Annotated in this window: 49 protein-coding genes (2 of these 49 only partly in view); 11 read left to right on the plus strand and 38 right to left on the minus strand. The window is 66.7% G+C overall.

What is annotated here, in order from left to right; translation table 11 throughout:
• The 3 genes in view from HWY37_RS30490 to ndk are tightly spaced (at most 44 nt apart) and all read right to left on the minus strand, a layout consistent with a single transcriptional unit that may run on beyond the window.
• Nucleotides 1-103, minus strand: the start of a protein-coding gene (locus tag HWY37_RS30490) for a helix-turn-helix domain-containing protein (protein WP_175207422.1). 392 nt of this gene lie to the left of the window's left edge; the window shows 103 of its 495 coding nt (coding positions 1-103); the start codon lies at nucleotides 101-103; the stop codon falls past the left edge of the window.
• Nucleotides 100-1,254: a dual-specificity RNA methyltransferase RlmN gene (gene rlmN / locus HWY37_RS30495; protein ID WP_176090531.1), complete on the minus strand. Its 1,155-nt coding sequence runs from the start codon at nucleotides 1,252-1,254 to the stop codon at nucleotides 100-102. Before rlmN ends, HWY37_RS30490 begins: the two co-directional genes overlap by 4 nt.
• 44 nt (nucleotides 1,255-1,298) lie before the next feature.
• Complete coding sequence (gene ndk, locus HWY37_RS30500) at nucleotides 1,299-1,724, minus strand: nucleoside-diphosphate kinase (RefSeq protein ID WP_006393972.1); 426 nt, start codon at nucleotides 1,722-1,724, stop codon at nucleotides 1,299-1,301.
• A gap of 340 nt (nucleotides 1,725-2,064) precedes the next feature.
• Here ndk and HWY37_RS30505 point away from each other — a divergent pair, with 340 nt between their 5' ends.
• On the plus strand, nucleotides 2,065-4,959 hold the full coding sequence (locus HWY37_RS30505) for a valine--tRNA ligase (RefSeq protein WP_175207424.1): 2,895 nt from the start codon (nucleotides 2,065-2,067) through the stop codon (nucleotides 4,957-4,959).
• A gap of 130 nt (nucleotides 4,960-5,089) precedes the next feature.
• Here the strand turns inward: HWY37_RS30505 and trmD are convergent, their stop codons facing one another.
• From trmD to rpsP, 3 genes are all read right to left on the minus strand, one after another.
• Complete coding sequence (gene trmD / locus HWY37_RS30510; protein WP_175207425.1) at nucleotides 5,090-5,914, minus strand: tRNA (guanosine(37)-N1)-methyltransferase TrmD; 825 nt, start codon at nucleotides 5,912-5,914, stop codon at nucleotides 5,090-5,092.
• Entirely contained in the window at nucleotides 5,914-6,531 is a 618-nt protein-coding gene (rimM, locus tag HWY37_RS30515; protein WP_175207426.1) for a ribosome maturation factor RimM, read from the minus strand. Before rimM ends, trmD begins: the two co-directional genes overlap by 1 nt.
• Before the next feature lie 87 nt (nucleotides 6,532-6,618).
• Nucleotides 6,619-6,879: a 30S ribosomal protein S16 gene (rpsP, locus tag HWY37_RS30520; RefSeq protein WP_175207427.1), complete on the minus strand. Its 261-nt coding sequence runs from the start codon at nucleotides 6,877-6,879 to the stop codon at nucleotides 6,619-6,621.
• A gap of 421 nt (nucleotides 6,880-7,300) precedes the next feature.
• Here rpsP and HWY37_RS30525 point away from each other — a divergent pair, with 421 nt between their 5' ends.
• A complete protein-coding gene (locus HWY37_RS30525; protein WP_175207428.1) occupies nucleotides 7,301-7,882 on the plus strand; it encodes a hypothetical protein in 582 nt (193 codons plus the stop codon).
• A 71-nt stretch (nucleotides 7,883-7,953) separates the two neighbouring features.
• Here HWY37_RS30525 and HWY37_RS30530 read toward each other — a convergent pair whose 3' ends face one another.
• From HWY37_RS30530 to panD, 14 genes are all read right to left on the minus strand, one after another.
• On the minus strand, nucleotides 7,954-8,223 hold the full coding sequence (locus tag HWY37_RS30530; protein WP_175207429.1) for a sulfurtransferase TusA family protein: 270 nt from the start codon (nucleotides 8,221-8,223) through the stop codon (nucleotides 7,954-7,956).
• The gene (gene alaS, locus HWY37_RS30535; protein ID WP_175207430.1) at nucleotides 8,223-10,847 is read right to left on the minus strand and encodes an alanine--tRNA ligase; all 2,625 of its coding nucleotides are present in this window, start codon (nucleotides 10,845-10,847) and stop codon (nucleotides 8,223-8,225) included. Before alaS ends, HWY37_RS30530 begins: the two co-directional genes overlap by 1 nt.
• Nucleotides 10,848-10,928: 81 nt before the next feature.
• Complete coding sequence (locus tag HWY37_RS30540; RefSeq protein WP_175207457.1) at nucleotides 10,929-11,978, minus strand: prepilin; 1,050 nt, start codon at nucleotides 11,976-11,978, stop codon at nucleotides 10,929-10,931.
• 17 nt (nucleotides 11,979-11,995) lie between these two features.
• The gene (locus HWY37_RS30545) at nucleotides 11,996-12,616 is read right to left on the minus strand and encodes a type 4 pilus major pilin (RefSeq protein ID WP_175207431.1); all 621 of its coding nucleotides are present in this window, start codon (nucleotides 12,614-12,616) and stop codon (nucleotides 11,996-11,998) included.
• Nucleotides 12,617-12,677: 61 nt separating this feature from the next.
• Complete coding sequence (locus tag HWY37_RS30550; RefSeq protein WP_176090532.1) at nucleotides 12,678-13,811, minus strand: general secretion pathway protein; 1,134 nt, start codon at nucleotides 13,809-13,811, stop codon at nucleotides 12,678-12,680.
• A complete protein-coding gene (locus tag HWY37_RS30555; protein ID WP_176090533.1) occupies nucleotides 13,804-15,525 on the minus strand; it encodes an ATPase, T2SS/T4P/T4SS family in 1,722 nt (573 codons plus the stop codon). Before HWY37_RS30555 ends, HWY37_RS30550 begins: the two co-directional genes overlap by 8 nt.
• Complete coding sequence (locus HWY37_RS30560) at nucleotides 15,522-16,049, minus strand: hypothetical protein (RefSeq protein WP_176090534.1); 528 nt, start codon at nucleotides 16,047-16,049, stop codon at nucleotides 15,522-15,524. Before HWY37_RS30560 ends, HWY37_RS30555 begins: the two co-directional genes overlap by 4 nt.
• Nucleotides 16,036-17,373 carry a hypothetical protein gene (locus HWY37_RS30565; protein WP_246302450.1) on the minus strand — a complete coding sequence of 446 codons (1,338 nt, stop codon included), beginning with the start codon at nucleotides 17,371-17,373 and terminating at the stop codon, nucleotides 16,036-16,038. The genes HWY37_RS30560 and HWY37_RS30565 overlap by 14 nt, the downstream gene beginning before the upstream one ends.
• A gap of 2 nt (nucleotides 17,374-17,375) precedes the next feature.
• A complete protein-coding gene (locus tag HWY37_RS30570) occupies nucleotides 17,376-18,962 on the minus strand; it encodes a hypothetical protein (protein WP_175207435.1) in 1,587 nt (528 codons plus the stop codon).
• On the minus strand, nucleotides 18,959-19,885 hold the full coding sequence (locus tag HWY37_RS30575; RefSeq protein ID WP_175207436.1) for a TrbG/VirB9 family P-type conjugative transfer protein: 927 nt from the start codon (nucleotides 19,883-19,885) through the stop codon (nucleotides 18,959-18,961). Before HWY37_RS30575 ends, HWY37_RS30570 begins: the two co-directional genes overlap by 4 nt.
• 184 nt (nucleotides 19,886-20,069) lie before the next feature.
• Nucleotides 20,070-21,410: an extracellular solute-binding protein gene (locus tag HWY37_RS30580; RefSeq protein WP_175207437.1), complete on the minus strand. Its 1,341-nt coding sequence runs from the start codon at nucleotides 21,408-21,410 to the stop codon at nucleotides 20,070-20,072.
• 4 nt (nucleotides 21,411-21,414) lie between these two features.
• Complete coding sequence (locus tag HWY37_RS30585) at nucleotides 21,415-22,671, minus strand: D-amino acid dehydrogenase (protein WP_175207438.1); 1,257 nt, start codon at nucleotides 22,669-22,671, stop codon at nucleotides 21,415-21,417.
• Nucleotides 22,672-22,858: 187 nt separating this feature from the next.
• On the minus strand, nucleotides 22,859-23,905 hold the full coding sequence (locus HWY37_RS30590) for a CDP-6-deoxy-delta-3,4-glucoseen reductase (protein ID WP_175207439.1): 1,047 nt from the start codon (nucleotides 23,903-23,905) through the stop codon (nucleotides 22,859-22,861).
• 76 nt (nucleotides 23,906-23,981) lie between these two features.
• Nucleotides 23,982-24,350 carry an aspartate 1-decarboxylase gene (gene panD / locus HWY37_RS30595; RefSeq protein ID WP_062681977.1) on the minus strand — a complete coding sequence of 123 codons (369 nt, stop codon included), beginning with the start codon at nucleotides 24,348-24,350 and terminating at the stop codon, nucleotides 23,982-23,984.
• 209 nt (nucleotides 24,351-24,559) lie between these two features.
• On the opposite strand from panD, the gene sugE reads away from it, so the two are divergent.
• Entirely contained in the window at nucleotides 24,560-24,877 is a 318-nt protein-coding gene (gene sugE / locus HWY37_RS30600; RefSeq protein WP_013392803.1) for a quaternary ammonium compound efflux SMR transporter SugE, read from the plus strand.
• Between the two features lie 24 nt (nucleotides 24,878-24,901).
• Here the strand turns inward: sugE and HWY37_RS30605 are convergent, their stop codons facing one another.
• From HWY37_RS30605 to HWY37_RS30630, 6 genes are all read right to left on the minus strand, one after another.
• A complete protein-coding gene (locus HWY37_RS30605) occupies nucleotides 24,902-25,774 on the minus strand; it encodes an MOSC domain-containing protein (RefSeq protein ID WP_176090535.1) in 873 nt (290 codons plus the stop codon).
• Between the two features lie 111 nt (nucleotides 25,775-25,885).
• A complete protein-coding gene (gene thpD, locus HWY37_RS30610) occupies nucleotides 25,886-26,812 on the minus strand; it encodes an ectoine hydroxylase (protein WP_175207441.1) in 927 nt (308 codons plus the stop codon).
• A 30-nt stretch (nucleotides 26,813-26,842) separates the two neighbouring features.
• The gene (locus tag HWY37_RS30615; RefSeq protein ID WP_175207442.1) at nucleotides 26,843-27,247 is read right to left on the minus strand and encodes an ectoine synthase; all 405 of its coding nucleotides are present in this window, start codon (nucleotides 27,245-27,247) and stop codon (nucleotides 26,843-26,845) included.
• Nucleotides 27,244-28,551 carry a diaminobutyrate--2-oxoglutarate transaminase gene (gene ectB / locus HWY37_RS30620; protein ID WP_175207443.1) on the minus strand — a complete coding sequence of 436 codons (1,308 nt, stop codon included), beginning with the start codon at nucleotides 28,549-28,551 and terminating at the stop codon, nucleotides 27,244-27,246. The genes HWY37_RS30615 and ectB overlap by 4 nt, the downstream gene beginning before the upstream one ends.
• A gap of 122 nt (nucleotides 28,552-28,673) precedes the next feature.
• The gene (gene ectA, locus HWY37_RS30625) at nucleotides 28,674-29,234 is read right to left on the minus strand and encodes a diaminobutyrate acetyltransferase (RefSeq protein WP_175207444.1); all 561 of its coding nucleotides are present in this window, start codon (nucleotides 29,232-29,234) and stop codon (nucleotides 28,674-28,676) included.
• Nucleotides 29,231-29,779: a MarR family winged helix-turn-helix transcriptional regulator gene (locus HWY37_RS30630; RefSeq protein WP_173142993.1), complete on the minus strand. Its 549-nt coding sequence runs from the start codon at nucleotides 29,777-29,779 to the stop codon at nucleotides 29,231-29,233. Before HWY37_RS30630 ends, ectA begins: the two co-directional genes overlap by 4 nt.
• A 257-nt stretch (nucleotides 29,780-30,036) precedes the next feature.
• Here HWY37_RS30630 and HWY37_RS30635 point away from each other — a divergent pair, with 257 nt between their 5' ends.
• From HWY37_RS30635 to HWY37_RS30650, 4 genes are all read left to right on the plus strand, one after another.
• Nucleotides 30,037-30,969, plus strand: a complete 933-nt coding sequence (locus HWY37_RS30635) for a MurR/RpiR family transcriptional regulator (RefSeq protein ID WP_176090549.1) — start codon at nucleotides 30,037-30,039, stop codon at nucleotides 30,967-30,969.
• Nucleotides 30,970-31,018: 49 nt separating this feature from the next.
• Entirely contained in the window at nucleotides 31,019-32,359 is a 1,341-nt protein-coding gene (locus HWY37_RS30640) for an aspartate aminotransferase family protein (RefSeq protein WP_176090536.1), read from the plus strand.
• 156 nt (nucleotides 32,360-32,515) lie between these two features.
• Entirely contained in the window at nucleotides 32,516-33,520 is a 1,005-nt protein-coding gene (locus HWY37_RS30645; RefSeq protein ID WP_175207446.1) for a TAXI family TRAP transporter solute-binding subunit, read from the plus strand.
• A 159-nt stretch (nucleotides 33,521-33,679) separates the two neighbouring features.
• Nucleotides 33,680-36,298, plus strand: coding sequence for a TRAP transporter permease (locus HWY37_RS30650; RefSeq protein WP_175207447.1), 2,619 nt, complete (start codon nucleotides 33,680-33,682; stop codon nucleotides 36,296-36,298).
• A gap of 26 nt (nucleotides 36,299-36,324) precedes the next feature.
• Here the strand turns inward: HWY37_RS30650 and HWY37_RS30655 are convergent, their stop codons facing one another.
• The 5 genes from HWY37_RS30655 to HWY37_RS30675 all read right to left on the minus strand — a co-directional run bounded on the left by HWY37_RS30655 (nucleotide 36,325) and on the right by HWY37_RS30675 (nucleotide 43,293).
• A complete protein-coding gene (locus HWY37_RS30655; RefSeq protein ID WP_176090537.1) occupies nucleotides 36,325-37,533 on the minus strand; it encodes a DUF418 domain-containing protein in 1,209 nt (402 codons plus the stop codon).
• On the minus strand, nucleotides 37,530-38,243 hold the full coding sequence (locus tag HWY37_RS30660; RefSeq protein ID WP_246302452.1) for a TetR/AcrR family transcriptional regulator: 714 nt from the start codon (nucleotides 38,241-38,243) through the stop codon (nucleotides 37,530-37,532). Before HWY37_RS30660 ends, HWY37_RS30655 begins: the two co-directional genes overlap by 4 nt.
• Before the next feature lie 117 nt (nucleotides 38,244-38,360).
• Entirely contained in the window at nucleotides 38,361-40,691 is a 2,331-nt protein-coding gene (parC, locus tag HWY37_RS30665) for a DNA topoisomerase IV subunit A (protein WP_175207449.1), read from the minus strand.
• Nucleotides 40,692-40,726: 35 nt separating this feature from the next.
• Entirely contained in the window at nucleotides 40,727-41,332 is a 606-nt protein-coding gene (locus HWY37_RS30670) for a YcxB family protein (protein ID WP_176090538.1), read from the minus strand.
• Complete coding sequence (locus HWY37_RS30675; RefSeq protein WP_176090539.1) at nucleotides 41,332-43,293, minus strand: DNA topoisomerase IV subunit B; 1,962 nt, start codon at nucleotides 43,291-43,293, stop codon at nucleotides 41,332-41,334. Before HWY37_RS30675 ends, HWY37_RS30670 begins: the two co-directional genes overlap by 1 nt.
• Nucleotides 43,294-43,621: 328 nt before the next feature.
• On the opposite strand from HWY37_RS30675, the gene trxA reads away from it, so the two are divergent.
• Together trxA and rho are read left to right on the plus strand one after the other, a co-directional pair.
• Nucleotides 43,622-43,948: a thioredoxin TrxA gene (gene trxA / locus HWY37_RS30680; protein WP_006218534.1), complete on the plus strand. Its 327-nt coding sequence runs from the start codon at nucleotides 43,622-43,624 to the stop codon at nucleotides 43,946-43,948.
• 117 nt (nucleotides 43,949-44,065) lie between these two features.
• A complete protein-coding gene (gene rho / locus HWY37_RS30685; RefSeq protein ID WP_006218533.1) occupies nucleotides 44,066-45,325 on the plus strand; it encodes a transcription termination factor Rho in 1,260 nt (419 codons plus the stop codon).
• Between the two features lie 114 nt (nucleotides 45,326-45,439).
• Here the strand turns inward: rho and HWY37_RS30690 are convergent, their stop codons facing one another.
• Nucleotides 45,440-49,060 (minus strand): YhdP family protein, encoded by a 3,621-nt coding sequence (locus HWY37_RS30690; protein WP_425485057.1) that lies wholly within the window; start codon nucleotides 49,058-49,060, stop codon nucleotides 45,440-45,442.
• A gap of 124 nt (nucleotides 49,061-49,184) precedes the next feature.
• Between HWY37_RS30690 and glnE the strand changes: the two genes are divergently transcribed.
• Entirely contained in the window at nucleotides 49,185-51,965 is a 2,781-nt protein-coding gene (glnE, locus tag HWY37_RS30695) for a bifunctional [glutamate--ammonia ligase]-adenylyl-L-tyrosine phosphorylase/[glutamate--ammonia-ligase] adenylyltransferase (RefSeq protein ID WP_176090540.1), read from the plus strand.
• A gap of 83 nt (nucleotides 51,966-52,048) precedes the next feature.
• Nucleotides 52,049-52,723 carry an epoxyqueuosine reductase QueH gene (locus HWY37_RS30700; RefSeq protein WP_175207453.1) on the plus strand — a complete coding sequence of 225 codons (675 nt, stop codon included), beginning with the start codon at nucleotides 52,049-52,051 and terminating at the stop codon, nucleotides 52,721-52,723.
• Here HWY37_RS30700 and HWY37_RS30705 read toward each other — a convergent pair whose 3' ends face one another.
• The 6 genes from HWY37_RS30705 to HWY37_RS30730 all read right to left on the minus strand — a co-directional run.
• The gene (locus HWY37_RS30705) at nucleotides 52,724-53,683 is read right to left on the minus strand and encodes an AraC-like ligand-binding domain-containing protein (RefSeq protein WP_175207454.1); all 960 of its coding nucleotides are present in this window, start codon (nucleotides 53,681-53,683) and stop codon (nucleotides 52,724-52,726) included.
• Between the two features lie 148 nt (nucleotides 53,684-53,831).
• Complete coding sequence (locus tag HWY37_RS30710; protein ID WP_420872160.1) at nucleotides 53,832-54,374, minus strand: c-type cytochrome; 543 nt, start codon at nucleotides 54,372-54,374, stop codon at nucleotides 53,832-53,834.
• Nucleotides 54,371-54,889: a methylamine dehydrogenase light chain gene (locus HWY37_RS30715; RefSeq protein WP_175211871.1), complete on the minus strand. Its 519-nt coding sequence runs from the start codon at nucleotides 54,887-54,889 to the stop codon at nucleotides 54,371-54,373. The genes HWY37_RS30710 and HWY37_RS30715 overlap by 4 nt, the downstream gene beginning before the upstream one ends.
• Complete coding sequence (gene mauD, locus HWY37_RS30720; protein ID WP_175211870.1) at nucleotides 54,873-55,511, minus strand: methylamine dehydrogenase accessory protein MauD; 639 nt, start codon at nucleotides 55,509-55,511, stop codon at nucleotides 54,873-54,875. Before mauD ends, HWY37_RS30715 begins: the two co-directional genes overlap by 17 nt.
• Nucleotides 55,512-55,522: 11 nt before the next feature.
• Complete coding sequence (locus HWY37_RS30725; protein WP_176090541.1) at nucleotides 55,523-56,080, minus strand: MauE/DoxX family redox-associated membrane protein; 558 nt, start codon at nucleotides 56,078-56,080, stop codon at nucleotides 55,523-55,525.
• Nucleotides 56,077-56,503, minus strand: partial view of an amine dehydrogenase large subunit gene (locus HWY37_RS30730; protein ID WP_175210831.1) — the 3' end only. The gene runs 764 nt beyond the window's last position; only the last 427 of its 1,191 coding nucleotides appear in the window; its start codon lies off the right edge, out of view — the gene reads right to left on this strand; the stop codon is at nucleotides 56,077-56,079. Before HWY37_RS30730 ends, HWY37_RS30725 begins: the two co-directional genes overlap by 4 nt.

Below are 56,503 nucleotides of genomic sequence, written 5' to 3' on the forward strand. Positions count from 1 at the left end.
GCGACCAGCCCTTGGACTGGCGCAGCGCGCGCAGTGCCGAACCGACGCTACCCGCAGCGCCTGCGGGCGTTTCTGAAACTGCAGAAGCGAAATCCTGCGTCATGCGTGCACCTGTTTAATTGGTATGGTCTGGCGCTGTGCGGCGTTCCGTTCCGTGATCCGGGTACGGTCGCGCACTTCTCCGGCCAGTTGGCCACAGGCCGCATCGATATCGTCGCCCCGGGTCTTGCGGACGGTGGTGATGATGCCGGCGTCCATCAGACGCTGGGCAAACACCTTCACCCGCGCCGAGTTCGAGCGCTTCAGGCCAGACTCGGGAAAGGGGTTGAACGGGATCAGATTGAGCTTGCAGCGCAGCTGGCGTGCAATTTGGATCAATTCCTTGGCGTGCTGGTCGGTGTCGTTGATGCCGTCCAGCATGCAATACTCAAAAGTGATGAAGTCGCGCGGGGCGTACGCCAGATAGCGTTCGCAAGCAGCCAGCAGCTCCTTCAACGGGTACTTCTTGTTCAGCGGCACCAGCTCGTCGCGCAGCGCGTCGTTGGGCGCGTGCAGCGAAACGGCCAGCGCCACGGGACAGTCCTGCGACAGGCGGTCCATCATGGGGACCACACCGGAGGTGGACACCGTGACGCGACGGCGCGACAGGCCGTAGGCGTTGTCGTCCAGCATCAGACGCAAGGCGGGCACGACCTGGTCGTAGTTGAGCAGGGGTTCGCCCATGCCCATCATGACCACGTTGCTGATGACCCGGGTATCTTCGGTGGCGCGGGCGCTTTCCAGGCGGGCGGTGCCGATGTCGGCCTCCAGCACGCGCTTGGCCCACCACAGCTGGCCGATGATCTCGCTGGTCTTCAGGTTGCGGTTGAAGCCCTGATGCCCGGTCGAGCAGAAGCGGCAGTTCACCACGCATCCAGCCTGGCTGGAAATGCACAGCGTGCCGCGATCGTCCTCGGGAATGAAGACGGTTTCGATGGCATTGCCCTGCCCCACGTCGAACAGCCACTTGCGGGTGCCGTCGGTCGAGCGCTGCTCGATGTTGACGGGCAATGCCTCGATGCGGCACTGCGTTGCAAGCTGGCTGCGGAAATCGCGGGCCAGGTCGGTCATGGCGTCGAACGAATCGGCGCCACGCTGATGTATCCAGCGTTGCAGCTGGCGAGCCCGAAACGGCTTGCCGCCCCACTTTCCGACCAGTTCGGACAGGGCGGAGCCGTCAAGCCCCAGCAGATTGATTCGTTCGACGGATTCCATGACCTGGGTAAAACTAAAAAGCTAGAACAATAGTTCCGCGAAAATCAACGGCTGTGGATGTTGATTTCGGGGAAGAAGAAGGCGACTTCGACAGCGGCCGTTTCCGGAGCGTCCGAGCCGTGCACGGCGTTGGCGTCGATGCTGTCGGCGAAGTCGGCGCGGATGGTGCCGGGAGCAGCCTTCTTGGGGTCCGTGGCGCCCATCAGGTCGCGGTTCTTCAGGATGGCGTCTTCACCTTCCAGCACTTGCACGAACACCGGGCCCGAGATCATGAAATCGACCAGGTCCTTGAAGAAGGGGCGTTCCTTGTGCACGGCGTAGAAACGCTCGGCGTCGGCGCGCGACAGCTGAGCCAGGCGGGCGGCGATGACCTTCAGGCCGGCTTGTTCGAAACGGCCGACGATCTGGCCGATGACGTTCTTGGCGACGGCGTCGGGCTTGATGATCGAGAGGGTGCGTTGAATGGACATAAGAACTCCGAAAACTGATTTCTGACTGGTTTTTGATGAATTGCCTGGCGTGGCTCTGCGCTTGTCGGTGTCACCCTTGAAACGTCATCGCGCTGTTGGCGCACGGGCGGTCCGAAACGAATGCATGTTTCGGGCCGTCCCGAACCACTGGTCCAAGGCAGGGATTCGACACTGCCTACCTGTCGGACTAGCCCGGAATCCTCAATGAATTCAGGGACTTCTAAAAGGTTTACAGTAACCCGGTATTCTAACACGCTGAGAAGACCGTATTACATCTTAAAATATGCGGTTTGCCGCCCGCCTCCCTGGCGCGGGCATCCCTGTTTGCCGGAACCCTGCAATGACCCAAGCTGCTCCCCCGAACGCCGCGAATGCCGCGAGCGACACCCAGGAACTCTCCAAGAGCTTCGAACCTTCCGAGCTGGAATCCCGCTGGTACGCCGAGTGGGACAAGCGCGGGTATTTCAAGGCGGGCCAGCACGTAAAAACGGGGACCGAAAGCCAGCCCTACGTCATCCAGTTTCCGCCGCCCAACGTGACAGGCACGCTGCACATGGGCCACGCCTTCAACCAGACCATCATGGACGGCCTGGTCCGCTACCACCGGATGCGCGGCGACGACACCGTGTTCATCCCCGGCACCGACCACGCCGGCATCGCCACGCAGATCGTGGTTGAGAGACAACTGGACGCGCAAAAGGTTTCGCGCCACGACCTGGGCCGCGAGAAGTTCGTCGAGAAAGTCTGGGAATGGAAGGAAAAGTCGGGCAACGCCATTACCGGGCAGGTGCGCCGCCTGGGCGCCTCGGCCGACTGGCCGCGAGAGTACTTCACCATGGACGACCGCATGTCGCGCGGCGTGGTGGAAACCTTCGTGCGCCTGCATAAACAGGGCCTGATCTACCGCGGCAAGCGCTTGGTCAACTGGGACCCGAAGCTGCTGACGGCCGTATCCGACCTGGAAGTGGTGTCCGAGGAAACCGACGGCCACATGTGGCACATCCTCTACCCCTTCGTCGACGGCCCCCAGACCATCACCGACAAGGACGGCCAGACCGTCACGCTGCGCGGCCTGACCATCGCCACCACGCGCCCCGAGACCATGCTGGCCGACGGCGCCCTCTGCGTGCACCCTGAAGATCCGCGCTACAAGCACCTGGTCGGCAAGCTGGTCGAACTGCCGCTGTGCGACCGCAACATTCCCATCATCGCCGACGACTTCGTCGATCCTGAATTCGGCACGGGCTGCGTCAAGATCACCGGCGCCCACGACTTCAACGACTACGCCTGCGCGATGCGCCACGATCTGCCCATGATCGTGATCTTCACGCTGGATGCGCACATCAACGAAAACGGCCCCAAGCAGTTCCAGGGCATGGAGCGCTACGAGGCCCGCAAGGCCGTGGTGGCGCAGCTGGAGACCGAGGGCTATCTGGTCAAGGTCGAAGCGCACAAGATGATGCAGCCCAAGGGCGACCGCACCGGCGTCGTGCTGGAGCCGATGCTGACCGACCAGTGGTTCGTGGCAATGAGCAAGCCCGCACCCGAAGGCACGCTGAATCCGGGCAAGAGCATCACGGAAGTCGCGCTGGAAGTCGTGGCCGACGGCCGTATCCAGTTCTACCCGGACAACTGGACCACCATCTACAACCAGTGGCTGAACAACATCCAGGATTGGTGCATTTCGCGCCAGCTCTGGTGGGGCCACCAGATCCCGGCCTGGTACTCGGAAGACGGCCAGGTTTTCGTGGCGCACGACGAAGCCGACGCCACGGCCCAGGCCCGCGCGGCCGGCGTGACGGGCGAACTGAAGCGCGACCCGGACGTGCTGGACACCTGGTTCTCGTCGGGCCTGGTGCCCTTCACGACGCTGGGCTGGCCGGAAAACACCCCGGACCTGCAGCGCTATCTGCCGTCCAGCGTGCTGGTCACGGGCTTTGACATCATCTTCTTCTGGGTCGCCCGCATGGTCATGCTGACCACGCACCTGACCGGCCAGATCCCGTTCAAGCACGTGTACGTGCACGGCCTGATCCGCGACGCCGACGGCCAGAAGATGAGCAAGTCCAAGGGCAACACCCTGGACCCGGTGGATTTGATCGACGGCATCGACCTGGACGGCCTGGTGACCAAGCGCACCTATGGCCTGATGAATCCGAAGCAGGCCGGCGCCATCGAAAAAGCCACGCGCCGCCAGTACCCGGACGGCATCCCCGCCTTCGGCACGGATGCGCTGCGCTTCACAATGGCCGCCTACGCCACGCTGGGCCGCAACATCAACTTCGACCTGAAGCGCTGCGAGGGCTACCGCAACTTCTGCAACAAGCTGTGGAACGCCACGCGCTTCGTGCTGATGAACACCGAAGGCCACGACCTGACCGGCCCGGAAACTGGCGAAACGTCCTTCGTGGACCGCTGGATCGTCAGCCAGCTGCAGGCACTGGAAGCCGACGTCGCTCGCGGCTTTGCCGACTACCGCTTCGACAACATCGCCAATTCGCTCTACCGCTACGTATGGGACGAGTACTGCGACTGGTACCTGGAACTGGCCAAGGTCCAGATCCAGACCGGCACGCCGGCCCAACAGCTAGGCACGCGCCGCACGCTGATCCGCGTACTCGAAGGCGTGCTGCGCCTGGCGCACCCGATCATTCCGTTCATTACGGAAGAGCTGTGGCAGAAGGTGTCCGTGGCGGCCGGCAAGCGCAAGGAAGGCGTCGCGGACAGTGTCAGCGTCCAGCCCTACCCGCAAGCCAACCCGGCCGCGGTCGACACCGCCGCCGAAGCCGACGTGGCCGAACTGAAGGCCCAAGTCGAAGCCGTGCGCGCGTTGCGCGGCGAAATGAACCTGTCGCCGGCTCAGAAGGTGCCGCTGTGCGCCCAGGGCGACGCCCCCACCCTCAGCCGCAACGCGCCCTACCTGGCCGCGCTGGCCAAGCTCAGCCAGGTCGATGTGCTCGACGCCCTGCCCGATGCCGGCGCGCCGGTACAGGTCGTGGGCAACAGCCGCCTGATGCTGCACGTCGAAATCGACGTGGCGGCGGAACGCGTGCGCCTGGACAAGGAAATCGCGCGCCTGGAAGGCGAGATCGCCAAGGCCAACGGCAAGCTGTCGAACGCCAGCTTCGTCGAGCGCGCGCCGGCCGCCGTGGTCGAACAGGAAAAGGCGCGCATGGCGCAGTTCGGCGAAACCCTGCAAAAGGTGCGTGAACAGCGCGCCAAGCTGGGCAACTGAGCCATCCAGCCAGGCTGAAAGCAAAAAAACCCCGGACTTGGTTCCGGGGTTTTTCTTTGTCCGCCTCGACGGCGCTGGCCCCGCCTGCGGACACATCAAACGGATGCGGAAGGAATGCCGAGCCGAGGCTTCAGGAGGCCTTGGGCGGCTTGGGCCGGGACGGCCTGCGCCGCTTGACCGGCTCGGGCAAGGGCGTGCCGGCCAGTTCGGCCAGGAAGCGCTCGTCGGCCTGGGTCAACGCCCCTCTGGCGCGGGCCGCCTCGATCAGCTCGGGCCGCCGCGCAGTGGTGAGCTCCAGCGAACGCTCGCGCCGCCAGCGGGCGATGTTCGCGTGGTGCCCGCTAAGCAGGGGCGCCGGCACGGGCTCGCCTTCGTAGACTTCGGGACGCGTGTAATGCGGGCTGTCCAGCAGGCCGGACAGGGCATCGTTGAACGAGTCCTGCAAGGCCGACTCGCCATCATTGAGCACGCCGGGCAACAGCCGGACGGCGGCGTCGATCACGGCCAACGCGGCGATTTCACCGCCCGACAACACAAAGTCGCCCAGCGAGATTTCCTGCGTGACGCAGCGCGCGATAAAGCGCTGGTCCACGCCTTCGTAGCGGCCGCAAATGAGGATGATTCCCTCGCTTGCAGCCAAGGATTCGGCGCCCGCCTGATCGTAGCGCCGGCCGACCGGAGCCAGCAGCGCGACAGGGGCGCGGCCCAGGCCAAGCGCGGCGCGCGCTTGCTGGGCGGCATTGACGGCGGCTTCCAGAGGCCCCGCCATCATCACCATGCCGGGACCGCCGCCATAGGGGCGGTCGTCGACCGTGCGATGCACGTCCTGCGTGAAATCACGAGGATTCCATGCATGCAGGGACCACCGGCCCTGGGCATGCGCCCGGCCGGTGACACCCAGGTCCCGCACCACCCCGAACATTTCGGGAAAGAGCGTAACGACGTCGATTCGCATCAAAGATCCGTCGGCCAGTCGCTGTCTATGCGGCGAGCGGCCAGATCGACGGCGTGTATGTGCGCGCGCACGAACGGAACAAGCATTTCGGCGGGCCGGCCCTTGGCGTTCAGGACGGGCTCGGGACCTTCAGCCCCAACCCGTTGGCGCAAGACCCTCAAGACGGCATGAGCGCCGTTATCGAGGACCTCGTCGACCACGCCCAGCAGCGCAGGCTCACCGTTGGCGCTGGAGTACAACGCGCAACCGATGAGATCGACCCAGTAGTATTCGTCTTCCTCGGGCGCGGGGAACGATCCCCGCGGCGCCTGCACGGAACAACCGCGCAGGGCTTCGGCCTGATCGCGGTCTGCAATGCCCGCCAGCTGGGCCACCACGGTGGCGCCTTGCGAACGGGCTTGCACGACCTTGTACGAAACAGGCGCAGACGCGACAACGCCCCGCGCCAATTCAGGCACAGGGCGAGTCAACCACCATTGAGACGCTGAGAGCAGCACTTCGGCATTGGCCGAATGTGGCTGCACCTTAACCCAGCCTTTCACACCGTAGGCTGCACTGATGCGGCCCAGCTCGATCAAATCCGTCGGCGCCGCGTTGGAGGTTGCGGCATCAGACATGTATCGTGCTCTTGGTAGCTATGAAGCAGCTATGAATGGTAGCTCTTGAGCGCAGTAAAGCTCAGGGCCAGGCTACGACGCGGGCAATTAAGCCGCGGCGGAAACCTTGGCCGAGTAGTCTTTGACCAGACGCTCGACAGCGGGCGACAGTTGGGCGCCGTTGCTGGTCCAGTGTTGCACGCGATCCAGCGCAATGCGCAGGCTTTCCGTGCCCTCGGTAGCTACGGGGTTGTAGAAACCCACGCGCTCGATGAAACGGCCGTCGCGACGGTTACGCGAATCGGTGGCCACCAGGTTGTAAAACGGACGCTTCTTGGACCCACCGCGGGCCAGGCGAATCACCACCATAGGTAATCCCTTGAATTAGTTGTGAAAAACGGGAAATTCTAGCACTTAAACGAGCCTGCTGGCAAATCGGAGTGCTGAATCATGCGTAGCGGCGTGATTTGTATCCTAAAACACCACATCCGGGTATTCTACAAATCCGGGCCGGGGCCCGCCGCACCCCAAAGTGTAGCCGCCCAGCCGTTCTTGTGCCCGTCTTAGTGCGTCAGAACTCAGTGCGTGTGAAGAAAAAACCCGATTGAGGAGATCGGTTTTATGTCGACCTACGCAAGACCCCGCGCTTCGATCCTCCCGACCGCCTTCCCACGGCGCCGTCACCCAGCCCGTTTCAAGCCATCTCCCTGACGGCGGCCACACCGCTCGTTGCAGCCCCCTTTTTCCTGCGTATTTCCCCCAACTTCCTCTAACCGGAGGGTGTACCACCATGAAGAACCAGAAATCAGTCTTCGCCCCTGTTGCGCGCCTGGCCCTGGCAGGCTTGCTGGCGGGCACACTGGCCATGCCACTTGCGGCATCGGCCCGCGTCGTCGGCGCCGCGCTGACGACCGCCACCGGCAAGGTCACCGCTGTGGATCCGGCCACCCGGACCATCACGTTGCAGGGTGAAAACGGCAATACGGTGAACGTCCAGGCCGGCCCCGATATCCGCAACTTCCAGCAGATCAAGCCCGGCGACACGCTGACGCTGGACTATTACGAGTCGGTGGCGATCGATGTGCGCCCGGCCGGATCCGGCGCTCCCGAAGTCAAGACCGAATCCACCGCCACCCGCAGCGCCAAGGGCGCCATGCCTGCCGGTGCTGCCGGGCGCCAGACCACGATCACCGCCGAGATCTGGCACATCAACAAGAGCGCCAACCTGGTTACCTTGAAGGGTCCGCAAGGCGGCATGCGCACCATCCAGGTACAGGATCCGGCGCTGCAGGCCCGGCTCCAGCAACTGAAGGAAGGCGATCTGGTGGATTTCACCATCACCCAGGCAGTCGCAGCCGCCATCCACAAATAAGCGACGGCCCGGCAATGCAAAAGGCCCGCCATAGGCGGGCCTTTTGCATTTCGGCGCGGCCGGTGGACCGGTCAGCGCCGCCGCAGGAAATGCACCCCGCGGCCGTCGACTTCTTGTTGCGCGACCAGCACGTTGCCGGTCTGGCGGGAGAAAGCCTGGAAGTCGCGGATCGCGTTGCGATCCGTGGTGATGACGCGTAGCACCTCGCCGCTGGCCATCTGCGCCAATGCCTTCTTGGCGCGCAGGATAGGCAAGGGGCAGGTCAGGCCGCTGGCATCGACCTCCTGCTCGAAGGACGGCGCCTGGGCGCCACCCTCAAGGCTGGTATCCGCGCCACTCATCACAGACGCTCGTCCACCCACTTCTGCACGCTGGCAATCGCCGCAGGCAAGGCTGCCAGGTCGGTGCCGCCCCCCATGGCCATGTCGGGACGGCCGCCGCCCTTGCCGCCCACCTGGGCAGCGACGAAACCGACCAGGTCGCCGGCCTTGACGCGGCCGGTCAGGTCGGCGGTGACGCCGCCCACCACGCTGATCTTGCCGTCGGCCGAACCCGTGGCCAGCAGCACGACTGCAGGCTTCAGGCGGTCCTTCAGGTTGTCGACCATGCCGCGCAAGGCCTTGGGATCCACGTCGCCAATGCTGGCGGCCAGGACCTTGATGCCCTTGACCTCGACCGCGGCGCTGGTCGCCAGGTCATTGCCGGCGCTGGCGGCAAGCTTGTTGCGTGACTGCTCCAGATCCTTCTCGAGGATCTTGACCTGCTCCTGCACCTGCGCGATACGCGCCGGCAGGTCCGCCGGCGTGGTGCGCAGCATGCCCGCGACCTGGGTCAGCAAGGCGTTCTGGTTCTGCACCCAGGCCAGCGCGTTGTCGCCGGTAATGGCTTCGACGCGGCGCACGCCCGCGGCCACGCCGCCTTCGGACACGATCTTGAACAGACCGATGTCACCCGTGCGGCTGACGTGCGTGCCGCCGCAGAGTTCGCGCGAGAAGCCGATGTCGAGCACGCGGACCGTATCGCCGTATTTTTCGCCGAACAGCGCCATGGCGCCGCCCTTGACCGCATCGTCATAGCCCATGACCTGCGCCACCGTGGGCTGGTTGGCCAGGATCTCTGCATTGACGATGGCCTCGACGCGAGCGATCTGCTCGGCCGTCAGCGGCGCATCCTGGGCGAAGTCGAAGCGGGTCTTGTCGGGATCCACCAGCGAGCCGCGCTGCTGCACGTGCGCGCCCAGCACCTGGCGCAGGGCCTTGTGCATGAGGTGGGTGGCGGAGTGGTTGCGCACCGTGCGGGCGCGGCGGACCGCGTCCACGCGCGCCAACAGCGTATCGCCGACGGACAGCGTGCCGGATTCCAGCTCGCCGTGGTGGCCGAAAACGCCGGCCTGGATCTTCAGGGTGTCGGCCACGGCGAAACGCACGCCATCGGCTTCCAGCAGGCCGGTATCGCCGACCTGGCCGCCCGACTCCGCGTAAAACGGGGTAGCGTCCAGCACGACGACCGCGCTCTGGCCAGCCTTGACCTGCTGGACCTGCGTGCCATCGACGTACAGAGCCGTGACCTTGACGCCATCCAGCTCCAGCTTTTCGTAACCTTCAAAGCGCGTGTCGGCGCCTTCGTAGCTCAGGCCTTCCGCCATCTTGAACTTGCCGGCGGCACGCGCCTGGTCGCGCTGGCGCTCCATGGCGACTTCGAAGCCGGCCATGTCCACGTCCACTTCGCGTTCGCGGCAGATGTCGGCCGTGAGGTCCACGGGGAAGCCGTATGTGTCGTACAGAGTGAACAGGGTCGTGCCGTCCAGCTGGCCGCCCTTGGGCACATTGGCCAAGGCGGAGTCCAGGATGCGCATGCCGTGTTCCAGCGTTTCGCCGAAGCGCTCTTCTTCCTGCTTGAGCACCTGGGCGACGCGCTCGGCCGTGGCCGCCAGTTCCGGATAGGCTTCGCCCATTTCGGCGACCAGGTCCGGCACCAGGCGGTGGAAGAACGGCTTGGTCTGGCCCAGCTTGTAGCCATGACGCAAGGCGCGGCGCACGATGCGGCGCAGCACATAGCCACGGCCTTCGTTGCTGGGAATCACGCCGTCCACAATCAGGAACGAGCAGGCGCGGATGTGGTCGGCGATGACCTTGAGCGAGTTGTCTTCCAGGTTCTTGATGCCGGTCTCGCGCGCGGCGGCGGCGATCAGGTGCTGGAACAGATCGATTTCGTAGTTGGAATGCACGCCCTGCAGCACGGCGGCGATGCGTTCCAGGCCCATGCCGGTATCGACACAGGGACGCGGCAGGCGCGGCATGTTGCCGGCGGCGTCGCGCTCGAACTGCATGAACACCAGGTTCCAGATCTCGATGTAGCGGTCGCCGTCTTCTTCCGGCGATCCCGGGGGGCCGCCCCAGATTTCGGGACCGTGGTCATAGAAGATTTCCGAGCACGGGCCGCAAGGACCGGTGTCTGCCATCTGCCAGAAGTTGTCCGAGGCGTAGCGCGCGCCCTTGTTGTCGCCGATGCGGATGATGCGCTCGGCCGGCACCCCGACTTCCTTGGCCCAGATGTCGTAGGCCTCGTCGTCTTCCTGGTACACCGTGACCCAGAGCTTCTCGGCGGGCAGCTTATAGACCTGCGTCAGCAGTTCCCAGGCGTACTGGATGGCGTCGCGCTTGAAATAGTCGCCGAAGCTGAAGTTGCCCAGCATTTCGAAGAACGTGTGGTGACGGGCGGTGTAGCCCACGTTCTCCAGGTCGTTGTGCTTGCCGCCGGCGCGCACGCTGCGCTGCGACGAAGTGGCACGCGTATAGGACCGCGATTCCTTGCCCGTGAAGACGTCCTTGAACTGGACCATGCCCGAATTGGTGAAGAGCAGGGTCGGGTCGTTGCCGGGGACGAGCGACGACGAAGGAACAATGGTGTGTCCCTTGGACTTGAAGAATTGCAGAAACTGCTGGCGAATCTCGGAGGATTTCATCGTGGATGAAGCAGAATTTAGGCGAATTTTTGATTATAGAGGGTTGGCGCCCCCCCCGGGGAAGGAGACCCCGCCGCGGCTTCAGCGGACGCAGACGTAGCCGGTTGTCCAGCCTTCCGTCTCGGTCCATTTACCGCCTGCCGAGACGATCACGGCCGCGTATCCGGCGGGGCACGAGCAAGCGCCAGTACGGGGATTCGCCGTGGATATTCCGCTGTAATGGTAACAACCCAGGGGAGAGTTCAGGCTATATGCCCCGCCGAAGCCGCCGCTTGCCGGCCCCCAGACCTGGGACTGGCATGTCAACAGTTCTCCCTGCTCCGAAGTAGCCATGGCGCCGTTGGCCAGGCCGCAGGGCTGCCCCGCGCCTGCGCGGGCGCCCACGCTGAGATATGAACCGACCTGCGCCGAAGACGCGACTGTCAGCTCGCCCTGCAGTTGCGGATCCCGCGTGTCCCGGATCTTGACGTAGCGGTCCATGTCCGGCGCCGCGGCGCCGGCTCCGGCCCACAAGGCGAGCGTACCCGGCGCATAGGCTGTCCCGCCCGGCGCAAGGGGATTGGTGAAACTGAACGCCGCGCCGCGCGCCAGGCTTGGCGCCGTCGGCCATACCGCTCCGCCATAGCCGCCAGCGGCATCGATGACGGCTGCGATCCCGGTCAGGTCTACAGATTGCGTCCCTTTTTTCATCAGCGGCGTGGAGCTATACACCAGCCCGTCCATGCGACAGCGTTCGCCCGGACATGCAGGCGAGCGGACGATCCGGATCTGCGCGGAGAAGCCCATGGCGGAACGATCGGGAAAATCGGCGGGCAGCAGCCCCAGGCCACGCAACTCGCCCACGGCGGGCGCAAGAGGGTCCGCGAACAGCAGAACGCCGTCCTCGCCGCGCGGCGCCTCCCCCGTGGCGAGGATGGCGGAATGGCGCGCCAGCACCTCAACCACCGCCAGGCGGATCTGGGTCAGCCACACCCCCGTCGAACGCGCCGCGGCGTCTTCGATCCGCTGCACCATCTGGCCGGATGCCCAGATCGCGGTCATGGCGCTCAAGGCCAGCGCCACCGTCAGGCCCGGCAAGGTGTACCCGTGCTGCCCTGGTCGAGCAAGAAATGTTCGCAGCGATGCCATCATGAAACGCCCCGGCCGGTTCATTTTGCGACGAACACGAAGGTATTGACGTCGCCCGAGTTGCATTGGGCCTGGGCCTGGGCCGCCCGATAAGGCACGCTGGGCGTCGCGAACGCATCCTTCACGACCCTGAGGCCGCCTCCCCCTCCCCCGATCGAAATGGTTTCGGACATCCGTTGCAGCACCGAAGCCAGCGCCGGGCAGGCGGCATGGCTGACGTTGGTCAGCGTGATGGAAAACGCCGAGCCCTGCCCCGCGCTGCCGAACGACGTCGCGGCCACCTGCACCACGCCATTGCCGCCCACGCCGCTGCCGCCCAACCCATGGGCGACGCTGGCCGCGTTTCCTGAACCCTGGATGGCCAGGACGCTGGACTCGCGCAAGGCGTTGGCCATGGCGCCTGTGTCCAGGCCGGCATAGGGCGTAACCCCGCCGCCCTGCGCATTGGTCTTCATGCTGGCGATGAAGCGCTGCAATTCCTCGCCCACCTTGGGCACTTTGTTTTCGATCACGTAAGCGCCTATCGCCGGTATGCCGACGATCGCGATCAGCAAGACGATGGCGGTGACGATGGACACTTCCATCAACGAAAAACCCCGCTGCCAGGCTGCGCGGGATGGGTATGCGTGGACATGGAGCATGATTGCTTTCCTCGTGAAATGAAGCGTGCGCGCGGAGTTGCGCCGCACGCACGGCGCCACCCTATTGGCTGGCATAGAAATTGGTCAGGCCCTGGCGCAATTCGTCGATCGCGCCGTAATGCCACAGCGTTATGCCCAGCACGGCCGCCACGGACGCAAGCAACAGGGACCAGCGCAATGCGGACGCCTGACGCCGCACCCGCGCCAGCAGGCTCAGCTCGATGCGCTGGCGCACCTGCGCAAGTCCCGCCTCCATGCCCAGGGCGTCCATCATGTCGGCCATGTACCACCAGGTATCCTGGTCGAGCAGGCCGGTGCCGAAGATATCGGGCCCTGTCTGGCCAGCGTCGATCCGGCCCAGCATGTCCAGCAGATGCCCGTGCAGCCATGGAGCGGCATGCCGCGCCTGCACGGCCAGGGCGCGCCGCAAGCGGGTATCGGCCGCGCCGTGCTGCCTGACCAGCACAGCCAGCAGGGCAAGAAATCGGATGGCCTGGAAATCCCGGTGGAGCCGCCACAGCAGCCAGCGGTCGAGCCGCGCCCGCAGCGCACCGGTGTACTGCGGCAGCGACCACAGGCTCAGCCAGGCCAGCCCCAGCAACAGCACCAGCCATAAGACAAGCCACTGCCGCAGCCCCTGCGCCAGCGCAAACAGGGCGCGGGTCAACCGGCCATAGTCTTCCGCGGGTACCGCCTGGAACACCTGCTGCAAACGCGGCACGCTGAAATAGGGAATCGCGCACAGCAAGGCAAAGGCCACGGCGGCGGCGGCCACGCCCGCGGCGGCCGCCGAAACCAGCGCCAGCCACGCGTCCCCGGCCAGGCGCACGGCGCGCGCCAGGTCGCGCAGCGCCGCCGGCAAATCGCCGCCCTCTTCCTGCACGCAGACCAACAGCAGGCATTCGCTGGATGGCAAGGTGTCCGACCAGGCCGCGCCCAGATCGCCGCCGGCCTCCAGATAGGCATCCGCCCAGTGCCTGGACAAGCGGCCGCGAACGGTATCGGGTCCGTAGCGCCGCGCGTCGTCCTCAAAGACGTCGCGCAGGTTCTTGCGCCCTTGGGTCCCTTCGACCAAATCCGCCAGATATTCGTAATAGTCAGCGCGCCCCCGGCGAAAGCGCCAAGCATCCAGGCGCAGCAGCGCACGGCCGCCGGATCCGCGCCAGGACGACTCCCACAAAGCCGGCTCAGCCATGAGTGCCCTCGCCTAGCCCGGCGCCCCGCCCTGGCAACGCCGCCGGCAGATCGAAGCGGCGCAGCAAGGAGCGCGGATCGATCTCTCCGCGGCTGACCTTGTACAGCGCGCAATCCAGCGCCTGCGCGCCGCGCGCGGCCTCGCTGCGCCAGCCCCCCGGACCAGCCGCCTGGGACTGCTGCTTCAGCATGACGTTGTCACGCGCGCGCACCCGCTCCAGGAAGCCGTCCGCGCTTTCAGGCTCCACCATCTCGGCCGCGACACTGCGGCCCGCCGTTCCATTCAGTTCCGGCAGTTGCGGCCGCCGGCAAGCGGGGCACCCAGCCGCATTCCTGACCTTGAGCGTGGCAGTTTCCAGCAGGTACTCCTGCTCCATCCGCCGCAACCAGGCTTGCCAATCGACCTCCGTCTGGGCCTTTGCTCGTCCGGACCACAGACTGTCGGCAGGCAAGGCGCAATGCGGGCACAGGCGCGGCAACAGGGTCTGGTAGACGAGCAGCTTGAGGACGCCGGGCGTCGCCAGGAAATCGCGCGACACGCCGATCGCGTCGGACGCCAGGCGTTCGGGAATCAACACGGCGCTGGCGGCGTGGGTCGTGGTGTACAGGCTGACGCCCGAGCCGGCCAGGTCCATGAACGCGCGTCCGGTATCGACGTCCCGGATTTCGCCGATGAGCAGATCGTTCATCGCGGAGCGCTTGATGGTCTTGAGCTTGGCGTCGAACGCCGGCCAGGCCGACTCGGCCAGCGCACCGCCCAGCGTGTTCTGCAAGGCATTGTCGATGACGTATTCGACCGGGTCCTCCAGCGTGATGATCTTGCGGCTGGGCGCGATGCCGCGCATCAGCGTCGCGATGGTGGTCGACTTGCCGGAACCGACCACCCCCGCCAGCACGATGGCGCCGCCCTCGCGTTCACGCGCCCGCATCAGCGTTTCAACCTGCGCGGGCAGATAGCCCAGCGCGATCAGGTCGGCATCGGCGCTTGCGTCCAGCCGCAAGATGCGCAGGCAGACGGAAGGCCCGGCGTCGGTCGCCAAGGACGCCCAGCGCAGCACGATGGGCGCGCCGTCTACGTCTAGCGCGATGCGCCCCTGCTGTTCCAGCGCCGGGTCGAACACCGCGCCGTTGCCGCCCCTGACATCCATCCAGGCCACCGCCAGGACTTCCAGCAATGTTGCGTTGGACAGACCGGTGAAGCGTCCGGCGCCAACATATTCGCCGCCTATGGTGTAGCGGATGTCGCAGGCTGCGCGCCGCCGGTTGACGTTGATGTGCACGTCGCTCGCCCCCTGCGCCACGCCCCAGCGCACGATGTCCAGGAACAACGCGGCCAGGGCCGAGGCGCGCTCTTCCTGGCGCTCGCGGCCGCGCCGCTCCAGCCGGGGCGCGACCCATTGGCCTCGCGCGATCATCAGCAGCAAGGGCGCCGGCAACTGATAGCGCGGCACCTGCGCCAAGCGGTATCCCTGCGCCTTCACCATGCGTTCGACCTCGTCGATCTGGTCCCCCAGCGTGTAGTCCTGCACCGCGAACACGGCGACCTCGCCGCTTTCGAGCAGCACGGGACACAGCCTGCCCGCCAGCGCGGCGAGGTCGAAGTCGCGCCCCAAGGCCCGGGCGACGGCGGGTTGCAGGTGGGCGACGTCTTCGGGCGTGCGCAGTTCGGGCGCGCGCCACGCCGCCGGGACGGGCAACAAGACAGGCTTGGTCATGGCTGCGCCTTCCCTGCGTCGAGGCAGGCCGTGCGCTCGACGTCGTCCCGGCGCAGGCGCACGCAAGCGTCGTCGATGGCCAGCAGCTGATAGGAGTGCGCCGCCACGGTCCCCGCCACGGGTTCGCCGCGCCCAGCCCGGTAGCGCAGCACCGCGCCATTGACGGCGAGGTCGACGCTCAGGCGCCGGGTCGAGCCGAATATGGCCACTACGCGGATATCGTCCGAAGCCCGCGCGGAAGGCTGCTTGGCAACTCCGGCCTCGGTTGCCGGCTGGCACAGGCCCGGAACGCGGCAGTCCGCCAGGGCGGCTGCGGCATCCGCGCGCAGCAAGGTGCGGACGGTTTCGGCCTCAGGCCATGCCCGGGGCTCCGCGGTGGGTGGCGGGGCAAGCGGCGGCTCCACGGAGGACTGCGCGGCAAGCTGGCTGCGGGCCGCCGGAATCAGCGCCGCGCATAAGGCCAGGCCCAGGACGAGCCTGCCCGAGGATTCCCGGCGTACGGCGCCGGGCCTATTCGTGCTCATAGAGTTCTCCCTGTAATTCGGCGACCAGCGTGCTTGCCGCGAGGCTGGGCCGCGGTTGCGGTTGGATGTCCAGCGACAGGCGGGCCCATCTGGCCGCATGGATCGCGCCGGGCAATAGCGCGAACGAACGCAGCGGTCCGCGCAGGATGATGGACCGGCGGCGTATGGCCGGGCGCGCGGGATACGCGACCGCGGCCTGATTGGCCACGGGCGGGACCGGCGCGGAAGGCAACGGAGGGGGAGGCAACGTCAGCGGCACGGCCGCCGCGAGCGAGATGGAAGCGAACGCGGGACGCATGCGCTGCAAAGCCGCGACCTGCACGGTATCGACCTGCAAGGCAGCGGGCAGCGACACATCGGCCAACCGCTCCTGCCTGGACTCCACGCGCCAGGACAAGGTGGCTTCCTCAAGAGGCTGGAACGACAGCTGCCAACCTGGCGGCAGCAACGCATGCAACACGTCGTTGGCCGCAAGAGGGTGCGCCCTGACGTAGGACGCGGAGCAAGTCCAAGCCTGATCCCCGGCCAGGCAGCGTGCACGGCCGAGCGCCCATCCACGCACCTGTATGGGCAGCATGCCCAGGCTTGCGAGCAGGCGCGTCAACTCGGACGGCGCATGCGTCGCGGTGTTTCGCAGCAAGACCAGATAGGGATCCTGCTGTTGCGGCAGGTCCGCGTCGCCGGCCTGCGCCGGCGCTTGGCGTCCTGACAGCGATGTCACCACGGTGTTCCACAGCGTTGGCGCAACCGCGGCCAACCCCAAGCAGACCAGGAACAGCCGGAATGCCAGCGGCAGCTCGCCCCAACGCGTAGGCAGCGCGACCAGCCGGGCTGCGGATTCCGCGCCCTGCAACAGGGCGGCCCAGGCTTCGTCGGCATCTTGCGCAGGCAATGCCGGCCATTGCGCGCGCAAATGCGCCTGTTCTCGCAGGGCGTCATCCAGCGACGCGAACACGCGGTCCGTTTGCGACAGCACGGTACCGCGCTGCGCGGCCACCAGCCAGTGACCGCCATCCGGCAGCCGGATCAGGCTGTGGCCGCCTTCCGGATACAGCAAGGCGTACAACTGGGCGGCAGCCAGGAAGTGCGTCTGCCTGCGGCCCGCGCGCGGCGCGCGGCGCCACGAGGAGCGCAAGCGGCCAAAGCCGGCCACCGCCGCCGGCGCCCCGCCGACGACATAGTGGCTGGCCCGCAATCGGCGTCCGCGCGAGCGCGCCAAGGCCGGCACGTTGGAGCCGATCAGCGCGAACCAGCGCAAGCCGAATGCCAGCGTGCGCCCGGCGCCGGGCAGTTCGAGCAGCAAGGCCTGCGGCAGCCGTTCCATGCCTAGTACCCTTCCTCGACCTGCGCCGTCACCAGCATCAGGGTCGTCGTGCGCTCCGACGCGACACTGTCCTGGCCGCCCGTGAGCAGCGGCAATCCGGGCGCGAGCCGCTGGCGGTCATGCTGGTCCTGGATGCGGTCGAAACCGGAAACGATGATGGGCTGGCCGGGACGCAGTTCTAACTGCTGCACCGTGCCGTTGCCGTCGATGGTGACTTGCTGGACCTGGACCTGATTGCCGCGTTCCCCGAACGTGATGGTCTTCAAAGGTTGCGCCACAGCGTTGTCATAGGCGAGAGACAACAGGATCTGGCCGTCCTCCTGGATATCCGGCAGCAGCGTCAGGAACGAGCCGACGGTTTCTTCCTTCTGGCTGATGGATACCGCGGGCAGCGAGCCGTTGGCGCCTCCCGCCGTGACGCCGGGGACCGCGGTGCTCTGCACCCGGTCGATGTAGGTGAATGTGGTTCTGACCGCGTGGGTGACGGGGCGGCGGTTCAAGGTCAGGACTGGGACCTTGTTGTGCCGCACGACGGCCCCCATGGTGCTGAGCGCGGAGACGATGGCTTGCGTGCCCTGGAATGGCCCCCGTCCCATGGCAGTTTCCAGGCTGCTGCCGCCTGCCGCGGCGCCAGGCAGCGCCAGCCGGGCCGTCGCTCCGGCGGCGGCGTAGACGATGTTCCAGTCTATGCCGCCGGACGAGGCGTCGTGCGCGACGACCGTGATTTCCTCGACCACCAGCCGGACCCGGCGGGTCAGCGCCCTGTTTTCGCGTTCGAGATAGCGGGCAACGCGCTCCAGCGCCTCGGGCGTATCCGTGATGACGATCGAGGTGGCGCCCTCCACTGCGTCGGCCACCACGCCGGAACGGGTCAGGAACGGCGCGATATTGGCGCGCAGGATCGCCAGCGCGTCGTGCTGCCCCGCCGACAGCGACGTGCTGGACGTGCTTTCAAAACCCTCGCCCTCTGCGTTGCCCTGGCGTCCGAGGCGAACATCCACCTTGCTGGCAAGCGATAGCGCCCGCAAATCGAACACACGGGTTTCGGTGCGGTAGAACTCGAGCGCATTGTGCTCATAGCGCCAATGCACCGAAAAGCGGGCCGCAAGCGCGTCCAGCAGATCCGCCAGAGGCTGGCCGTCGGCGCGGATCTCCAGGCTGGCCGGCGCCGGCACGGACAAGGCGCCGTTGGCCGCCAGCCGGGGCAGAAACAGTTCCAGCGGCAGCAAGGCGTCGGGCTGTACCCGCACCGCGATGCCGGTCGCGGCCGTCAGGCGCTGCGCCACGGCGGGCAGGTCGGCGTCGTCCGCCAGCATCAAGGTGGTTCGCAGGTTCTCGCGCAAGGCCGGCGGCAGCAGGACTTCGCGCGCCAGGGGCTGGGGCTTGCCGGCGAGCCATGGCGCGGCGACCTCCTGCGCCGCCACGCGCGCGGCGCGGTCTGACAAGCCATCGGCGAACGCCTGGTGGCTGGCTGCAACCTTCGCATGGCGTTCGCCCGCGGCGCGGCGCTGGTCAGTGACCTGCTGCGATACGGCGCAACCGCCCAGCACCCCGGAGACCGCGACGCAGATGAACAGATGGCGCGTCATGCCGCGGTCCCTCCCGATGGCGCCGCGCGCATGCAGGATTGCGCCAGCGGCACGACGCGCAGCACCCGGTTGCCGTAGAAGCATGGTTGCAAGGGCTTTTCGGCGAGCTCGGTGGCGCCCAGCAATCCGCGCACGGCCGCCTTGAAATCCCCGCCGAACTCGGCCGTTGCCGACAGGGGGATGTCCACGTCCACGGCCCAATGTTGCGGCTGGAAGGTCCAGCCCGCCAGGCCCGCCCAGCGCGCCAGGACCGCGCGCAGCGTGGCATCCGGGGGAGCAGCCCGATAGACGGGCTGCGATGCGGGCTGCGGCGGCGCAGCCGTGGACGCTGCCATGCTGGCAGACGCGCCGCCGCCCCTGGACGACGTCGCAACCTCGGCGGAATCCGCCGTCTGCCGCAGGACCGTGCCTGACGCCGCGCCAGATCTGGAAGCGGCGAGAATGGCCGGCTCGGACTGGGAACCGGCGTCGATTGCCGCGCCGGACAGGGATCCCGCACCGATTGCCCGCGCGGGCTTGGAGCGCGCGTCGAGCGCCTGCGCGCCGTCCGCCTCCGCCACTGCCTGCAAGCGCTGCGCCCTTGCCGTCAGCCGCCCGCCGCGGAACAGCAGCCCGTTCCATCCGCCAGCCAGCACGACATAGGGGTCCCGCCTGACATATGGCAAGGCGCGTTCGCCATCGCTGCCCACGCCGAAAATCGCGGGCAGCATCTGGCCTGGCGCGAACTGCAACCAGGTCTCCTTGCCGTCGTCGAACACCTGCATGGGCGCCACTGCGGGATCGCCCGACAATTGCCAGTCGAAGCGGAAGCTTGGCGAAGCCTGCCGCGAGGCCGACCACGCAGACTGGGCCGAGCCTTTGCCAGGCCCGGAGCAGGCCCCCAGGCAGGACAGCCCTGCCGCCAGGAAGAAGAATCGAACCATGCCTCACCGCAAGCAAAAGGCGCACCGGAAGCGATACGCGTGAGAGGCATGGTGGCTGAGCGGCCAGCGCGTCGCCAGACTGGCATGTACGCAGGGATGGTTTGATCCTGCCGCGACGGGACAAAAAAAAACCCGGTCCGCGGACCGGGTTTTGCAGGCTGGAGCGCGTCTGCGCCCTGGCCTATCAGCGTTGTGCGGCGATGCTGCGCGCCTGCGAGGCAGCGTTGTTCAGCGCTGCGACCGGCGGCACCTTGCCTTCGAAGGCATCGTTGAGCTGCTGGTTCAGCACCGGCTCGATGCGGTCGTAGTTGGCCATGCGGAAACCGCGGCTGTTCGCGTTGGGCTGGGCGCGCATGGAGGTGATCAGCGCCTGGATGCCCGGGATGCGGTTATAGAACGACACGTCCGAGGCGCGGAACGCCGCTTCCGTCAACGGCAGGTAACCGGTGCGCTGGTGCCATTCCGCCGCGATGACCGGCTTGGACAGCCAGGCCAGGAACTGCGCGGTAGCCTTATCCTCGGCCTGGGGATGGCCGCCCAGCGCCCACAGCGCCGAGCCGCTCACGAACGGCTTGCCGCCATCGTTGGTGACCTGGTCGTAGTAAGGCAGCGGCGCCACGCCGAAGGACAAGGACTTGGTGTTGATGAACTGGCCGAACGCACCGCTATTGGCGGTCAGCACCGAACATTCACCCTTGGCGAACAGCTTGTCGCTGGCGTTGTCGGCCGAATGCGCCGTGAACAGCAGCGAACGCTTCCAGCTCACCATCAGCGAGATGTGGCGCATGTAGAGCGTGTCGAACTGCATGGCCGCGGCGGCCGACTTCTTGGTGACCGCGTCCAGCCCGTTGTTGTTGCTGGTGAATTGCTGGTTGTTGATCGGCGCCAGGTTTTCCAGGTGGACGGTGACCTGGTCGCTGGAAGCGTACGGGCAATCGATGTCGGCCACGTCGCGCAGCTTCAGCAGCTCGGCCTGCAGGCCGGTCCAGGTGCGGGCGGGCTTGTTGGGATCGAGGCCGGCCTTCTTGTAGGCGGCGGTGTTGTAGAACATCACCGGCACTTCGGCCATCCAGGGGAAGGCCAGCAGGCGGCCCTTGCTGTCGCGCGTGAAGCTGCTGGTTGCCGGCACGAACCAGTTCAGGTCCTTGATCGGATACTTGGCCAGCAGTTCGTACATCGGCAGCACAGCCTTGTGCTGGGCGACGACTTCAGGCGAATGGTTGTCCGTCAGCTGCAGCAGGTTCGGGGCCTTCTTGGCCTTGACCGCCGCAACGGCTTCCTGTTCCAGCGCGCTGGACGTAGGGAAGGCGCGCAGCGTCACGCTGACCTGGTCCTGCTCCTTGTTGTATTGCTTGGCGAGCTTTTCGAACTCGGCCTTGTTTGCGTCGGTCAGCGTGTGCCAGACCTGGATCTCGACCGCGGCGGCATTCGCCGCACCGGCCATCGCCATGGCGGCGCCGAACAACCATGCGCGCCGGCTGGCGAACATCGCGCGGGCAATGCCCGTCAATTGCAGATTCTTCATAGGTTCACAGACCAAGAAAAGGGAATTCCGGTTCCGGCCGTCTGCCGCTGAGCAGATCGGCCAGTGCCCGGCCCGAGCCAACGCCCATCGTCCAGCCCAGCGTACCGTGTCCTGTGTTGATGTACAGGTTGGGGATACGGCTGCGGCCGATGATGGGCACGTTAGAAGGAGTGGACGGGCGCAGGCCCGACCAGTAGCTGACGCGCTCGAAATCGAGCGCATCGGGGAAAAGTTCGCGCGCCAGGCGGGTCATGGCTTCGCAACGTCCGGTGTTCAAGCTGCGCGAATAGCCCGACAGCTCCGCGGTCCCCGCCATGCGCAGGCGGTCTCCCAGACGCGAGAAAACGACCTTGTGGCTGCTGTCGGTCAGGCTGACCGTGGGCGTGGCCTGCGGATTGATCACCGGGAACGTGGCCGAATAGCCCTTGGCCGGATAGACATTGCAGGGAATGCCCAGCGGACGCAGCAGGTAGGGACTGAAACTGCCCATCGCCACGACGTAGGCGTCCGCCGACACCGTGCCGTAGCGGCCGTCGGGTTCGATGATTTCCACGCCCTGCACCGTGCCGCCCGCGGTCAGCAGGCGCGTGGCGCGGGTGCTGTAGCGGAATTCGACGCCGGCCCGGGCGCAGCGCTCGGCCAGGGCCGCGGTGAACAGGTGCACGTCGCCGCTTTCGTCCTCGGGCGTGTAGTCGCCTCCGACGATGGTCTGGCGGTGCGGCGCCAGGGCGGGCTCGATCGTGATGACCTCGTCCGCGGAAACCACGCGGCGTTCCACGCCGAAATCGCGCATGAGGCCCGCGGCCCGCTGCGAATTCTCGAATTCGTGCGGGTCACGGTAGAAATTCAGGATGCCGCGCTCGAGGTGGTCGTATTCGATGCCGAGCTCGGCGCGCATGCCGCGCAGGGTGGCGCGGCTGTATTCGGCCATGCGGACCATGGCGCGGATATTGGGAGCAAGGCGGCCGGGCATGCATTCGCGCAGGAAGGCCAGGCCCCACATCCATTGCCGCCAATCCAGTTGCGGCCGGAACAGCAGCGGAGCGTTGTCCTGGAACATCCATTTGAGCAGCTTGAGCGGCGCTTGCGGATTGGCCCAGGGTTCGGCGTAGGACACCGATATCTGGGCGCCGTTGGCCAGGCTGGTTTCCTGGGCGGGACCGGTGCAGCGATCTATGACCACGACGTCATGGCCGGCCTGGTTCAGCCACCAGGCGCTGGAGATTCCAATGATGCCGCTACCCAATACCGCTACTTTCATGCCCGCATTGCTCCTTGCGTGCCAGCTCGGTTCGCGGACCCGATGTCCGCGCGCCATGGCAAGCTGCTGCCACGGCAGTTTACCCCGGCGATTTGCCCGCGCCTACGGGTAAAAAAGGGGCGGAAGTCACAAACCTTTCCAGGCCCGCGCCTTCCCCCCCATTGCGTTCATGCCCTGTTACTCAAGGCTAAGGCGCGGCCTTGGCCAGGTCGGCCTCGGACGTGAAGGCGTCCGCATAGAATTCTTCCGGCGGCAGCCCGTTCTGGGCGCTGAATTCGCGCCTGGCGGCATCCACCATCAGCGGCGTGCCACAGGCATAGACCTGATGGCCCGACATATCCGCGATGTCCTGCATCACGGCTTCATGGACGAAGCCGGTGCGCCCGCTCCAGCCGTCTTCCTGCAGAGCGTTGGAAATCACGGGCACGTAGCGGAAATCGGGCAACTGGCCCGCCCACGATTGCGCCAGCGAGTCCATGTAGAGGTCGCGCGGGCGGCGGCCGCCCCAGTACAGCGCGACGGGACGGTTGATGCCCTTGTGGATCATGTGCTCGACGATGGCCTTGACCGGCGCGAAGCCGGTGCCGCTGGCCAGCAGCACGACTGGCTTGTCGCTGTCTTCGCGCAGGAAGAAGGAGCCGAACGGCCCTTCCAGGCGCAGGATCTCGCGCTCTTTCATCTGCGTGTCGCCGGCGCCGAACACGTGGTCGGTGAACACGCCGCCCGGCATATGACGGATATGCAGTTCCAGCGGGCTGCCGGTGTGCGGCGCTCCGGCCATCGAATAGCTGCGCCGGCGGCCGTCCTTCAGGATGACTTCGATGTACTGGCCGGCGTAGTAGCGGAACTGCTCGGACGCGGGCAATTGCAGCTTGATCACGGTGACGTCAGGCGCCACGCGCTCCAGCGCCTGCACGCGCGACGGCAGCTTGCGGATCTGGATGTCGCTGGCGAGCCGGACTTCGGTGGATTCGACCACCATGTCGGATTCGGGCCGGGCCTGGCAGAACAGCGTGTAGCCGTTTGCCAGTTCCTCGGGCGAGAGAATCTGCGCGGGGTATTGCCCCGCGTTGAACTCCCCGGACACCACCCGGCCCTTGCAGGTGGAGCAGGCGCCATTGCGGCAGCTGTAAGGCAGGACGATGCCCGCGGCCAGCGCGGCGTCAAGCACCGTCTGGCCGGGTTCGGCCGGAAATTGGTGCTGGCTGGGTTGGATGATGACCTGGAAGCTCATGGGATGAAACGGTTCAGGGTTGACGGAGCGCCGCGCCGGCCGGCGTGGCCGGGGAAGCGCCCCGCCCGGCCCGGCCTCAGGCCGGGAACTTGCGGATTTCCTTGACGCGGTTGGCGTCGTCCACCAGGACCACCTGCGGCTTGTGCGCGGCCGAGTCGGCTTCGGACATGGGACCGTAAGTGCAGATGATCAGCAGATCGCCGACCTGGGCGCGGCGCGCGGCGGCGCCGTTCAAGGAAATGGCGCCGCTGCCGCGGGCCGCCTTGATGATGTAGGTGTCGAAGCGTTCGCCGTTGGTGACGTTGTAGAGTTCGATGCGTTCGAACTCGCGCATGCCGGCAGCGTCCAGCAGGTCCTCGTCGATGCCACAAGATCCTTCGTAATGAAGGTCGGCTTCGGTGACCGTGACGCGGTGGAGCTTTGCCCGCAGCATGATGCGTTGCATGATGAATATCCTGGTTTCGCGGCCCGGAACGCGAAGTGTTGCTAGAGTTGATGCCCGGCACCCGGTTTTGCCGTCAGAAGCCGGTATTCTATAATTTTTGCCGCAGCGGGACGGCCCGCTGCCGCGCGCGGCCACGGGGCCGTCGTGCTTTTTCCGGGGACGGCCCCTATTGCCGGCGACTGGCCGGCAACGCAAGCATAGGAGCCGTCATGACCTGGATCATCCTGGTTCTCGCAGGCCTGTTCGAAATCGTCTGGGCCGTAGGCCTGAAATACACCCACGGATTCACCCGCTTCTGGCCATCGGCGATCACCGCCGGCGGCATGGCCATCAGCGTCTGGCTGCTGGCGGTGGCGATGAAATCGCTGCCTCTGGGCACGGCCTATGCGGTCTGGGTGGGCATCGGCACGATCGGCGCCTTCGTGGCCGGCATCGTGCTGTTCGGTGAATCGACCAGCTGGATGCGCATCGCCAGCGTGGCCCTCATCGTGCTCGGCCTGGTCGGCCTGAAGCTGTCCTCGGCCTGAGGCCCCGGCGGCGGGGCCCGCGGATCAGAAGTCCAGTTCTATCTCGACCTCGTCGCCAACCTTCAGGCGCGCCCCTGCGGGCGCATCCAGGATGGCGTTCTGGCCAAACACCACGCCGATCTCCAGATTGCGGTAGCCCGCCAGCGTGCGGCCGGGCTCGTCGTACCGCCGGGCGGTGCGCTGATCGATGTCGGGGATCGAGCAGCGGGTACAGGGCTTGACGAACGCCATCCTGACGCCCGCCGCCGTGATCATGGCGGTATGGTCTTCCTCGAAGGCCTCCCATTCGCCCTCGACCACGATATTGGGCCGGAAGCGGTCCATCGGCACCGGCGCCACGCCCTTGGCCTGCAGCCGGGCATTCAGATCGTCCAGCGAGGCCTGGTTGGCCACCAGCAGCGGAAAGCCGTCGGCAAAACCGAAGCAGTGCTGTCCGGCGAACGGCTCCGCCAGGTCGGGATGCGCATCCACCCAGCGCGACACCCAGTCGGGCTTGGCGTTGCGTTGCGCGGACGCATCCACCTTGTACAGGCGGCACGGCGTCTTCAGGAAATCGGAGAACCACTGCCCGGCCGCCGCGCTTTCGCGCTGGCCGGAGGTGGTGTCGCTCCAGACGGCCACGGACTCGGCCCCCGGTTCCAGTCCCGAGCCGTCCAGCTCAATATCAAGATCGGGCATGCCGGGCGCGGACAGGCGCAGCGTGTCCGCGGTGAGCGCGGTGCGGATCAGGGCCATGGCGGGCCATTGCCGCTGCGTCATGAACTTGCCGTCGGCGTCGATCAGCATCCAGCGGCGGTCATGGGCCAGGCCCGCGCGGTCGATGGGCGATTCGCCCAGGTCTATGCCCGCGCAGGATTTGATCGGATAGATATGCAAGCTGAGTATGCGGGCGGACATGGCAACCTGGGTTTCAACATGGCGAAGTGCGCAGAGGATAGCAGAGACCCAGCAGAGACCCGCGAAAAAAAGCCCAGGCGATGCCTGGGCTTTTGCATGGGCGCGGCGGGCTCAGCCGCCGACCAGCTTCAGGGCGTCCAGCGGCGTCACCGCCTTGAACCCCTTGCGCGTCGCGATGTGCTCGGGACGCGGCGTCAGCCCGTACTTGGGCGGGTTCAAGGTGTTCTCCATGCTGTTGTAGACGGTAAACACATTGGCGCGCGGCCACGGCGAGATATTGCTGTTGGAACCGTGCATCGTGTTGCAGTCGAAGAACACCACGGAACCGGCCTTGGCCGTCATGGTGCGGATGCCGCCCTGCTCCACCAGCAGCTGCAAGCTGACCGGATCCGGCACGCCGTATTCCTGTTTCTTCAGCGACTGCTTGTAGTGGTCATTGGGCGTTTCGCCCACGCACGAGATGAACTGGCGATGCGATCCGGGCACCAGCATCAAGGGGCCGTTGCACTCGTTGTTGTCGGTCAGCAGCACCGAGCAGCTGAGCGCGCGCATCGCCGGCATGCCGTCTTCGACATGCCAGGTCTCGAAGTCGGAGTGCCAGTAGAACTCCTTGCCCTTGAAGCCAGGCTTCATGTTGGCGCGCGACTGGTGGATGTACACCTCGGACCCGAGGATCTGCCGCGCCACGTTGACCAGGCGGGGATCGCGCATCAGGCGCGCCAGGACGGGATTGAGCACGTGCACCATGAAGATGGAGCGCACCGCATTGCTGCCCGGCTCGGTGATGGCTTCTTCGCGGCGAACGATCGACGGGTCGCGCGTCATGCGCTCGACCTCGCCGGACAGCGCGCGGATCTCGTCATCCGAGAACAGGTTTTCCAGCAGGATGAAGCCGTCGCGCTCGTATTGCTCGACCTGACCGGCATCCAGCGCGCTGGCGTACTGGCCATTTTCATAGACCACCGGATCCTGGCGGGCAATGATGGCGGAACTTCGATCCGTACGGGAGGCGTACGGATCCTGTGCAGGTGAGATCATGCGAACCTCCTTGTATCTCAGGTTTGTCTCTCAGGCCGCCTGGGCCTCGGTCTCAGGCAAGGCGTAGACGCCTTCTTTGTCATGCACTTCCTGGCCGGTCAGCGGCGGGTTGAAGACGCAGATGACGCGCAGCGGCTCCTTGCCGCCGCACAACCAATGCTCGTCGTGTTCGTTCAGGGCGTAGACCACGCCGGGTCCCAGTTCGTACTTCTTGCCGTCGGCGATGGTCTCGATGGAACCGTCGCCTTCGATGCACCACACCGCCTCAAGATGGTTCTTGTAGTGGATGTGGGTGCGGCCGCCCGGAAAGATGGTGGTCTCGTGAAAGGAGAAGCCCATGCCGTCCTTCTTCAGCAGCACGCGGCGGCTGACCCAGGTGTCGGTGCGGACTTCGTCGGCAGTGCCGATCACATCTTTGACATTGCGTACGATCATTGACGTTTTCCTCCAAATTTCAGGATGCGGGCGGACTGCCCCTCTTCAGCGAGCGCTTCCGCGACGCTGGCCTCGATCACTTCCAGGCCCTTGCCCAGCAGCTCTTCCTCGATGGTCAGGGCGGGCAGCAGCTTCAGCACCTCATCGTGCGCGCCGGAAGTCTCGATCACCACGCCCTTCTTGAAGGCGCTCTGCGCGATGCGGTTGGCCAGGGCCGGCGTGGCATTGCAGACCAGCCCCTGGATCAGGCCGCGGCCGCGCACCGACAGGCCGGCGTTGGGATAGCTGTGCACCAGGTTTTCCAGCCAGTCGCGCACCTGGCGTTCCTTGCGCTGGATCTCGGCGGTGAAGGCCGTGTTGGCCCAATAGGTTTCCAGGGCCTGGGCCGCCGTGACGAAAGCCAGGTTGTTGCCGCGGAAGGTGCCGCTGTGGGCGCCGGGTTTCCAGATGTCCAGTTCCGGCTTCATCAGCACCAGCGACATCGGCAGGCCGAAGCCGGACAGCGATTTCGACAGGGTGATGATGTCGGGGCGGATGCCGGCGGCTTCGAAGCTGAAGAAGGTGCCGGTGCGGCCGCAGCCGACCTGGATGTCGTCCACGATCAGCAGCATGTCGTGACGCTTGCACAGCTTTTCCAGTTCCTTCAGCCAGCGCAGCGTCGCCACGTTGACACCGCCCTCGCCCTGCACCGTTTCCACGATGACGGCGGCAGGCTTGTCCATGCCGCTGCTGGGATCCTCCAGCATGCGTTCCAGGTAGGCCATGGTGTCCACGTCCGGACCAAAGTATCCGTCGTAGGGCATGAAGGTGGTGTTGCCCAGCGCATAGCCGGAAGCGTCGCGGAACTTCATGTTGGCGGTCACCGCCAGCGAGCCGCCGCTCACGCCATGAAAGCCGTGGGTGAACGAGATGACGTTGGGACGCCCCTTCACCTGGCGCGCGATCTTCAGCGCGGCTTCAACGGCGTTGGTGCCCGTCGGGCCGGTGAACTGCAAGGTGTATTGCCAGTTGCGCGGCTTGAGCAGCACGCGGTCCACCGTCTCCAGGAAACGCTTCTTCGCGCTGGTGGCCATATCCAGGCCGTGCACCACGCCGTCCGACTGGACGTACTCCAGCAGCTTTTCCTTGAGAACAGGATTGTTGTGGCCATAGTTCAGCGTGCCGGCGCCGCTGAAGAAATCGATGTATTCGGTGCCGTCCTCATCGATCAGGGTCGAGCCCCTGGCCTGGCTGAATATCACGGGGAACGACCGGATGTAGCCCCGTACCTCCGACTCCATCCGGTCAAAGATTTTCAAGTCCATGATTAATCCTCCCTTTTCATCTCATAAGTGGACGGACGGCCAGAACCCCTCCGGGAGCGCTTGCGCTTCCGGATCGGCCAACCATCCCGGTATTCGATAAGACCGCTGGGCTTGCGCCGCCCCTAGGGGGCAGGCAAGGCGAACGGACCTATCCTCAACAACATCTCGTCGTCGTGGTCCGCGCCGCCGAACAGTTGCCGGTCGAAGAACGGCTGTTCGGAGACGTGGGCGCCCAGTTCGCCGGCCAGGCCGGCAAAGCTGCGACGCGATGCCTGGTTGTCAGGCCCCACCGTGGTTTCGAGATAGCGGACATGCTCGAGACCCTTGCGGCGCAAGAGCTCGCGTAGCATGGCGCGGCCCAGTCGATGGCCGCGTGCGCGGGTGTGCACCGCGACCTGCCAGACAAACAAGGTGTCGGGCCGGTCCGGGATCACGTATGCGGAGATAAAACCGTCGATGCGTCCGCCGGCGCTTTCGGCCAGGACGCAGGTGTCGCGAAAGTGCTCAGCCTGGAGCAGGTACGCGTAGAGGGAATTCAGGTCGAGCGGCGGGCACTCGGAAATGAGGCGGTGGATGGCGGCGCCGTCTTTGCGGTCGGGCAGACGCATGTTATGGGTCTGCGCGCTGACCGCCGGCGCCACGGCACTTGAGAGGGTTGGGTTGTCCAGTTCGGCTTTCTTCATGCAACGATTCCCGATTCAGGGGGTGCCCCGCCCGTGGGCACTTCAAGGATGGGCGACGACACATCGCCATGCGTGTCGACGGCGGCCTGGCCGTCCTGTTCCATGAGCGCCACGATGCGCTCCAGGGACAGCGTGATGGTGGCCTGTTCAAGTTCCGGCAAGGCATTGAGCGCGTCCGCCAGATGCTTTTGCAACGGCGACGGCGCGCCCTGCGCCAGTTCGCGCCCCGCGTCCGTGGCCGTGACGAATACGATGCGGCGGTCTTCGCGGCCGCGTTCGCGGCGGATCAAGCCCTTGTCTTCAAGGCGATCCAGGATTCCGACCACGGTGCTGGGACTGACGTGCATTTCGCGGCTGATGGCGGTGGCCGTCATCGGGCCATTGGCGATCACGGTGCGCAGGCACATCAGTTGCGGCGCGGTGATATGGCTGACCGCCGACAGTTGCCGCGAGTGCAAGGCGATGGAACGCGTGATGCGACGCAAGGCCCGCAGAATGCGCAAATCGTATTGCTGTGAAGGATCGGATTTCGCGGCGTCAGTCATGGGGAAAACAAGGTTTGGTGAAATTCATTTCTACACGAATGATATGCGCACGATTCATTCCCGTCAAACAAAAATCCCGTTGCATGCTGTAAGCAAATGAGCGCCGATTTGCAGAGGATCGCGGCGAATTTCAAGGACTTACCGGCGAAAGGCTCCTCCTTTCCTCACATGGGTTCTAGGGGTAATCCTTATAAAAACATATGTTTTTTTATAAGCCATAGATTTATCATATGTTTTTTATGGCATTCCCCGCAGACATGTCCTTGCCGTCCAAGCTCCTTCACACCCTCCAGGAAAAACTGGAACAGCTGCCGCCTGAATTGCAGCGGGCGGCGCACTGGGTCGTGGCGCATCCCGCCGAGGTGGGGCTGTGGTCGATGCGACGCCAGGCCCAGACCCTGGGCGTGGCGCCGGCAACGATGCTGCGACTGGCGCGCGCGGTCGGATTTTCCAGCTACGAGGATTTCCGCCAACCGTTCCAGCAGGCCTTGGCGGGACAGGCTTCCCCCGGCTTGCGCGATCGCGCGGCCGCCCTGCAGGCCGCGGCGGGCGAACCCGCCGAACCCGGCCACGACGTGTTGACCGACTACCAGATCCAGGCCATGAGCTCAGTCTGCGCGCTGAATCCGCCCTCCGCCTTCGACGCGGCGGTGCAGACCTTGCTGCAAGCCCGCCAGGTCGGCTTCCTGGGCACGCGTTCGGCCTTCGGCATCGCTTTCCAGATGCGTTACGCCTACCAGCTGGTGCGCCGCAACAGCGTCCTGATCGACGGCCTGGGCGGCGCGCCCGCCGAACAGGCCGACAACCTGGGCGCGGGCGACGCGCTGATCGTCATTTCGCAGGCGCCCTATCCCACCGCCACCGTGCAGCTGGCGCGCCAGGCCGCGCAGCGCGGCGTGACGCTCATCGCGCTGACCGACGACCCCTTGTCGCCACTGGCCGTGGAAGCGCGCCATACCCTGCGCTTCGCGCCGCCGGACCGCGAAGGCGTGCGGGCGCGGCCGGCGCGGCAGGGCCCGGGCTCCTTCTTCCACACCACCGCGGGCCTGCTGGGCCTGGCCGAGCACCTGATCGCGCGCCTGACCGCGCGCGGCGGCGACGAAGTGCTGAGCCGCCTGACCGAAGTCGAACAACGCCTGCTCAACGACAACGTCTACTGGAACGGCGCCCAGCCGCGCCGCCCGGGCTGATGCCCGGCCCCGGATTCGCCTTCAACCTACTGCCTTGCGGAATTGCCCCATGAACCCTACCCACGTCATGCATCGCTCCTTGCGCCAGACGCCTCCCGTCGCGGTACGCGGCCAGGGCGTATGGGTCTACGACAGCGCCGGCCGCTCCTATATCGACGGCTCGGGCGGCGCCGCGGTCTCCTGCCTGGGCCACAACCATCCCGACGTCCAGGCCGCCATGCATGCGCAGATCGATGCGCTGTCCTATGCCCACACCAGCTTCTTCACCACCGAAGTCGCCGAACAGCTGGCGGACCGGCTGGTGGCCGACGCCCCTGAAGGCATCTCCCACGCCTACTTCGTTTCGGGGGGCTCTGAAGCCGTGGAAGCCGCGCTGAAGATGGCGCGGCAGTATTTCGTGGAAACCGGCCAGCCGCAACGCCGCCACATCGTCGCGCGGCGCCAGAGCTATCACGGCAACACGCTGGGCGCGCTGGCGGTGGGCGGCAACGCCTGGCGCCGCGCGCAGTTCGCGCCGCTGCTGATCGAGGTCGAACACGTTTCGCCCTGCTACGCCTACCGCGACCAGCGCGAAGGCGAAAGCCCCGAGCAGTACGGCGAGCGCCTGGCGCAGGAGCTGGAGCAGACCTTCGAACGCCTGGGCCCGGACACGGTGATGGCCTTCGTGGCCGAGCCCGTGGTGGGCGCCACTGCCGGCGCCGTCACCGCGGTGCCGGGCTATTTCCGCCGCATCCGCGAAGTCTGCGACCGCCACGGCGTGCTGCTGATCGCCGACGAGGTCATGTGCGGCATGGGCCGCACCGGCACGCTGTACGCAGTGGAACAGGAAGGCATCACCCCCGACCTGATCACCATCGCCAAGGGCCTGGGCGGCGGCTACCAGCCCATCGGCGCGGTGATGGTGCAGCAACGCATCGTGGACGCCATGCAGCAAGGCAGCGGCTTCTTCCAGCACGGCCACACCTACCTGGGCCATGCGATCGCCTGCGCGGCCTCGCTGGCCGTGCAGAACGTGATCCGGCGCGACGGCCTGCTGGCGCGCGTGCGCGCCCAGGGCGAGGGCTTGCGCCAGCGCCTGGAAAGCGCGCTGGGCGCGCATCCGCATGTCGGCGACATCCGCGGCCGCGGCCTCTTCATGGGCATCGAACTGGTGCAGGACCGCGCCAGCAAGCATACCTTCGACCCCGCGCTGTCGCTGCATGCGCGCATCAAGCGCGAAGCCATGGCCCGCGGCCTGATGGTCTACCCGATGGGCGGCACCATCGACGGCCGCCACGGCGACCATGTGCTGCTCGCTCCGCCCTTCATCATCTCCGACGATGAACTGGACCAGTTGACCGAACTTCTGAGCGGCGCCATCGACGCCGCCATCGCGCAGGCGAGCGCCTAGCCGCCGCCTGCAAGCGCGGCGCAGGGGATTGCGCCGCGCCGCCCGCCTCTCGCGGGCTCGTGATGATACGCACAGGGCGCTCCGCGGCTCGCGGGGCGCGCCAACCGCCGGCAAAGACCGGCAATATCACGGGGAAAAACCCCAAAAGGAGTTTGCATGACCACGTCCGTCAAACACCCCTTGGGCCACCGCAACGCCTTGACGCTCGCAGCCGCGGGCCTCGCCACGGCATTGCTGTCCACGGCGCCGGCTCCCGCCGCCGCCCAACAGAAGTTCGTCAGTATCGGCACGGGCGGCGTCACCGGCGTCTACTATGCCGCTGGCGGCGCCATCTGCCGCCTCGTCAACAAGGACCGTTCCAGCCACGGCATCCGCTGCTCGGTCGAATCTACCGGCGGCTCGGTCTTCAACGCCAACACCATCAAGGCCGGCGAGCTCGACCTGGGCGTGGTGCAATCCGACGTGGGCTTCAATGCCTACAACGGCGAGGGCCAGTTCAAGCAGGCGGGCCCCTTCTCCAAGCTGCGCTCCGTGTTCTCGATCCACCCCGAGCCCTTCACCGTCGTCACCCGCAAGGAGGCGAACGTCAAGAGCTTCGAAGACCTGAAGGGCAAGCGCTTCAACGTCGGCAACCCCGGCTCCGGCACGCGCGCGTCCATGGAAGAGTTGCTCGGCACCATGGGTTGGACGCTGAAGGATTTTTCGCTGGCATCCGAGCTGCGCCCCGACGAGCACGGTTCGGCGCTGTGCGACGGCAAGATCGACGGCTTCTTCTACGGCGTGGGCCACCCCTCCGCCAACATCCAGGACCCCACCACCAGCTGCGGCGCCAAGCTCGTGTCGCTGACCGGCCCGGCGGTGGACAAGCTGGTCGAGAAGTACCCCTACTACGCCCATGCCACGATTCCGGCCGGACTGTATCCGAACAACCCGGCGGAAACCAAGACCTACGGCGTGACGGCGACCTTCGTCACCTCGGCCGACGTGCCCGAGGCCACGGTCTACACCGTGGTCAAGGCCGTGTTCGACAACTTCGACGACTTCAAGAAGCTGCACCCCGCCTTCGCCAACCTGAAGGCCGCGGACATGGTGAAGAACGGACTGTCGGCGCCGCTGCATCCGGGTGCCGAGAAGTACTTCAAGGAAAAGGGCCTGCTCTGAGGCTCGGGCCCTCGGGGCCGCCGTAACGGCCAGCCTGCGCGGCCCGGACCCTGGGGTCCGGCCGCGCACGGGCTGCCGGACCTTGCGCTGCATGGCCGCGCGCAAGGACACAACGCGCGCCGCGCCGCCGGCGCGCGCCATGACACGTAGGGGAATTTCATGACTAAAGAGCCGCACAAGCCGGCCCCGGACCTGGAACAGCTGGTCGCCGACGCCGACCGTGGAGGCCGCAATGTGCGCGGCCTCGCGGGCGCGACTCTGGCGGCCGGCGCGCTGATCTGGTCCATCTTCCAGCTCTGGTATGCGTCGCCGCTGCCGTTTTCGCTGAACTGGGGCATTTTCAACGACACCGAGGCGCGCGCCCTGCACCTGGGCATCGCCATGTTCCTGGGCTACCTGGCCTACCCTGCCAGCAAGCGTTCCGCGCGCGACCGCATGCCCTGGTACGACTGGGCGCTGGCGCTGATGGCGGGCTTCTGCGGCAGCTATCTGTATGTCTTCTATAACGAACTGGCGGGCCGTCCCGGCCAGCCCACGACGATGGACGTGGCCACCGCCGTCATCGGCCTGGCGCTGCTGCTGGAAGTCACGCGCCGTGCGCTGGGCCTGCCCATGACGGTGCTGGGCCTGGTGTTCGTCGCCTACGCCCTGGCCGGCCCCTGGCTGCCGGACGTGCTGGCGCATCGCGGCGCTTCGCTGGAGCGCCTGATGTCGCACATGTGGCTGACCACCGAGGGCGTGTACGGCGTGGCGCTGGGCGTATCGGTGTCGTACATCTTCATCTTCGTGCTGCTGGGCTCCATGCTGGACAAGTGCGGCGCGGGCAACTACATGATGCAGGTGTCGTTCGCGCTGCTGGGCCATCTGCGCGGCGGGCCGGCCAAGGTGGCCGTGGTGTCCTCAGCCGTGAACGGACTGGTGTCGGCGTCATCGGTGGCCAACGTGGTGACGGGCGGCATCTTCACCATTCCCCTCATGAAGAAGGCCGGCTACGGCGGCGTGCGCGCGGGTGCGATCGAGACCGCCTCGTCCGTCAACGGCCAGATCATGCCGCCCGTGATGGGCGCGGCCGCCTTCCTGATGATCGAGTATGTCGGCATCCCCTACACCGACATCATCCGCCATGCGATCCTGCCAGCCGCGATCTCTTACATTGCGCTCTTCTACATCGTCCACCTGGAAGCCCTGAAACTGGGCATCCAGCCCATGATGGCCTCGGGCCCTGCGCGCACGCCGCTGCAGAAGCTGGCGGGCTGGGGCATGGGCATCAGCGGCACCTTGCTGGTGATGGGCGCGGCCTACTGGATAGGCACCGGCGTACAGGCCGTGGCCGGCGGCGCGGCCATCTGGATATTGCTGGCCATCCTGGCGGCACTCTATCTGTGGCTGCTGCGGGTAGCGGCCAGGCACCCTGACCTGCCGCAGGACATCGACATCAATCACCCCGTGCGGCCGCAGCCCTGGCCCACGGTGCGCGCCGGGCTGTACTTCCTGATCCCCATCGGCATCCTGGTCTGGTGCCTGAGCGTGGAAGAGCTGTCGGCCGGGCTGTCGGCCTTCTGGGCGGCAATGGCAATGCTGTTCCAGATGGTGACGCAGCGCCCGCTGATCGCCTGGTTCCGCCAGCAGCCGGTGTCCGCGCCCTGGCGCCAAGGCTGGCGCGACGCCATCGGCGGCCTGGAGGAAGGCGCCCGCAACATGATAGGCATCGCCATCGCCTGCGGCACCGCCGGACTGATCGTGGGCGCCATCACCCTGACCGGCCTGGGCCTGCGCATGACCGCCTTCGTCGAACTGGTGTCGATGGGCAATGTGCTGCTGATGCTGATCTTCACGGCCGTGGTGTGCCTGATCCTGGGCCTGGGCATGCCGACCACGGCCAACTACATCCTGATGGCGACGCTGATGGCGCCGGTGGTGGTGGAACTGGGCGCGCAGAACGGCCTGGTGATTCCACTGATTGCGGTGCACATGTTCGTTTTCTACTACGGCATCATGGCGGACATCACGCCGCCCGTGGGCCTGGCCACCTTCGCGGCCGCCGCCATCTCGGGCGAGGATCCGATCAAGACCGGCATCCAGGGCGTCACCTACGCGGCGCGCACGGCCATCCTGCCGTTCATGTTCGTGTTCAACCCCATGCTGCTGCTGATCGACGTCAGCTATGGCTGGGAACTGGCCCTGGTCGTGGGCGGCGCCACCCTGGCCTCGCTGACCTTCGCCGCGGCCACCATGCGCTGGTTCCGCGTGCGCTGCACGATGGCCGAGGTCGGCGTGCTGCTGCTGGTGACCTTCATGCTGTTCCGCCCCGACTGGTTCATGGACCATTTCGCGCCGCGCCACGAAAGCCGGCCGGCGTCCGAGATGCAGGCCATCGCCGCCGCGCTGCCCGACAACGGACGGCTCACCGTGGTGCTGCGCGGCATCAACCTGGAAGGCGACGAACTGACCAAGACCGTCGCCGTCGCCCTGCCCGAACTGGCGGACGGCACGGCCGGACAGGATGCGGGCCGCAAGCGGCTGGCCGAAGCCGGCCTGACCCTGATGAGCCTGGGCGACCAGACCCAGATCGGCGGCGTGCGTTTCGGCAGCCGCGCCCAGCGCGCGGGCTGGGAGCAAGGCTGGGACGTGCTGGAAGTGAAGTCGCCCAACCCGCAGCGCTGGTCCGACTTCTGGGTGTACGTACCCGCGTTGCTGCTGCTGGCGGGCATGTGGATGCGCCAGGGCCGGCGCGACGGCGGCGCGGCCGTCGGCCGGCTGCACGCCAAGCCGGCCTGATCGGACTGGAGACTCGGGCGGACTGGTCAGTCCGCCCGCGCGCGCCGCCAGGCCGGCCAGGCCGGCCAGGCGCCGATGGTAAGCGCGCGCAGGAACCACTCCACCGGGCCATAGGCGTGGCGCCGCAGCCACCAGGCCGACAGCGGCAACTGCGCCGCGAAGATCGCCACGGCGATGGCGAACGCCGCCAGCGGCGACACCGAGCCGAACAGGCGCAAGCCCCAGCCGGTGAAGAGAAACGCGCAGACCACCGATTGCATCAAGTAGTTGCTCAGCGCCATGCGCCCGGCGGGCGCAAGCCAGCCCGCCAGCCGCGCGCCGGGCCGGGTGCGCATGGCGAGCAGCAAGGCTGCCGCATACGACATGCTGAGCAAGGGCGCGGTCAGCAGATCCGCCGCCAGGCCCGGCAATTCCCAGGCCGCGCCCGCCGACGGCATCGCACTGAAGGCATAGGCTGCGGACCCGGCCAAGCCAGGCGCCAGGCCCAGCGCGCACAGCAGCCACAGCGCCCGCGGCTGACGCCAGGGATCGGCCAGCGCGTTGCCGCGGCCCAGCGCGTAGCCTGCCAGGAACATGGCGAACGCGAACGGCCCTTGCACGAACAGGACCGTGAACCAGACGCCGCCGGTCAGCTCCTTCACATGCTGCGCGATGGTCGTGGCGATGGTGCCCCGGTACGCCTCGATCGAGGCCAGCGCATCCGCGTAGTACTGCGCCTTGTACTCCGGCGACACCGGGTCGAGGTAGCTCAGCGCGCCCATCAAGGCCCACAGCGACGCGGTCAGCACGACGAGCCACAGCGAAATGCGCAGCGCCCGCCTGGGATCCATGCGCCGGCACAGCAGCAGCGCCAACCCCAGCAGCGCATAGGTAAGCAGGATGTCGCCCTGGTAGAACAGCACCGCGTGCGCCAATCCCAGCAACGCCAGGCCCGCCAGCCGCCGCAGGAAGCGCGGCGCGAAGGCCGCCTGGCTGCGCTCGGCGGCGCTCATCTGCAAGGTGAAGCTGTAGCCGAACAGGAACGAGAACAGCAGGTAGAACTTGGTCTCGAACAGCCAGGCGATCAGCCAGCGCACGGTCAGGTCCAGCGGTTGCGAGTAGGCCGGATCCGGCACGCCGGCGCCATAGAACGGCGAGGAGAACACGCCGATGTTGACCACCAGGATGCCGAACAGCGCGAAGCCGCGCAGCGCGTCGACCTGCGCCAGCCGCGCGTGGGTTGCCGGCGCGTTCATGCCTGCCTCCCGGCGGCTGCGCCCTGACTGGCTGCGTCCTGTTCGGCCATGCCTGGTCCGGCCGCATTCTGCACGGCTGCGTCCTGCCCGGCGATGTCCAGTCCGGCCGCGCCCTGCCCGCCCGTACCGGGCAGGCAACGCAGCAAGGCCTGATCCAACAAGCGGCTGCCCGCCGCCGCGCCGAAGGCGGGATCGACCACCGAACGGCTGTAGACGCCGTCCAGCAACAGCAACAGCGTGTCGGCCATTTCGGCTGGGGGCTGCGGCGGCGCGCGTTGCGCCCACACCGTTTCCAGCAAAGCCATCAGTCCAGCCTTGCGCACGGCCTCGTTTTCCATCACCAGCGCATGCACGCGCGGATTGCGCACGGCCTCGGCCAAAATCTCCATGCCCAGCCGGACATAACCGGAGTCCTGGTGCAGCGCCAACTGCGCGGCGACCCAGTCCGCCAGCGCCCCCCTCGCGTCCGGCGCGGCGCATGCCCGCCGCATGAGCTCGCGCGCGGATTCCGTGTCCGACGCGATCAACGCTTCGATGATCTCGGCCTTGCTGCCGTAGTAATGGAACAGGTTGCCCGGGCTCATGCCGGCGCGGGCGCAGATCTGCGCCGTGGAGGTCGAATGGAAGCCTTGCTCGGCGAAACAGTCAGCCGCCGCGGCCAATATCTGGGTCCGCCGTTCCTGCTGCTTGATGGGGTCGATCTTGCGCATCTTATTAATAGACTGAATGGTCTATCTATTAAATACCGGGAGCGCGGCGCAGGTCAACAGGCGAAAAAAAGGCGGCGGGCCACAGCCCGCCGCCTTCCCTTCCTGCCCGCTGGACGCCTAGCCCAGTACCGGCGACAGCACCGGCTGCTTGGGCCGCACGTCCAGCGCCCGGCCCTTGCGGGCGCGCTTGCCGACGTACGGCGCCAGCGCGTCGCCAGCCAGGATGTCCTCGGTGTGCTTGTTGCGGTAGATGCCGGAAGCGCGCAGGCCGCCCGCGCCGATGGGCACGGTCTGGTCCAGCTTGTCGGTCCCGTCCAGCCCCATCAGGATGGTGCCGCGGCCTCCGCCGGACAAGGTCTTGACCTCGTCCAGCCCGAACACCAGGAACTTGCCCTTGTGCGACAGCAGGGCCAATTGCTTGGCGCCGTCGAACAGCGGCACCGGGCGCAACAGTTCGTCGCCCTCTTCCAGGGTGATGAACTGCTTGCCGGCGCGCTGGCGGCTGACCATGTCGGACAGTTTGGCGGCAAAGCCGTAGCCGCCGCGCGTGGCCAGCAGCCAGCGGCTGTCGGCCGCGGCCGCGATGGTGTGGACGATGCGCGTGCCGCTGCCCAGGTCGATCATGGTGGTGACCGGCTGGCCGTCGCCGCGGGCCGAGGGCAGCCCGGCGACCGGCACCGAATAGACGCGGCCGTTGTCGCCCACCGCGATCAGCGTGTCGGTGGTGCGGCATTCAAAGGCGCCGTACAGGTCATCGCCCTGCTTGAAGCCGAATTGCGAGGCGTCATGGCCGTGGCCCTGGCGGGCGCGCAGCCAGCCCTTTTGCGACACGACCACGGTGACGGGCTCGTCCAGCACCTTGGTTTCGAGCACGGCGCGCTCGGCGGTTTCGATCAGGGTGCGGCGATCGTCGCCGTATTGCTTGGCGTCGGCCTCGATTTCCTTGACCAGCAGGCGCTTGAGCGCGGCGGGGTTGTCCAGCAATTCCTGCAGGCGCACCTGTTCGTCGCGTTTGTCGGCCAGTTCCTGTTCGATCTTGAAGCCTTCCAGGCGGGCCAGCTGGCGCAGGCGCATTTCCAGGATGTCTTCGGCCTGCCGCTCGGACAGCTTGAAGCGTTCCATCAGCGCGGCGCGCGGCTCGTCGGATTCGCGGATCGTCTGGATCACTTCGTCCACGTTCAGGTAGACGACCATGCGGCCTTCCAGCACGTGGATGCGGTCGATGACCTTGTCCAGGCGGAAGCGCGTGCGGCGCACCACGGTGTTGGTGCGGAACGCCACCCACTCGACCAGGATGTCGCGCAGGCCCTTCTGGCGCGGACGACCGTCGGTGCCGATGCACACCAGGTTGATCGACGAGCTGCTTTCCATGCTGGTCTGCGCCAGCAGCGTGTTGACGAATTCGTCGCGGTCCACGCGCGAGGTCTTGGGTTCGAAGACCAGGCGCACGGCGGCGTCCTTGCCCGATTCGTCCCGCACCGCGTCCAACAGGTTCAGCATCACGGCCTTGGCCTGCGTCTGCTCGGGCGTCAGGCTCTTCTTGCCGGTCTTGACCTTGGGGTTGGTGATTTCCTCGATCTCTTCCAGCACCTTCTGGCAAGAGGTGCCGGGCGGCAGCTCATGGACCACCAGCTGCCACTGGCCGCGCGCCATTTCCTCGAACTGCCAGCGCGCGCGCACCTTGAGCGAGCCGCGGCCGCCCGCGTAGATCTGGGCGATGTCCTCGGCCGGGGTGATGATCTGCCCGCCGCCCGCGAAGTCCGGGCCCGGGATCAGGGCGTGCAGCTCGGCGTCCGGCAGCTGCGGCTGCTTGATCAGCGCCACGCAGGCCTGCGCCACTTCGCGCAGGTTGTGCGGCGGGATCTCGGTGGCCATGCCGACCGCGATGCCCGAGGCGCCGTTGAGCAGCATGACGGGCAGCCGCGCCGGCAGCATCTGCGGCTCTTGTTGGCTGCCGTCGTAGTTGGGCACGAAATCCACGGTGCCCTCGTCCAGCTCGTCCAGCAGCAGCTTGGCGATGGGCGTGAGGCGCGCTTCGGTGTATCGCATGGCGGCGGCGTTGTCGCCGTCGCGCGAGCCGAAGTTGCCCTGGCCGTCGATCAGCGGGTAGCGCAGCGAGAAATCCTGCGCCATGCGCACCATGGCGTCATAGGCCGCCTGGTCGCCGTGCGGGTGGTATTTGCCCAGCACGTCGCCCACGACGCGCGCGGACTTCACGGGCTTGGCGCCGGAGCCCAGGCCCATCGCCTGCATGGCGTAGAGGATGCGGCGCTGCACGGGCTTCTGCCCGTCGCCGACGTCCGGCAGGGCGCGGCCCCGCACCACGGAAACCGCGTAGTCCAGGTAGGCCTGCTCCGCGTAGCGCGCCAGGGTGATGGCGGCGTCGCCGTCGCCATCGCCGCCAGGCGGGTTGGAATCGAACAAGCCGGGTTGATTGCTGTCGGTCATGATGTATTCAGGTAGACAATTTCATCGAAACGGCGTCAAAGCGCCTGCGCGGACGACATCAGCTGCGTGTCAGCGACATGCGCGCGCAGCTGGGTCCGCACCGCATCCAGCGTGGCGGCGTCCTGGCCGCGCTTGGGAATGATCACGCCTTGCAGGGTGCCGAGAATGACATAGAGATGTTCCGGGGTTTCCTCGACCCGCCGCACATCGGACCAGTCCATGCGCCCGGAGGCGCTGGCGGTGGAGTCCGTGATGCCGTCGGGACCGAAATCCAGCTGGTGGCGGCCCAGGAAAAGCTCGTCGGGCTGCCGTTTCAGCATGCGGCGCGTGTTCATCTTCACCAGCGCCGGCAGGATGAACTCGTAGGCCAGCGCCAGCAGCGCCAGGATACCCAGGCCGACGGCCAGCCCCTGGAAATACACGGGCAGGATCTGCCCCCAGTTCGGCCCCTTGCCGTCCCAGGTCTGCCAGATCAGGTAGGCCAGCAGGGCCACGACCATCAGGATCGCGAAGCGCAGGTGCGAGCGGTAGCGGCGGCGGCGCAGCTCCGGCCGCTTGTACACGTAGGCGGCGAAGTCGGCGTAATCGTCGGCCGTCATTTCGACGTCCATGCGGGCGGTGCCAGGCGCGGATTCGGTCATCAGATATCCAGCTCCGCCAGGTTGCCCTTCTCTTCGATCCAGGCGCGGCGCTGCGAGGACTCGCCCTTGCCCATCAGCATGTCGAACATACGGGTGGTGTCTTCGGGGGTCTGGTCGCCGTAGCCCACGGGCAGCAGGCGGCGCGTGTCCGGATTCATGGTGGTTTCCCACAGCTGCTCGGGGTTCATTTCGCCCAGGCCCTTGAAGCGGCTGACGGACCAGGCGCCTTCACGCACGCCTTCCTTGCGCAGCTTGTCCTGCGCGGCTTCGAGCTCGCCTTCGTCCAGGCAGTAGATCTTGCGGGCCGGGCGCTTGCCCTGCGCCGGCACGTCCAGGCGGAACAGCGGCGGCTTGGCCACGAAGACGTTGCCGGCCTCGACCAGCTTGGGGAAGTGCTTGTAGAACAGCGTCAGCAGCAGCACCTGGATGTGCGAGCCGTCGACGTCCGCGTCCGACAGGATGCAGATGCGGCCATAGCGCAGGCCCGACAGGTCCGGCGTATCGCCGGGGCCGTGGGGGTCGACGCCGATGGCGACGGAAATGTCATGGATCTCGTTGTTGGCGAAAAGCCGGTCGCGATCCACCTCCCAGGAGTTGAGCACCTTGCCGCGCAGCGGCAGGATGGCCTGGAATTCCTTGTCGCGGCCCATCTTGGCGGAACCGCCGGCGGAGTCGCCCTCGACCAGGAAGACCTCGGTGCGGGTCGAATCGCTGGATTCGCAATCGGTCAGCTTGCCCGGCAGCACGGCCACGCCCGAGCTCTTGCGCTTTTCCACCTTCTGGGCCGAGCGCTGGCGCGCCTGGGCCTGGCGGATGGCCAGTTCGGCCAGCTTCTTGCCGTACTCGACGTTGCTGTGCAGCCACAGGTCCAACGCGCTCTTGGAAAAGCCGCCCACCAGGCGCACCGCGTCACGGCTGTTCAGGCGTTCCTTGATCTGCCCCTGGAACTGCGGGTCCAGCACCTTGGCCGACAGCACGAAGCTGGCGCGGGCGAACACGTCTTCGGGCAGCAGCTTGACGCCCTTGGGCAGCAGGCTGTGCAGTTCGGCAAAACCCTTGACCGCGCCGAACAGGCCTTCGCGCAGGCCCGATTCATGGGTGCCGCCGGCGGGCGTGGGGATCAGGTTGACGTAGGACTCGCGCACGGCGTTGCCGTCCTCGGTCCAGGCCACCACCCACTGCGCGCCCTCGCCTTCGGCGAAGTTCTCGTGGTCGGCGCCCGCGTACTGTTCGCCTTCAAAGAACGGCACCATCAGTTCCGCTCCCGCCAGCGCCTCGGACAGATAGCCGCGCAGGCCGTCCTGGTACTGCCAGGTCTTGGTGTCGCCGGTCTTTTCGTTGACCAGGGAGACCTTGACGCCGGGCAGCAGCACGGCCTTGCTGCGCAAGAGGTGCGTCAGCTCGCCCAAGGGAATGTTGGGGCTGTCGAAATACTTGGCGTCCGGCCAGACGCGCACGCGGGTGCCGGACTTCTTGCGGCCTCCCTGGTCGTAGGGCGCCAGGGGCTCGGCCACGTCGCCGCCCTTGAAGACCAGGCGGTTGACGGCGCCGTCGCGCCACACCACCACTTCCAGGCGCGTGGCCAGGGCGTTGGTGACGGACACGCCCACGCCGTGCAGGCCGCCGGAGAAGGCATAGGCGCCGCCGCCGGCCTTGTCGAACTTGCCGCCGGCGTGCAGGCGGGTGAAGACCAGCTCCACCACGGGAGCGTTCTCTTCGGGATGCAGGCCGACGGGAATGCCGCGGCCGTCGTCCTCGACGGAAACGCTGCCGTCCGCGTGCAGCGTGACCTGGATCTGCTTGCCGTAGCCGGCCAATGCCTCGTCTGCGGCGTTATCAATGACCTCCTGCACGACGTGCAGGGGGTTTTCGGTTCGGGTGTACATGCCCGGGCGCTGGCGCACGGGCTCCAGTCCCTTCAGGACGCGAATGGACGCCTCGGTGTAACGTGGAGTGGCCAAGTTATCCCCAACATCTGTGGAAAAAAACCGACATTTTACGGATAAGCCTAGATTCTGCGCGGCTCCCAGTGGGATGAGCACGACCTGAGCAGCTCCGAATTCGGTAGGATGATGACAGTCACAGCCAGCGCATCGGGGCCGCTGGGCCCGGATCGCGACAACTGCGCCGCAACATCCTACACAAATCCAGCAACTCCTGTTGTTATTAACAGTGGTATGCCTGTTGTTATTGACAGTGGTATGCTTGAGTCCATTCCACAAACAAGAACAACGGCAAGGCGCGTCCCTTTTTTACGCGCCTTTTGCTGCCGAACCGAGAAACACCATCATGAGCGACCAAATCAAGAACGTCAGTGACGCGAGCTTCGATGCCGATGTGTTGAAATCCGGCCAGCCGGTGCTGGTGGACTACTGGGCCGCCTGGTGTGGCCCCTGCAAGATGATTGCCCCGATCCTGGAAGAAGTCGCCACGGAGTACGCCGGTCGCCTGACGATCGCGAAGCTGAACGTCGACGAAAACCAGGGCACTGCCACCAAGTACGGCATCCGCGGCATTCCTACCCTCATGCTCTTTAAAGACGGCCAGGCTGCCGCCACCAAGGTTGGCGCGCTGTCGAAGTCGCAACTGACCGCATTCCTGGACGGCGCGCTGTAATCCGCGTGCCGTGAACGAAGGCGCCGCCCTCGGGGCGGCGCTCATTCAATACCGCGTGTGCCCGTCCGTGGCGCGCCGCCAGAACTCTCCTTCACTTTCCCCCAAAAATCCACCGCGATGCACCTCAACGAACTGAAGGCGCTGCACGTCTCGCAGCTGCTGGAAATGGCCGCCGGCCTGGAAATCGAGAACGCCAACCGCCTGCGCAAGCAGGAATTGATGTTCGCCATCATGAAACGGCGCGCCAAGCAGGGCGAGCAGATCTTCGGCGACGGCGTCCTGGAAGTCCTGCCTGACGGCTTCGGCTTCCTGCGCTCGCCCGAGACCTCGTATCTGGCCAGCACGGACGACATCTACATCTCGCCCTCGCAGATCCGCCGCTTCAACCTGCACACCGGCGACTCGATCGAAGGCGAAGTGCGCACGCCCAAGGACGGCGAGCGCTATTTCGCCCTGGTGAAGGTGGACAAGGTCAACGGCGTGGCGCCGGAAGCGATCAAGCATCGCATCATGTTCGAGAACCTGACGCCGCTGCACCCGAACCGCACCATGCGGCTGGAACGCGACATCAAGAGCGAAGAAAACCTCACGGGCCGCATTCTTGACGTCTTCGCCCCCATCGGCATGGGCCAGCGCGGCCTGATCGTCGCCAGCCCCAAGTCCGGCAAGACGGTGATGATGCAGCACATCGCGCATGCCATCACCACCAACTACCCCGACGCGGTCATGATCGTCCTGCTGGTGGACGAGCGCCCCGAGGAAGTGACCGAAATGCAGCGCACCGTGCGCGGCGAAGTGGTCGCCTCGACCTTCGACGAACCCGCCACCCGCCACGTGCAGGTCGCGGAAATGGTCATCGAAAAGGCCAAGCGCCTGGTCGAAATGAAGAAGGACGTGGTCATCCTGCTGGACTCGATCACCCGCCTGGCCCGCGCCTACAACACCGTGGTGCCGGCCTCCGGCAAGGTGCTGACCGGCGGCGTGGACGCCAACGCCCTGCAACGTCCCAAGCGCTTCTTCGGCGCTGCCCGCAACCTGGAAGAAGGCGGTTCGCTGACCATCCTGGGCACGGCGCTGATCGAAACCGGCAGCCGCATGGACGAAGTCATCTACGAAGAGTTCAAGGGCACCGGCAACTCCGAAGTCCACCTTGAACGCCGCCTGGCTGAAAAGCGCGTCTACCCGTCGATCAACCTGAACAAGTCCGGCACCCGCCGCGAAGAGCTGCTGATCGCTCCGGACCTGCTGCAGAAGGTCTGGGTGCTGCGCAAGTTCATCCACGACATGGACGAAGTCCAATCCATGGAATTCATCCTGGACAAGATGCGCGCCACCAAGACCAACGCCGAATTCTTCGACATGATGAAGAAGAAGTAAGCCGCGCCATGTTCCGCGGCGCACGCGCCGCGGACCGGCCCATGAAAAACGCCCTGCAGCGCGATGCGCCCAGGGCGTTTTTCTTGGGCGGCCGGGCCCGCCTGGCAGCGCGGCTCAATGCCCCATGAACTCCTCCAGCGTGCCCGGCTTAGGGGCGGGACGCGGGGTCTGCTTGGCGCCCGCCGGCTTGCCGGAAGCGTCTATGGGTTCGATCTGCGGATCGTCCCAGCTACCGGTCACGGCGTATTCCATGGTCATGGCCCGCGACAAGGGTTGCTTCAGCAGCCACTGCGTCACGAACGCGCCCAGGCCGATCAGCGGATTGACTGCGAGCGCCGTCACCATCGCCGCGCCGCTGGCGTCCAGGTTCGGGATCACCACCGCCTTCAGGTCCCAGCGCTCGCGGATGATGTTGACGCCGCCCGCCAGCACGATCGCGGCGACCGGCCCATTGATCTTGTAGCCGTCGGCCGATGCCACGCCCCCTTCCAGCTTGACGTTGCCCCGGATGGTGTCGAAGGGGAAGCCGTCGCGCAGCAGATTGGTGGGATTCACGTCCAGCCGCGCCAGCCGCTGCAGCGATTGCAGGGACAGCAGTTCCAGCAGCCGGGCCGTGCGCGAATTGACGTGCATGAAGCGGCCCTTGTCCAGGCTCACGTCGACCTGCCCGGTCAGGTCTTCGATCTTGTGGGTCCAGGGCAGATTGCGCCAGGTGGCCTTGCCCTGCATCGTGCCCTTCCCGCCCGAAACCACCTTCTCGAAGCCGATGCGGTCCATGAACTTGCCCACGTCCTCGAACTTGACCGAGGCGTCCACCGACAGCCCCCGGGTCTCGCCTTCCAGCCGCCAGTTGCCGGTGGCGTTCAGCGAGGCCGCCTCGTTGACGATGGACAGCTTGTCCAGCCGCCATTGGCGGCCGCGCTCCAGGTTCGTGCCCAGGACCTGGAGTTCGCCCACGTTCTTGCCATACAGCAGGAATTCCTTGGCCTGAAGGTCGATCGCGGGGATATCGGACAGGTCATTGCCGGAAGACAGCGCCTCGTCCGCCTTGTTGGTGTCGCCCTCGCCGCCCAGCGACAGGTGCTTCAGGCGCGCGGTGATCTGGCCGGCGATGGCGCCCGAAGCCTCGCGCCACTCCAGCGAACCCGCGGCCTGCTTCGATTGCAGATCGACGCGCCATTGCGCCGGCCCAGGCCGCGTCGCGTACAGCGTCAGGTCGTTCAGGGTGTAGCCGCCCGAGCGCAGCACGCCGGCCGCCAGGCTGACGCGTTCAGCCGCGGGCAGCATCGGCCGGGGAGCGGCCTTGCCCTTGCCGGCGGGCGGACTGAAGCCGTCGGACACCTTTTCCCAGGCATCCAGATCCAGTTCCGGCAGGCTGGCGTTCAGGCTCAGCCCGCGTTCCGGCAGGCTGGCCGGGCGGTTGATGCCCAGCGCTCCGCGCGCGAAATAGGAAGCGCCCCCTTCCGACGGCGCCCGCTCGAACAACGCGTTGACGCCGTCGCCCAGGCTGGCGGTGAGCCAGCGCCGGTTCTGTGCGCCGCGGTCCTGCGCGGGCGACCACTGCACCTTCAGCAACTGCGACGCGGAGGCCGCCTTGCCCACCGGGGCGGGCATGTCGATCGCCATGCCCACCAGATCGGATTCGACGGAGATATCCACCGCCCCGCCGCGCTGATAGCCCACCTTGCCCTTGTAGGCGGCCTTGCCGGAAAAGCGCGACATGGAGGGCGTGTTGCTCAACTGGGTCAGCGCCGGCCCGGCCAGCGTGCCCTCGAAGCGCAGCGCGTCCGAACTCTGCGCCAGGCGCCCGTAGATCCGCGCCGGGCCGCCCAGGAACTGCGCTTTCAAATCCTTGGCCTCGACCCCCTTCTCCGAGAAGTCCAGGTCGCCGTGCATCTGGCTGAGCAGCGGCATTTCCGGCATGAAGGTGAAGGTGTTGCCCGCGAACAGGATGTTGCCCTGGACCTGGGTATCGTCGGCATTCAGCAGGGGCACCTTGAGCTTGAGGCCCACGCGCCAATCGCCGGTGCCGCGGGCTTCGTCCAAGGCCCCGTCCAGTAGGCCGCCCAGGGGTGAATTGGCCGCCAGCGCCAGGTAGGCCGGCACCGTGCCAGAGGTCTGGCCGGTCAGCAACAGTTCGGAGTTCTCCTCCATGTTCGGAATGCTTGCGGAGACCGCCCCCAGCGTGACCGTCTGCCCCGGGCCGGTCTGGGCGACCGCGCCGCCGGCGCTATCCAGCGCCAGGCTGACCTTGTCGATACGGAAATTGCCGGACAGGTTCTCCAGCATCGGCCAGCCCTTGCGCTGGCCGTGCGCCGGCGCGTAGTCGACCTTGGCGCCGCTGAATGCGCCCGCGATGACGAATTCGCCCTGGGAACCCGCAGCGCCAAAGGGGAACTCGTCGAGATCGCCCTTGAGGGTGATGGACGCGGACTGCATCTCGCCCGCCGGCAGGCCGATGGCCAGCCATTCACGGGCGTCGGCATTGACCTCCAGGGGCAGGTAGCGGTGGATCGCGGGCATGGAGCCGCGCGCCATCACGCCGCGCATGTCGACGCTGCCCGCGGGCGTCTTGCCCTCGCGTTGCCACTGGCCCTGCAGGCGCACGTCGAGGTCGTCGTTGACCAGATGCAGCTTGCCGACGTCCACGAACCAGTGCTCCGCGTCGGGCCCCTTGATGCTGGCGTCCAGCGCCACCTCGTGCGCAGCCAGCGAGGGTTGTTCGAAGACCCCGGGCAAGACCACGCCCAGTTGCTCCGCCTTGCCGCTGACCGATACGGCCGGCGCGCCCGGACTGCGCGCCAGGGGTACGCCGTCCAGCTTGAGGAAGTCGCCCGGCAAACCCTGGATGCGCGCCTGGACGTAGCCGGCCTTGAAGCCGGGGGCTGCCGCGCCTTGCGAGGCCGCCGTCCATTGCAGGCCTCGCAGCGCGGTATCCGCCGTCAGGTCCGTGAACTTGCCGCGTTCCAGCTGCAGCCACGCGCGTCCGCTCAGGCGGCCCGCCACGTCGGGCACCTCGAACCAGGACTTCCATGCCAACGGCTCCACGTCGTCCAGCTGCGCGTACAGCTGGCCGCTCCAGTTGCCGGGATTCGACGAATCCACCGCGAACAGGCTGCGGTTGAATTCGCCGCGCAGCTCGACATTGCGCGCCAGCGCGGCGCCGGCCGCGGCCTTGAGGACGAAGCGGTGCGACAGGCTACCGTTGCGGGCCAGCAAGTCGACGCCGGTCAGCGTCAGCTCGGGCGCCCCGCGCAGATCATCCTGCCAGCGGATGGTGGCGTCGCGGATCCGCAGCTCGCGTTGCGCGGCCAGCCAACGCAAGGCGGGATGGTCCAGGTCGGAACTCTGGTCGCGGGCATTGAGGTCGATGTCCTGGCCCGCCACCCACAAATGGTTTGCCGTGTCGCGCCGCAGGCTCAGTTCGGGCCGCTCCACCTGCAGCCGCAGCAGCTTGGGCGACAAGACCAGGATGCTGCGCCAGCCCAGCACGGCCGACACGGATGGCAAAGACAGCACGGGAGCGGCCTCGTCGTCGTAGACTTGGACGGAGGCCAGATCCAGCTTGGGATTGAGGCCTTGCCAGTCCGCGCGGATGGAGCCAATGGTTACGCGGGAGCCCAGCGCCCGGCTGACGTAGGCCTCGATCTGGGGACGCCATTCGTCCACGCGGGGCAAGACCCAATAGCGGACGCCCAGCAGGCCGAGGGCCACGACGGCATAGATCGTCAGCACGGCCCAGAACATCCAGCAGAGCACTTTTTTTGAAACAGACACGGATAGGCGGGCAGGAAAGAAGGTCTTGCGGTATCGTCCCCACTTATACCTGAAACGCGCCCATTCCGCCGCCCCTTTCGCCATGTCCACGTCCCCTACGTTCGCCCCCGCCATCGCCTGGTCCGGCCATCTGCGTCGCCGGCTGGATGCCCATCCTGATCTGGCCGCCTGGCTGGCCGAGGCCGTGCGCGAACCCCTCACTCCGGCGCGGATCGCGCAATGGCAGTCCGAACTGGCCGGGCCGCAGGCCGGCGGCGCGATGCCGGTGGATGTCTGCCGCATGGTGCTGCGCAAACTGCGCGAACGCGTCTTCAACGCGCTCATCGTGCGCGACCTGACTGGCCAGGCAGACCTGGAAGAAGTCGTCGGCGCCATGACCACGCTGGCGGACACCGCCGTGGCCGCGGCCTATCGCAGCGTCGCGGCGGACCTCGCGGCCGTGCATGGCGTGCCGCGCGATCCGGCCACGGGCAAGCCGCAGGAAATGCTGATCGTGGGCATGGGCAAGCTGGGCGGCTGCGAACTGAACGTGTCGTCCGACATCGACCTGATCATGCTGTACGGCGAGGAAGGCGAAACCGATGGCCCGCGCCGCATCAGCCACCATGAGTTCTATGGCCGCCTGACGCGGCGCATGATGCCTGTGCTGTCGGAAGTGGACGCCAACGGACAGGTGTTCCGCACGGACCTGCGCCTGCGTCCCGACGGTGACGCCGGCCCCCTGGCCTGGAGTCTGGACGCGCTGGAGCATTACCTGATCGGCCAGGGCCGCGAATGGGAGCGCTACGCCTGGCTCAAGGCGCGACTGATCCCGGCCCAGGCCTTCGAAGGCAGCGACAGCGCCGTGCAGGCGCGGCAACTGGAAAGCCTGCGCGTGCCCTTCGTCTACCGCAAGTACTTCGACTTCGACGCGCTGTCGGCTCTGCGCGCCCTGCGCGAGCGCATCCGGCAGGACTGGCAACGCCGCGCCAGCGCGCGCAACGGCATCGACAGCGCCAACAACATCAAGCTGGGCGATGGCGGCATTCGCGAAATCGAATTCGTGGTGCAGCTGGCGCAGTTGATCCGCGGCGGCCGCATGCCCGCGCTGCAGAAGCGCGGCCTGCTGGAAGCGCTGCACGCCGAATGCGTGGCGGGCCTGGTGCCCGAGGAAGACGCGCGCCGGCTGGAAGAGGCCTACCGCTACCTGCGCCGCACCGAACACGTCTTGCAGTACCGCGAGGACGCCCAGACGCACCTGCTGCCGGGCGACCCGGCCCAGCGCGCCGAGCTGGCCGCGGCGCTGGGCCTTAGTCACGACGAATTCGAAAGCACCCTGGCCGCGCACCGCCAATTCGTCTCGCGCACGTTCCGCAACGTCTTCCGCCTGGTGGGCATGGGCGACGCCGAGGAGCAGACGCCCGCCCCCGGCTCGATCGATCCCGGAACCGGCCAGGACGAGCCGGACAGCAGCTGCGAACTCGCTGAACAGATCAGCCAGGCCTTCGGCGACGATGCGCAGGACCTGCTGCGCCGCACCGAAACCCTGCTGGGCAGCCATCGCGTGCGCAGCCTGCCCGAGAGCAGCCGCAAGCGCATGGACGCCCTGCTGCCCGCCGCCCTGCGCGCCGCCTTGCAGACCCCTGCTCCGCTGCAAGCCACGGTCCGGCTGTTCGACCTGATCGAGAAAATCGCCCAGCGCAGCGCCTACCTGGCCCTGCTGGCCGAATACCCGGATACTCTGGCGCGGGTGGCGCGCATGGTTGCCGCCAGCCCCTGGGCCGCGCAATACCTGACGCAGCACCCCTTGCTGCTGGACAGCCTGATCGACTGGCGCACCCTGTTCGAACCGCTGGACTTCGCCCAGATCGCGCGGCAGCTGACCGCCGACCTGGACGCCTGCCGCCTGCCCGACGGCGATCCGGACATCGAACGCCAGATGAACCTGATGCGCGACGTGCAGCGCCAGGCCAGCTTCCAACTGCTGGCGCAGGACCTGGAAGGCGAGCTCACCGTGGAGAAGCTGGCCGACCAGTTGTCCGCGCTGGCCGACCTGCTGCTGACCGAGACCATCCGCCGCGCCTGGCCGCTGGTGAACAAGGCCGAAGGCGCCGAACCGCGCTTCGCGGTCATCGCCTACGGCAAGCTCGGCGGCAAGGAACTGGGCTACGCCTCGGACCTGGACCTGGTGTTCCTGTTCGACGATCCGCGCGAGGATGCCGCCGAGGTCTACGCCAAGCTGGGCCGGCGCATGACCTCCTGGCTGTCGACCATGACGTCTTCCGGCCGGCTGTATGAAGTCGACCTGCGCCTGCGGCCGGACGGCGACGCCGGCCTGCTGGCGGTGTCGGTCGAAGCCTTCGAGCAATACCAGCACAAGCACGCCTGGGCCTGGGAACACCAGGCCCTGACCCGCGCGCGCCATGCCTCGGGCGACGCCAGCGTCGGCGCGCGCTTCGAAAAAATCCGCGAGGACATCCTGGTGCTGCCGCGCGACGCCGCCAAGCTGCGCGAGGAAGTGCTGGAGATGCGCGAGAAGATCAACGCGGGCCATCCCAACACCAGCCCGCTGTTCGACCTGAAGCACGACCGGGGCGGCATGGTCGACGTGGAATTCGTCACGCAGTACCTGGTGCTGTGCCACTCGGGCACGCATCCGGTGCTGGTGCGCAACCTGGGCAATATCGCGCTGCTGCGCCTGTCGGGCGAAGCCGGCCTGATTTCGCCCGAACTGGCGGCCCGCGCCGGCGACGCCTATCGCACGCTGCGCCGGGTGCAGCACCAGATGCGCCTGCAGGGCGTGGAAAAGGCCCGCGTGCCGCAGGACCAGCTGCAAGAGGAACGCGCCGCCGTGCGCGAGCTGTGGGCAGCGGTGCTGGGCTGAACGCATAGGGGGACCGGGCGTCCCCCTGCTTGCGGCAACTCAGCGTAAAATAAGGAGTTTTCCGCTATTGTTGCCTGCAAGCCATGTCTGAACTCGTGCGCCCCAAACTCGACCTGCCCGCCGGCCGCCGCAAGGTGCTGATGCACTCGTGCTGCGCGCCCTGTTCCGGCGAAGTCATGGAAGCGATGACCGCCTCGGGCATCGACTATGCCATCTACTTCTACAACCCGAACATCCATCCGGTCAAAGAGTACGAGATCCGCAAGCAGGAGAACATCCGCTTCGCCGAGCAGCACGGCATCGAGTTCATCGACGCCGACTACGACATGGACAACTGGTTCGAACGCGTCAAGGGCATGGAAAACGCCCCCGAACGCGGCGAGCGCTGCACGGCCTGCTTCGACATGCGCTTCGAACGCACCGCGCTCTACGCACACGAACATGGTTTCGACACCATCACCAGTTCGCTGGGCATCTCGCGCTGGAAGGACATGAACCAGATCAACGGCTGCGGCGAACGCGCCGCGGCGCGCTACGATGATCTGATCTACTGGACCTACAACTGGCGCAAGGGCGGCGGCTCCGCCCGCATGATCGAAATCAGCAAGCGCGAAAACTTCTATCAGCAGGAATACTGCGGCTGCGTCTATTCGCTGCGCGACACCAACCGCCACCGCCGCTCGCAAGGCCGCGAACGCATCCACATCGGCGTGAAGTTCTACGGCAAGGAAGACCTGATCAACGAGGAACAGCTCTGATCAGGCCGAACGCCCCTGGCGCCGGTACTCCGACGGCGACACGCCGAAGCGCTTGCGGAACGCGTGGCTGAAGCGCGCCGCATCTGAAAAACCGAATCTGTAGGCGATGTCGCCTATGGGCCGCGCCGCTTGCGCGGCATCGCACAGCGTGTCCCGGCAACGCTCCAGGCGCGCGCTGAGAATGAAATCGGCCGGCGTCGTGGAAGCCAGCGCAAACAGGTTGTAGAGATAGCGCCGCGACATCCTGAAGGCCGCGGCCGCGGCGGCGGGCGACAGCGCCGGATCATGCAGGTTTTCGAATATGTGCTGCTGCACCCGGCGCAATTGCGCCTGGCGCAGTTCGGCCTGATCCTGCTCAGCCTGCGCCCCTGCCCGCTCGCTGATATCCAGCCCCATCATCTGCAGCACGGCGTTGGCCGCGTCGCGCGACGCGCTCTCGGACAAGCGGCCATGTTCGGTCAGCGCCACGCGCAGCAGGTCCATGGCCATGCGGCCGCAGCCCTGGCGCGCGCTGAAGCTGCGCGCCACCGCGTTCTGCATGAAGGATTGCCAGGCATCGAAATGCTTGCCTGGCACCTGCATGACCAGGAAGTGCGCGCCGTCATCGACTTCGACCTCGTAGGGCCGGGTGGTGTCGTAGATGCTCCATTCGCCAGGCACCAGCAAGGCGCTGCGGCCGGACTGGCGGATCTCGCTGCGGCCCGACAGCTGCAGCGTCACCTTGTAGCCCGGCGCTTCGGAGCGGTCGGCCAGCAGCTTGCTGCGGCGCACGCGCTGGGCGCTGCTGCGCAATTCGCAGACCTGCATCCAGCCCAACGAATCCACCGCCACGCTGTTGCGGAAACGCGCGGGAAACACCGCGGACACTTCCAGGGGTACGAAGGTATCGCTGACACTTTCCTGCCAGCTTGCGCAGTCCAGGAAATGCGTGGGCGCGCTGCGCAAAAGGGATGGGGACATGGCGACTCCGGCGTCTCGAAACGGCGTGCCTTTTTGCCTGGGGCGGCCTGCCTGGCGACACAGCTACAGCGTTGAATGGAATGCTGCCTCTTTCTAGCATCGGTCGGCGCCAGGGAGTATCGGTGACAACCCCTAAGTGCCTGTTCCGCTAGGGTTTTCTGTCGCTGCCATAGGAATAGTCGGCCAGCGGGAAGCCCAGCCCCGACAACGCCTGCGCCAGCCCGTGGCGCACCGGCACCACGTCCTCGTAGCGGCGTGGCCGGACCTGGGCGACTTCCTGTTCCGTATAGGGCCGGAAATCGCCCGGCAACTGTGCCGGGCTGAATTCCTCCAGCACCCAGTTCAGCACGGCCGCGAGCTCGGCATTGCTGAGCTGCGATTGCGCCGCGCCCGGCACCCGGACCAGATACTCGCGGCCCTCGGGCAGATGCACGAATGCGCCCACGGAGTTGCGGAAGTCGGGAATGCCGTGGCGGCTGCTGCCGCGGCCGTCCACCCGATGGCAGCCCGCGCATTGCAGCACATAGTCGGCGCGGACGGACTGCCGCAGCCTGTCGGCCGCGGCGCGGTCCGCCACCGGCGCGCCGGCCGCAAGCTCTCCGGCGGCCGCCCGGGCCGCGCAGAGCAGGATGGCGGCGGCGCACAGCCCGCGCCATCCCTGCCACCGCGGTCGCGCCCCTGGCCTGATCATTTCGGCTTCGGCTTGGCCAGGCCCACGATCACGGACGTCGTGCAGTGGAAGATGGAGGACTCGTTGGACATGCACCAGTTCACGTCGTTGTGCAGGAACATCTGATAGCCCGGACGCTCGCGCTCGGCGGATGCGCACATGCATTTGCCGCAAGCAGCCTTGCCGCAGCAGTCGTTATAGCTGATCAGATAGTCCTTGCCGTCCAGCGGATTGTGGCAGGTGCCGACCCACGAGACCGCCGAGGGCGACGTGCCGGGCGGGCAGGACGTCATGCTGCCGCCGCAGCATGAACACAGGAAGCCGTCCACCGCGCAATAGCGCCAGTAGTCGCAGGCCGTGTCGTCCATCTGCGGTTTCTTGGGGTCCGCGGGTGCCGAGCGCGCCACCGGCAGCACCGGCATCAGGAAGGCGGTGCCGACCAGCGCCCGGCCGATGCGGTTGAGCACGCTGCGCCGCGAAGTGGTGTGCGCGACCGAGCGCGCGGCGCGCTCTCCGAGTTTATCCAGCCAATGCATTGCCGCTCTCCTTGCGGGAAATCCGGGTTTCTTCCAGCGTGCCGGCGGCCAGGAATTCCTGCACCGAGGCCACGCCCAGCTCCTTCGCGGTGAACAGGCTTTCGAGCTGTTCGCGCGAGTTGATCAGGCCCTTGGCGCGCAAGGTTCCGGTTTCGTCGATCAGCACGGCATAGGGCAGCTTGCTGATCTGGAACTTCATGCCCAGCTCGGTCGACAGCAGGTACGGAAAGCGCTCCAGGCCCGCCTGCTTGTAGAACGCCAGGTGCTCGGGCATTTCGCCGTCGCTGGCCAGGACGATGCGCAGCCAGGCGCTTTCACTGCTGGCCACCGACTTCAGGATCGGCAAGAGCTTCTTGCAGACCGGGCAGGTGGGGGAAAGAAAGAACAGCAGCTGGCTGTGCTGTCCGCGTTCGCCGATGACGATGCGGCGGCCCAGCAGATCCGCCAGTTCGAAGCGCGGCGCGGGCTCGCCCACGCCGGGGCCCTTGTCCATCGTCAGCGCCCCCATCGGCGCCACGCGCTCGTACAGCACGCCGATCTGCCTGGACAGCGCCAGGATGACCAGCACCAGGCAGAGCACCACGCCCCACAGCAGGAAATTGGAAATGATCAAGGCATCCATGTGAGTTTCCTTCAGAGATTGCGCAACTTGAGATGGGAGGCCAACAGGTGATTGGCGGTGTAGTACAGGCCCACGGCGGCCATGGCCAGGCCGAAGACGGCGGCCGAGTCGGCCCATTGCAGGCCGCGCGACTGGCCCGCCGCGGCGACCAGCGCCGGCGCGGTCCACAGCGCCAGCACCGCGTTGCGCAGCACCAGCCACCACGACAGTCCGGCCCGCTGCGCGCCGCGCCCCGGTCCGCGGGACGCGGGTCCGCCGCAACCGCAATCGATGTCGCGATGCCCCCGCAGCAGGTTGAAGGCCAGCGCCGACGTGGCCACGGCCAGCGCCAGCAGCGCCAGCTGCGCGCCCGCCGCCTGCCCTGCGGGCGCCAGCAGCAAGGCGCCGGCCAGCGCTTCGGTCAGCACATAGGCCCATGCGAACACGCCGCTCGCCGCCGCCGGCAGGATCCGATAGGCCGACACGATGGCGGCGAAGCCGGCCATGTCCCTCAGCTTTTCCAGCGCGCCCAGAAGCAGTACGCAGGCCAGCGCCGCGCTCGCGGCATACAGCAGCACGGGATCGTTCATCGCGCACCTCGAGGTTGCGGCTCGACCTGCAGCGAGGTCTCGCCCGCGGCCTGGATCGTGCCCTTGAGGACCGGTGCGGCGGGCGCGGCGTCATAGACGTTCACGTTGCCGCCGTCGATGGTGTACAGGCGCGGCTGGTCATCCTGCGACACCGACATGGACAAGGCGTTCTGGCCCGGCACCCGCGCCACCCGCTTGTGCGTGGCCAGGTCGTAGACCCAGATCTCGGCGGCCGGCGTCTTGTGCGAACCCTCCGCTCCGTTGGGATGCATGCCCACGTACAGCCGCTTGGCAGCCTTGTTGATGGCCAGCAGGTTGTAGCCGCCGGGGCGCCAGCCCTGGTCCTTGCCCGAGGCGTCCAGCAACGACCAGGGCTTGCCGAAAGCCGCGTCCTTGCCACTGAAGTCGGCGCTGTAGACATTG

Source organism: Achromobacter anxifer, from assembly GCF_903652925.1.
GTDB lineage: Bacteria > Pseudomonadota > Gammaproteobacteria > Burkholderiales > Burkholderiaceae_B > Achromobacter > Achromobacter anxifer.

What these genes read in the sequence shown, in the direction of transcription:
- HWY37_RS30700 (WP_175207453.1), top strand. Translation starts at nt 52,049, where the DNA reads ATGTCTGAACTCGTGCGCCCCAAACTCGACCTGCCCGCCGGCCGCCGC.
- HWY37_RS30565 (WP_246302450.1), bottom strand. Translation starts at nt 17,373, where the DNA reads ATGGAACGGCTGCCGCAGGCCTTGCTGCTCGAACTGCCCGGCGCCGGG.
- HWY37_RS30585 (WP_175207438.1), bottom strand. Translation starts at nt 22,671, where the DNA reads ATGAAAGTAGCGGTATTGGGTAGCGGCATCATTGGAATCTCCAGCGCC.
- HWY37_RS30545 (WP_175207431.1), bottom strand. Translation starts at nt 12,616, where the DNA reads ATGCTCCATGTCCACGCATACCCATCCCGCGCAGCCTGGCAGCGGGGT.
- HWY37_RS30705 (WP_175207454.1), bottom strand. Translation starts at nt 53,683, where the DNA reads ATGTCCCCATCCCTTTTGCGCAGCGCGCCCACGCATTTCCTGGACTGC.
- ectB (WP_175207443.1), bottom strand. Translation starts at nt 28,551, where the DNA reads ATGGACTTGAAAATCTTTGACCGGATGGAGTCGGAGGTACGGGGCTAC.
- HWY37_RS30525 (WP_175207428.1), top strand. Translation starts at nt 7,301, where the DNA reads ATGAAGAACCAGAAATCAGTCTTCGCCCCTGTTGCGCGCCTGGCCCTG.
- HWY37_RS30725 (WP_176090541.1), bottom strand. Translation starts at nt 56,080, where the DNA reads ATGAACGATCCCGTGCTGCTGTATGCCGCGAGCGCGGCGCTGGCCTGC.
- HWY37_RS30530 (WP_175207429.1), bottom strand. Translation starts at nt 8,223, where the DNA reads ATGAGTGGCGCGGATACCAGCCTTGAGGGTGGCGCCCAGGCGCCGTCC.
- rimM (WP_175207426.1), bottom strand. Translation starts at nt 6,531, where the DNA reads ATGTCTGATGCCGCAACCTCCAACGCGGCGCCGACGGATTTGATCGAG.
- mauD (WP_175211870.1), bottom strand. Translation starts at nt 55,511, where the DNA reads ATGGATGCCTTGATCATTTCCAATTTCCTGCTGTGGGGCGTGGTGCTC.
- ndk (WP_006393972.1), bottom strand. Translation starts at nt 1,724, where the DNA reads ATGTCCATTCAACGCACCCTCTCGATCATCAAGCCCGACGCCGTCGCC.
- parC (WP_175207449.1), bottom strand. Translation starts at nt 40,691, where the DNA reads ATGACCGACAGCAATCAACCCGGCTTGTTCGATTCCAACCCGCCTGGC.
- HWY37_RS30560 (WP_176090534.1), bottom strand. Translation starts at nt 16,049, where the DNA reads ATGAGCACGAATAGGCCCGGCGCCGTACGCCGGGAATCCTCGGGCAGG.
- HWY37_RS30615 (WP_175207442.1), bottom strand. Translation starts at nt 27,247, where the DNA reads ATGATCGTACGCAATGTCAAAGATGTGATCGGCACTGCCGACGAAGTC.
- HWY37_RS30660 (WP_246302452.1), bottom strand. Translation starts at nt 38,243, where the DNA reads ATGCGCAAGATCGACCCCATCAAGCAGCAGGAACGGCGGACCCAGATA.
- HWY37_RS30555 (WP_176090533.1), bottom strand. Translation starts at nt 15,525, where the DNA reads ATGACCAAGCCTGTCTTGTTGCCCGTCCCGGCGGCGTGGCGCGCGCCC.
- trmD (WP_175207425.1), bottom strand. Translation starts at nt 5,914, where the DNA reads ATGCGAATCGACGTCGTTACGCTCTTTCCCGAAATGTTCGGGGTGGTG.
- HWY37_RS30655 (WP_176090537.1), bottom strand. Translation starts at nt 37,533, where the DNA reads ATGAACGCGCCGGCAACCCACGCGCGGCTGGCGCAGGTCGACGCGCTG.
- HWY37_RS30670 (WP_176090538.1), bottom strand. Translation starts at nt 41,332, where the DNA reads ATGACCGAATCCGCGCCTGGCACCGCCCGCATGGACGTCGAAATGACG.
- HWY37_RS30505 (WP_175207424.1), top strand. Translation starts at nt 2,065, where the DNA reads ATGACCCAAGCTGCTCCCCCGAACGCCGCGAATGCCGCGAGCGACACC.
- HWY37_RS30710 (WP_420872160.1), bottom strand. Translation starts at nt 54,374, where the DNA reads ATGATCAGGCCAGGGGCGCGACCGCGGTGGCAGGGATGGCGCGGGCTG.
- HWY37_RS30640 (WP_176090536.1), top strand. Translation starts at nt 31,019, where the DNA reads ATGAACCCTACCCACGTCATGCATCGCTCCTTGCGCCAGACGCCTCCC.
- HWY37_RS30630 (WP_173142993.1), bottom strand. Translation starts at nt 29,779, where the DNA reads ATGACTGACGCCGCGAAATCCGATCCTTCACAGCAATACGATTTGCGC.
- sugE (WP_013392803.1), top strand. Translation starts at nt 24,560, where the DNA reads ATGACCTGGATCATCCTGGTTCTCGCAGGCCTGTTCGAAATCGTCTGG.
- panD (WP_062681977.1), bottom strand. Translation starts at nt 24,350, where the DNA reads ATGCAACGCATCATGCTGCGGGCAAAGCTCCACCGCGTCACGGTCACC.
- HWY37_RS30635 (WP_176090549.1), top strand. Translation starts at nt 30,037, where the DNA reads ATGTCCTTGCCGTCCAAGCTCCTTCACACCCTCCAGGAAAAACTGGAA.
- HWY37_RS30580 (WP_175207437.1), bottom strand. Translation starts at nt 21,410, where the DNA reads ATGAAGAATCTGCAATTGACGGGCATTGCCCGCGCGATGTTCGCCAGC.
- rlmN (WP_176090531.1), bottom strand. Translation starts at nt 1,254, where the DNA reads ATGGAATCCGTCGAACGAATCAATCTGCTGGGGCTTGACGGCTCCGCC.
- HWY37_RS30575 (WP_175207436.1), bottom strand. Translation starts at nt 19,885, where the DNA reads ATGGTTCGATTCTTCTTCCTGGCGGCAGGGCTGTCCTGCCTGGGGGCC.
- HWY37_RS30650 (WP_175207447.1), top strand. Translation starts at nt 33,680, where the DNA reads ATGACTAAAGAGCCGCACAAGCCGGCCCCGGACCTGGAACAGCTGGTC.
- HWY37_RS30550 (WP_176090532.1), bottom strand. Translation starts at nt 13,811, where the DNA reads ATGGCTGAGCCGGCTTTGTGGGAGTCGTCCTGGCGCGGATCCGGCGGC.
- thpD (WP_175207441.1), bottom strand. Translation starts at nt 26,812, where the DNA reads ATGATCTCACCTGCACAGGATCCGTACGCCTCCCGTACGGATCGAAGT.
- glnE (WP_176090540.1), top strand. Translation starts at nt 49,185, where the DNA reads ATGTCCACGTCCCCTACGTTCGCCCCCGCCATCGCCTGGTCCGGCCAT.
- trxA (WP_006218534.1), top strand. Translation starts at nt 43,622, where the DNA reads ATGAGCGACCAAATCAAGAACGTCAGTGACGCGAGCTTCGATGCCGAT.
- rpsP (WP_175207427.1), bottom strand. Translation starts at nt 6,879, where the DNA reads ATGGTGGTGATTCGCCTGGCCCGCGGTGGGTCCAAGAAGCGTCCGTTT.
- ectA (WP_175207444.1), bottom strand. Translation starts at nt 29,234, where the DNA reads ATGAAGAAAGCCGAACTGGACAACCCAACCCTCTCAAGTGCCGTGGCG.
- HWY37_RS30715 (WP_175211871.1), bottom strand. Translation starts at nt 54,889, where the DNA reads ATGCATTGGCTGGATAAACTCGGAGAGCGCGCCGCGCGCTCGGTCGCG.
- HWY37_RS30570 (WP_175207435.1), bottom strand. Translation starts at nt 18,962, where the DNA reads ATGACGCGCCATCTGTTCATCTGCGTCGCGGTCTCCGGGGTGCTGGGC.
- HWY37_RS30540 (WP_175207457.1), bottom strand. Translation starts at nt 11,978, where the DNA reads ATGATGGCATCGCTGCGAACATTTCTTGCTCGACCAGGGCAGCACGGG.
- rho (WP_006218533.1), top strand. Translation starts at nt 44,066, where the DNA reads ATGCACCTCAACGAACTGAAGGCGCTGCACGTCTCGCAGCTGCTGGAA.
- HWY37_RS30590 (WP_175207439.1), bottom strand. Translation starts at nt 23,905, where the DNA reads ATGAGCTTCCAGGTCATCATCCAACCCAGCCAGCACCAATTTCCGGCC.
- HWY37_RS30645 (WP_175207446.1), top strand. Translation starts at nt 32,516, where the DNA reads ATGACCACGTCCGTCAAACACCCCTTGGGCCACCGCAACGCCTTGACG.
- HWY37_RS30605 (WP_176090535.1), bottom strand. Translation starts at nt 25,774, where the DNA reads ATGTCCGCCCGCATACTCAGCTTGCATATCTATCCGATCAAATCCTGC.
- alaS (WP_175207430.1), bottom strand. Translation starts at nt 10,847, where the DNA reads ATGAAATCCTCCGAGATTCGCCAGCAGTTTCTGCAATTCTTCAAGTCC.